A 57,671-nucleotide genomic window follows, 5' to 3' on the forward strand; every position below is an offset into this window, starting at 1 on the left:
GGGGCCGCCCCCGGGGGGGGGGGGGCCCCCCCCGGGGGGGGCCGGGGGGGGGGGGGGGGGGGGCGCGGGGGCGCGGGGGGGGGGGGGGCCCGGCCGGGGGGGGGGGGGGGGGGGCCGGCCCCCCCCCCCCCCCACCCCCCGCTCCGGGTGGGGTCCTCAGAGGATCCTTCAGGGGGCCCTCACGGGCCGGGGTGACGCGGTGCGGTGCGAAGTCAGCAGCTCAGGTTCGGGCCGGTGGTGGTGCCGAGGATCTGGGTGAACTGCGTGAACTTGTTGATCCGGCTCTGGACCTGTGCCGGGTTGCCGCCGTTGCACTCCAGGGCGCCGTTGATGGAGCGGATCGTCTCGCCGAAGCCGGCGTTGTTGACGATGGCGTTGTGCGGCGTCATGGTGCCGGGGCCGTTCTGGGTGTTCCAGTACCAGAGGCCGGTCTTCCACGCCACGGAGGCGTTCTGCTCCACCAGGTACGGGTTGGCCAGGAGGTTGATGCCGAGCGCGTCGCCGGCGGCCTTGTAGTTGAAGTTCCAGCTCAGCTGGATCGGGCCGCGGCCGTAGTAGGCGGCCTGGCCGGCCGGGCAGCCGTAGGGCTGGGTGGCGTCACAGTAGTGCGGGTAGTTCGCCTCGTTGACTTCCTTGATGTACACCAGCCCGCCGGTCTCGTGGCTGACGTTGGCGAGGAAGGCGGCGGCCTCGCGCTTCTTGACCTCGTCGCTGCCCGTGTTGGCGAAGGCCGGGTAGGCGCTCAGCGCGTCGGTCAGGCCCTTGTACGTGTAGAAGGCGTTCCGGTTCGGGAACATCTGGTTGAACTGGGCCTCGCTGACGACGAACCCGTCGTTCTGGCCCGGTCCGTCGCCGCCGCCGCAGGCGCCCTTGTCGGCCCAGACGTCCGACGTGCCCGGACGCTCGTTCTGCGTCCACCACTTGGCGGTGTAGTTGCGGCCGTTGTACGAGACCGTGCCGCCGTTCGTGTAGACGGCGGAGGAATTCCAGGCCGTGGCGCAGGCGGCGGCCTGCGCGGTGGCGGCGGGAAGGACGACGAGCGCTGCGACGAGCGCGCCGAGCGCGACCAGCAGACTCATGACACGTCGGATCACGTGATCACACTCCTTGGACGCGGCGCGACGTCCGGCCGTGCGCCGCCGTGGGGGTGACCGACACTCAAGCGAGATGGTCTGAACCTGTCAAGGTCTAGACCAACACCGGTCCGTCTTCCGGTTCCACCGCCGCCTCCCCCGCCCGGTGGGCGCGGGCGCGCCGACCGCCCCCCTCAACAGCCCTTATTCCGGAGGGAGCCCATCCGCATCCCGGCCGGGACGGGGCGGCGGCCGAAGGTAAAATCTTCCGGCCCCTCCCGGCATGCGGACAGCGCGGACCCCTCGCGGACGGCCTCCCGGAGCGCCGGGAGGACCGCGTCGGACTCCGCCCCGCCCCCCGACGAAGCCGAAGGGGCCCGGGATCACCGTGATCCCGGGCCCCGCGGACAACCGCTCCCTACAGGAACGAGTTGATCTCGATCGTCTCGGTCCGGCCGGGACCGACGCCGATCGCGGAGATCGGCGCGCCCGACATCTCCTCCAGCGCCTTCACGTACGCCTGCGCGTTCTTCGGCAGGTCGGAGAAGGTCTTGGCCTTGGTGATGTCCTCGGACCAGCCCGGCAGGTTCTCGTAGATCGGCTTCGCGTGGTGGAAGTCGGTCTGGTTGTACGGGAGTTCCTCGACACGCTTGCCGTCGATCTCGTACGCCACGCAGACCGGGATCCGCTCCCAGCCGGTGAGGACGTCCAGCTTGGTGAGGAAGAAGTCGGTCAGGCCGTTGACCCGGGTCGCGTACCGCGCGATCGGGGCGTCGAACCAGCCGCAGCGGCGGTCACGGCCGGTGGTGACACCGCGCTCCCCGCCGATGCGCCGCAGCGCCTCGCCGTCCTCGTCGAACAGCTCGGTCGGGAACGGGCCGGCCCCCACTCGCGTCGTATAGGCCTTGAGGATGCCGATGACCCGGCTGATCTTCGTCGGACCGACGCCCGCACCGGTGCAGGCGCCGCCCGCGGTCGGGTTCGACGAGGTGACGAAGGGGTACGTGCCGTGGTCGACGTCGAGCAGGGTGCCCTGGCCGCCCTCGAAGAGCACGACCTTGCCGTCGTCGATGGCGTCGTTCAGGATCAGGGTCGTGTCGGCGACGAACGGCTTGATCTGCTCCGCGTACTGGAGCATGTCCTCGACGACCTTGCCCGCCTCGATGGCCCGGCGGTTGAAGACCTTGGCCAGGAGCTGGTTCTTCTGCTCCAGGGCCGCCTCCACCTTCTGCTCCAGGATCGACTCGTCGTAGAGGTCCTGGACGCGGATGCCCACCCGGTTGATCTTGTCGGCGTACGTCGGGCCGATGCCCCGGCCCGTCGTGCCGATCTTGCGCTTCCCCAGGAAGCGCTCGGTCACCTTGTCGAGCGTGACGTTGTAAGGAGTGATGAGGTGAGCGTTTCCGCTGATCAGAAGCTTGGACGTGTCGACGCCTCGCTCGTTCAGACCGCTCAGCTCGGAGAGCAGGACCGCCGGGTCGACCACGACACCGTTCCCGATGACCGGGGTGCACCCCGGCGACAGGATTCCGGAGGGGAGGAGATGCAGCGCGTACTTCTGGTCGCCGACGACGACCGTGTGGCCGGCGTTGTTGCCGCCCTGGTAGCGCACCACATAGTCCACGGATCCACCGAGCAGGTCGGTGGCCTTCCCCTTGCCCTCGTCACCCCACTGAGCACCGAGCAGCACAAGTGCGGGCACAGGCGTACACCCCTTCCGGGCGGGGCATGTCCAAGGTCAGGGGGCGTACGTCAAGGTCGTACCTGCCGTACGACGATGTACGGCAGAGCCTGAGCCGTCGAACCGGGTGCCCCGGAATAGACGAAGCCCCTGGCGCAATAGCGCAAGGGGCTCTTGCACCAAGATGCTACCCGAGGAAGGACCGAGGTGTCGGCTGCAGAGCCCCCCGGCGACGGCGACGACCAGCTCCTGGTGGTCATCGACCCGGTCGCCCGCCGGAGCGACGGCGAGTCCGTGCGTATCGCCAAGGACGTGCTGAGCGCCGGTTCGCACGCCAAGATCTGCCTTCCGGACACCCCCGAGGAGTTCGCGCGGGCCCTGTCCCGGCGGGGCTCACGCCGGCCCGTGGTGGTCGGCGACGACCACGCGCTGCTGCGCGCGGTGGCCCAGCTGCACCGCGAACGGGAGCTGGCCGCCGGCGTCCTCTCCCTGATCCCCGTCGGCGCCGCGCACGCCCTGGAGGTGGCCCACGCCCTCGGCGTGCCCCGGGGCGCGGTGGCCGCCGCGCGCACCGCGCTGGACGGGGCGGTGCGCCGTCTGGACCTGCTGGTCGACGACAGCGACGGCATCGTCCTCGGCCGCCTCCGCATCCCCGTCCCGGCCCCGCCGTCCGACGCGCGCGGCCCGCACGCGGGCGTCACGGCCGTCTGGGACACCTGCCGCTCGCTGGTCGCCTCCCTGGTCCGCCCGGTCCCGGTCGCCGCCGCGCACCCGGGCACGCACCGGCTGCGCATCGAGGCGGACGGGGTGGTGCTGAGCGACCTGGACACCCCGGTCCGGGGCCTCTCGGTGACCTCCCGGAGCGGCGGGGGCCTGGCCGACGTCGTCGTCCGCACCGCCTCGGGCGAGGACGTGACCGCCGAGGCCGAGGCCGTCACGGTCTCCGGCGCGGACTTCCGCTACCGGGCGGACATACGGACCGCCGGGCCGGTGCGCACCCGGACCTGGACCGTCCGGCCCGGCGCCTGGGCGCTGATGCTGCCCGTCCCGGCGAGCGCGGACGGGGCGGCGGGCGCACCCTGGTAGAGGGGGACGGTCCGGCGACGGAGCCGTCCCGTGTCCGGCCCCGGAGGTGACCGCCATGACCAGGACCGCTGTCGGATGGCACATCGACCTCGAGTTCGAGGAGGACTCCCACCGCACCCGTGCGGCGGCGCTCGTCCGCCTCTCCGACGGAACGGAAGTACGCGCCCACGGCTACGCCAGCCGCCATCCCTCGGACGCCGACCAGCAGCGTGTCGGCGAGGAGATCGCGGGGGCCAGGGCGCTCAACGAACTGGCGATGAAGCTGCTGACCAAGGCGCACGACGAGATCGACGAGGCGTCGGGGCGCTCGTCCTACCCGCTGACGTAAGCCCTCCCGCCGTTCCCTCCCGCACGGGGCGCCCCCCTTGCGGCGTTCGCGGTGCGGGCCGCGGAGGGGAACCGTGGCCCTGCCGTGCCGCGTCCCCCCGGGTATGGAGATTCACAAGGGCACGCGGGACGAGCGGCGTGAGGCCGCCGTAGGCGCCGTCGGCTGTGGGACGGCCTTCGCCGGCGCCCTCGCGGGCATCGTGCTCTGGGCCCCGCACGGCAAGGGCGGCCTCCTCGACGGCTTCGAGGGCGCCTCCAACTGGAACGTGCTCTGGATCGGCCTGCCCCTGATGATCCTCGGCGGCGTCGCGGCGGCCCTGGCCGTCTTCTTCCTGGTCCGGCGGCGCTGGCCGCACGCTCTCGGCATGGTCGCGGCCATCGCCGCGCTCATCGCGGTCGGCGTCGGCGTCGACGCGCTGGCCGGGGCCCCGCGGCCGGAGTGCTACGACCCCTGCTGACCCCCCGGCCCGCCCGCCGCACCCGGTCCGCCCGCCGCGCCCGGTCGGCCCCCGTCGCACCCGGTCCGCCCGCCGCGGCGAGGGCCGCGAACCACCCCGCCCGGCCGCGCCCTCACACCTCCACCAGCAGCTCCTTCAGCCCCCGGATCACGTACCCCGGCTGCCACGCGGGCTCCGCCGCCAACCGCAGCGCGGGCGCCTTGCGCAGCAGCTCCCCGAAGGAAGCGGCCAGCTCCAGCCGGGCCAGCGGGGCGCCCAGGCAGAAGTGGATGCCCGCGCCGAAGGTGATGTGCGGGTTGTCCGTCCGCGACAGGTCCAGGGTGTCCGGACGCGCGAACCGCTCCGGATCCCGGTTGGCCGAGCCGAACAGCAGCGCCACCTCCGCGCCCCGCCGGATCACCTGGCCGCCGATCTCGATGTCGTCCAGCACCCAGCGCTCGAACATCTGCAACGGGGTGTCGTAGCGCAGCAGCTCCTCGACCGCGGTGGGCAGCAGGGCGGGGTCGGCGCGCAGCGCCGCCAACTGCTCCGGGTGGTGGAAGAGGGTGCGCCAGCCGCCGGCGGTGGTGTTGACCGTCGCCTCGTGGCCCGCGTTCAGCAGGAGCACACAGGTGGAGACCATCTCCTGCTCGGTCAGCCGCTCGCCCTCGTCATGGGCGGCGATGAGCGCCGAGATCAGGTCGTCGCCGGGGTCGGCGCGCCGCTCGGCGATGAGCCCGCGCAGATACGCGGAGAAGTCGGCGGAGGCGCGGACGGCGGCCGCCGCCGTCTCCTCCGAGGGGTTCAGCTCGAACATCCCGCAGATCGCCGCCGACCACGGCCGCAGCAGCCCCCGGTCGGCCTCCGGTACGCCCAGCATCTCCGCGATCACCGCGACCGGGAGCGGCTCCGCGACCTCCGCCAGCAGGTCCCCGCCGCCCTTCGCCACGAAGGCGTCCACCAGGCCGGCCGCCAGCCGCCGTACGGTCGGGGCCAGGTTCTCGACCGTACGCGGGGTGAACGCCTTGGAGACCAGCCGCCGGATCCGGGGGTGGTCGGGGGCCTCCAGGTCGAGGATGCCCTGCCCGTTGAGGGTGGTGAACGGCTCGTGGGCGGCGGGCGGCGGGGTGCGGCCGAACTCCTCGTGGCTGAAGCGGTGCAGGTACGTCCGGCCGAGCCGCCGGTCGCGCAGCAGGGCCGACACGTCGGCGTGGTGCGGGATCAGCCACTGGCCCGTCGGCTCGAACCGGTGCGCCCGGCCGGCGGCCCGCAGCGCCGCGTAGGCGGGGTAGGGATCGGCGACGAACGCGGGGGACCAGGGATCGAAGGACACGTGCATGGCCCGACGCTACCCGCGCCCGCCGCCTCCGCAAGGGGCGGCGGCGGAACCGCCCCGGGACGACCGCGGGAAAACCCCCGGGCCGGTTCAGGGGCCCGGGGGGGCGGAGCGGCAGGGGGCCGGGTCCGGCAGGGCGGTGCTACCCCGGGGTGACCAGGCGCGCCTCGTAGGCGAAGACCGCCGCCTGGGTCCGGTCGCGCAGCCCGAGCTTCACCAGGATGCGGCTGACGTGCGTCTTGATCGTGGACTCGGCGACGATCAGGTGCGAAGCGATCTCCCCGTTGGAGAGCCCCTGCGCGATGAGGACCAGCACCTCCGTCTCGCGCTCGGTGAGGTCCCCGATCCGCGCGAGGGCGGGCGGCCGGGGGGCCTCCGCGAGCTTGGAGAACTCGTTGATCAGCCGCCGGGTCACCGCCGGGGCGAGCAGCGCCTCGCCCGAGGCCACCACCCGTACGCCCTCCGCGAGCTGCCGGGCCGAGGCGTCCTTGAGGAGGAAGCCCGAGGCCCCGGCGCGCAGCGCCTGGTACACGTACTCGTCGAGGTCGAAGGTGGTCAGCACCAGGACCTTCGCGTCGGCGTCCCGCGCCACGATCTCGCGGGTCGCCTCGATGCCGTTCATCTCCGGCATGCGGATGTCCATCAGGACGACGTCCGGGCGCAGCGCCGCGACCTGGTCGAGCGCCTGCCGGCCGTCCAGCGCCTCGCCCGCCACCGTGATGCCCGGCATCGCGTTGAGCAGGACCGAGAAGCCCTCGCGGACCATCATCTGGTCGTCGACGATCAGGACCCGGATGTCGGTGTCGCTCATGCCCGGCCGTCCCGTTCGACGACGACCGTGTCGGCGTCGGCGCCGGCCGTCCCCCGGGGCTCCGGCTGCTCCGCCGGCGGCACGGGGAGGAACACCGCGACCTCGTACCCGCCGTCCGCCGTCGCCCCGGCCGTCATCTCGCCGTTCAGCATCGCGACCCGCTCCCGCATCCCGGTGATGCCGTGCCCGGCCCCGGGCACCGGCTTGACCAGGCCCTTCGGCGGCCCGTTGACCACGCGCAGCCCCAGGCCGCCGAGGACGTAGCCCAGCTCGACCCGCGCGGAGGAGCCCGGCGCGTGCCGCAGGCTGTTGCTCAGGGCCTCCTGGACGATCCGGTACGCCGACAGCTCGACGCCCTGCGGCAGCTCGCGGACGGCCCCGGTGACCACCTTCTCCGTCTCCAGCCCCGTCTCGCGGACGTTGTCCAGCAGCACGTCGAGCACGGCCAGGGTGGGCTGCGGGGCGTCCGGCGCCTCGTAGTCCTCGGCCCGGACGACCCCGAGGACGCGGCGCAGCTCGGTGAGGGCGGCCACCGCGTTCTCCCGGATGGTGACGAACGCCTGCTCCAGCTCGGGCGGCGGGTTCTCCACCCGGTACGGGGCGGCCTCGGCCTGGATCGCGACGACCGACATGTGGTGGGCGACCACGTCGTGCAGCTCCCGGGCGATGGTGGTGCGCTCCTCCAGCAGGGTGCGCCGGTCGCGCTCGACGGCGGTGACGGTGCGCTGCACGGTGACCTCGCGCTCGGCGTCGCGCCGGATCTGCACCACGGCGACGACGAGCAGCGCGAAGGCGGAGAGGATGGCCACCGGCGCGGTGATCATCGGGTCGCCGCCCTCCAGGAGCATCCCGAACAGCAGCGTCAGCAGCCACATCCAGGCGGCCGTACGGGGCCGGGTCCGGGCGGCCACGACCACCAGGACCACGACCTGGGCCATGAAGGCGCTCGGTCCCCACAGCCCCTCGCTGCCCAGCACCCCGCAGAAGACGGTCGCCACCATCGAGGCCCAGAACGCGGCGACCGGCCGCACCAGGGTCATCGCGACCGGGATCGCGGGCACCAGCCCCATCAGCAGGCGGTACTCCCACTCGGCGAACCCGGCCATCATCACGAGGAAGGCGGCGAACAGCACCAGCGCGTGCGGGGCCCAGACGACGGTCTTCCGCATCCCCTCGGGCAGCCGGCGTATCAGCCGGCCGTCGGGGTTCATCGGCGGCAGCGGCCGGTAGGCGAGCACATCGCGCAGGAGGTCGTTCCGCAGGCCGTCGATCGCCCCTGCGGCCGCCCGGAGCTCCGGGCTGCTGGTCTTCGTCTGGGTCTCGGTCACGCTTCCACGGTAGGCGGGGGCGGACGGCGGGTCGTCAGCATCGCTACGGATTCCGGGGCATCCGTCTCAAGGACTACACGCCTCCGCCCCGCTCCACCCCGCACCGTGAAACCGCAGGTGGGAGCCGCGCGTCTACCAGGCGAGCTGGGTGATCTCCTCGGCCACGACCGCGCAGGCGTCGGCGGCGGGATCGATCAGCGGGAAGTGGCCGGCCCCGCCGAGCAGCGTCAGCCCGACCGTCTCGCCGGACCGGGCCGCCGCGTCGACGTACGCCTCGGAGACGGCCCGGGGGACGACGATGTCCTCGACGCCGTGCACGATCGCGGTGGCGATCCCCGTCGGCAGCAGCGCACCCGGGTCGGCGTGGGCCGCCCGCTCGGCGAACCGCCCCTCCCCACCCAGGAGTTGGGTGACCGCTCCACCGCAGACCCCCAACTCGACCGCGGTGGCGAAGTCCGCGATCGGGGCCAGGGCGACGACCCCGCGCAGCGGCGGCGGGGCGGGCAGCCGCCACGGCGACCCGGCGGGCAGGACGTGCCGCGCCGCCGCCCACAGGGCGAGGTGCCCGCCCGCCGAGTGCCCGCAGGCCACCATCCGCCGCACATCGGCGCCCGGCAGCTCGCGGGAGGCCAGGGCGGGCAGCGCGTCCAGGGCGGCGGCCACGTCGTCGAAGGTCTCCGGCCAGCGCCCCGCGACGGGATCGGAGCCGCCCGGCCGGGGCTCCTCGCCGCCGCGCTGCCGCGGGATGTCGTCGCCGCCGCGCCGGTACTCCACGCTGGCCACGGCGAAGCCCCGGCGGGCCAGGAAGTCCGCGAACGGGGAGAGGTGGGCCCGGTCGTACGGGGCCCGCCAGGCGCCGCCGTGCAGGAGGACGACCAGCGGGGCCCCGGTGCGGCCGTCGCGCGGTGCGTAGAAGTCGACGACCTGGTCGGGGTGGTCCCCGTAGGCGGCGGTCCGGTCGGGGGCGACGGCGGGGTGGGCGAAAGCCGCCGCGCTCTCGGCCGCGTCCCGCCCGCGCGCGGCAGAGTCCGGGGAACCCGGGGAATCCGTCATGCTGCTCAACCGTCCTCTGCCCATGGCCTGCGCCTGTGCCCTGCCCCAACGGGGTTGACCTGCGGGGACGGTACCAGCACCCGGCGCCGTCCCCGCCCGGCCCGCACGCTGCCTGACACGACGTCAGCCTGCGTGCTTCCAGGGCTACCCCTCGGCCAGCACCTCCGCCAGCACCCGCGCCGCCCGTTCCGCGTCGGCATACCCCACGTACAACGGGGTGAAGCCGAACCGCAGCACGTCCGGCCGCCGCAGATCGCCCACGACGCCCCGCTCGATCAGCCGGCGCATCACGGGCTCGGCGTCGGCGCAGCGCAGGGCGACCTGGCTGCCGCGTTCGGCGTGGGCGGCCGGGGTGACGGAGACGACCCGGCCCGCCGGGACGTACGCCTCGACGCACTCCAGGAAGAAGTCCGTCAACGCGAGGGACTTGGCCCGCACGGCGTCCACCTCCACCCCGTCCCACACGTCGAGCGCCGCCTCCAGCGTCAGCATGGAGACGATGTCGGGGGTGCCGACCCGGCCCCGTACGGAACCGGTCGCCGGGGCGTAGTCGGGCTCCATGCCGAACGGGTCGGCGTGCGAGTTCCACCCCGGCAGCGGCGAGTCGAAGGCGGCCTGGTGGCGCTCGGCGACGTACAGGTACGCGGGCGAACCGGGGCCGCCGTTCAGGTACTTGTACGTGCAGCCGACCGCCAGGTCCACCCCGTGCTCGTCCAGCCCCACGGGGAGCGCGCCCGCGCTGTGGCACAGGTCCCACACCGCGATCGCGCCCGCCGCGTGGACGGCGGCGGTCAGGCCGGGCAGGTCGTGCAGCCGGCCGGAGCGGTAGTCGACGTGGTTGAGCAGCACGGCGGCGGTACGCGGACCGAGCGCGGCCGGGACGTCGGCGGGTGCGACCGGCACGATCCGGTGCCCGGTGAGCCGGGCGGCGGACGCCGCGATGTACCCGTCCGTGGGGAAGGTCGTCGCGTCGACCAGGATCTCGTCGCGCCCCTCGCCCGCGAGCCGGGCGGCGGCGACGACGGCCTTGAAGACGTTGACGCTGGTGGAGTCGCCGACGACGACCTGCCCGGCGGCGGCCCCGACGAGCGGGGCGATCCGGTCCCCGATCCGCTCGGGCGCGGTCCACCAGCCGCTCTCGTCCCAGGACCGGATGCGCAGCTGGCCCCACTGGCGGGCCAGGACGTCCTGCACCCGGGCCGGGACGTGGACGGGCAGCGCGCCGAGCGAGTTGCCGTCGAGGTAGACGCCGTCGTCGAGCGCGAACAGTTCGCGGTGGGCGGCGAGCGGATCGGCGGCGTCGAGCCGCTCCGCCCGCGCGCGGAGGCCGTCCGCGGCGGCCGGTGTCTCAGACATGGCTGCGCGCCGTCCACAGCTCGGGGAACACGTTCTTCGTGGCGCGCTTCTCCAGCCAGGCCACCCCGGCGGAACCGCCGGTGCCGGTCTTGGAGCCCATCGCGCGCCGGGTGGCGACGAGGTGGTCGTTGCGCCAGCGCCACACCAGCTCGCCGACATCGGTCAGCAGCTCGCCGAGGCGCACCAGCTCGTCGTTCTGATCGGCGGACGCGTAGATCTCCGCCCACACGGCCTCGACCTCGGGCGAGGGCTCGTACCGCCGGGTCAGGTCCCGGGTGAGAACCGCCTCGGGGATCGCGTACCCGCGCCGGGCCAGCAACGCCAGGGTCTCGTCGTACAGGCTGGGCTCCGCGAGCGCCTTCTCCAGCTCGGCGTGGACCCGGGGCGCGCCCCGGTGCGGCACCAGCATGGAGGCGGACTTGTCGCCGAGCAGGAACTCCATCCGCCGGTACATCGCGGACTGGAACCCGGACCCCTCGCCGAGGGAGCCCCGGTAGGAGTTGAACTGGGCGGGGGTGAGTCCGGAGAGCGGCCGCCAGGACTCGTTGAGCGCCTCCAGCTCGCGCAGCGAACGCTTCAGGGCGTCGCGGGCGACGGGTATGCGGTCCTCGCGCAGGGCGCGGGTGGCGGTCTCCCACTCATGGACGATGACCGTGAACCACAGCTCCATGACCTGGGTGGTGACCAGGAAGACCATCTCGCCGGGATCGTCCGAGCGCAGGTGCTGGAGGTGGGTCAGAACGTCCGCCTGGACATAGTCCTCGTACGGCGTCGTTCCCGCGAAGTCCAGGTGCGGGGTGTCCGCACCGGTGGCTTCGGGGTCGGGGTGGTTGGTCGACATTTCTGTCTCCTCGACACGAGCTTCCGGGTAGCGGTCCGCCCCTTCCATGAGGTGATGGAGCTCCGGTCCCCTGCTCGCATACTAAGCCGCTCCCCGCCCTCGGCGCTTGGGCGGGGAGACGGCTCAGGACAGAAGGGTTCAGCCCAGGATGTCGGCGGCGGTCGGCGAGGAGTCGCGCAGGAACGTCGTGCAGCGCTCGTGCTCCTCGGTCTCCCCGATCGACCCGGCGGCCCGCGCCAGGGCGTGCAGGGCGCGCAGGAAGCCGCGGTTCGGCTCGTGCTCGAACGGGACGGGGCCGTGGCCCTTCCAGCCGGCCCGGCGCAGGGAGTCGAGGCCGCGGTGGTAGCCGGTACGGGCGTACGCGTAGGACTCGACGACCCGGCCGCCCTCGAACGCCTCGTCGGCGAGCTGCGCCCAGGCGAGCGAGGAGGTGGGGTACTTCGCGGCGACCTCGGCGGGCGGGGTGCCGGCGGCGAGCAGCTCGCGCGGCTCGGGGTCGTCGGGCAGGTGGGTCGGGGCGGGGCCCCCGAGCAGGTTCTCGTGGATGGACATGCCTCAAGTGTGCCTGCCGTCACGCCCCGGCGGCACCGCGCCCCGGACGGCGCGGAGGCCGTCCCGGGCGGGGAGCCCCGGATCTCCTCGGGGACGGGGGCATGAACCCCCGCCACGGGGACCGAAACCCGCGGCACGGGCTCCGCAGGCCGCCGTACAGGGCCCCGAACCCGCGGTCCGGGGCCGGGGGCCGGGCCCCCGGAACCGCCGGCTACCGCCGCACGGTCTCCACGGCTCGCACCAGCGCCTCCACGCCCAGGACCGCCTTCTCCCGGGGGCACCCCACGTTCAGCCGGACGAACCCGGGCGCCCCGTAGACGGCGCCCCCCATGACCGCCACCCGCTCCCGCTCCACCAGCACCCGCTGCAACGCCGCGTCGTCCACGCCCAGCGGCCGCAGGTCGATCCACGCCAGGTAGCCGGCCTCGGGCGGCGTCCACCCCAGCTCGGGCAGGGCGTCGCCCAGCCGCCGCGCGACGTACTCCAGGTTCCCCGCCGTGTACGCCCGGACCGCGTCCAGCCACGCCGCCCCCTCCCGGTAGGCGGCGATGTGCGCGGTCAGCGACAGGACGGCGGGCGACGCCAGCCCCTCCGCCGTCTCCATCCGCCGCAGGAACTCCGTGCGGTCCCCCGCGTCCCCGATGAACCCGTACGACCCGGTGAGCGCCGGGAAGTTGAACGCCTTCGAGCCGGAGGTGACGAGCGCCCAGCGCCCGTCGCCCGCCACCCGGGTCCACGGCACGTGAACCCGCCCGACACCGCCCTCGTGCACGAAGTCCGCGTGGATCTCGTCGCTGATCACAGCGGCCCCGTGCCGCTCGGCCAGCTCCGCCGTACGGGCCAGCTCGGCGGCCGTCCACACCCGGCCGGTGGGGTTGTGGGGCGAGCACAGCACCAGCACCTTCGCGTCCGGCCGGGCCAGCTCGCGCTCCAGCGCCTCCTCGTCCCCCACCGGCACCCCGCGCAGCTCGCGCCCGAGCCCGGTGATCGCCTTGCGGAAGCCGTCGTACGTGGGGGTGTGGACGACGACGCCGTCGCCCTCGACCGTCCACATCTGGAGGAGCTGGGAGAGCTGGCTGAGGACGGACGGACCGTAGACCAGCTGCCCGGTGTCGACTTCGGCGCCGTACCGGGTGGCGTACCAGTGGGCTATCGCCGAGCGGAAGTCGTCCTGCTGCCAGGTGCTGTAGCCGAACACCCCGTGGTCCAGGCGGGCCCGGAGCGCCGCCAGCACCTCGGGGGCGGTGGCGAAGTCCATGTCGGAGATGGTGAACGGCAGCAGGCCGTCGACGCCGAAGCGGTCGGCCACCCCGTCCCACTGGACGCACCAGGTGCCCCGGCGGTCGACGGCGGTGTCGAAATCGTAGAACGCGCCCACAACAGGTCCTCTTCTCTCCCGGCACGGCGACGGGCCCGGCCCCCCCGCAGGAGGACCGGGCCCGGCGCCGTACGTCCGCGCATCCGTGTCTACGGGACGGTCACTTCAGCTTCGTGCCGGTGGAGCGCAGGTTGGCGCACGCCTCGGTGACGCGCGCGGCCATGCCGGCCTCGGCCGACTTGCCCCAGGTGCGGGGGTCGTAGGTCTTCTTGTTGCCGACCTCGCCGTCGACCTTCAGGACACCGTCGTAGTTGCGGAACATGTGGTCCGCGACCGGGCGGGTGAAGGCGTACTGGGTGTCGGTGTCGAGGTTCATCTTCACGACGCCGTTCTCCAGCGCGGTGGCGATCTCCTCGGCGGTGGAGCCGGAGCCGCCGTGGAAGACGAAGTCGAACGGCTGGCTGCCGGCCGGCTTGCCGTACTTCTCGGAGACGCCCGCCTGGAGGTCCTTCAGCAGCTCGGGGCGGAGCACGACGTTGCCCGGCTTGTAGACCCCGTGGACGTTGCCGAAGGAGGCGGCCAGCAGGTAGCGGCCCTTCTCGCCCAGCCCCAGGGCCTCGGCGGTACGCAGCGCGTCCTCGACGGTCGTGTACAGCTCGTCGTTGATCTCGTGCGTGACGCCGTCCTCCTCGCCGCCGGTCGGGGTGATCTCGACCTCAAGGATGATCTTGGCGGCGGCGGCCTTGGCCAGCAGCTCCTGCCCGATGGCGAGGTTGTCGGCCAGGGTCTCGGCCGAGCCGTCCCACATGTGGGACTGGAACAGCGGGTTCAGGCCCTTGGCGACGCGCTCGGCGGAGATGTCGAGCAGCGGACGCACGTACCCGTCCAGCTTGTCCTTGGGGCAGTGGTCGGTGTGCAGCGCGATGGTGACGTCGTACTTCGCGGCGACGATGTGCGCGAACTCGGCCAGGGCGACCGCACCCGTGACCATGTCCTTGTTGTACTGGCCGCCCAGGAACTCCGCACCGCCGGTGGAGATCTGGACGATGCCGTCGCTCTCGGCCTCCGCGAAACCGCGCAGGGCCGCGTGCAGGGTCTGGGACGAGGTCACGTTGATGGCCGGGTAGGCGAACTTGCCCGCCTTGGCCCGGTCGAGCATCTCGGCGTAAGCCTCGGGGGTTGCGATGGGCATCTGACCGCTCCTTGGGATGTGCGGGTGTGCAGGCGTAAGTCCCTGACCTGGGGGCGACGTCATCGTCGCCCCCATCTTCCCAGACTCGCCCCCCGGCTCCACCCGGCGGACCCCGTTGGATACCGGACGGTTACGGGTCAGGGGTGGACGGTTTCACGTGAAACCGTCCACCCCTGATGAAAACCGCAGGTCATCCCCGTACGGGCGGGGCTCAGCCCAGATCGAGGTCGGCCACCGAGTAGACGTGCACGTACGGCAGACCGGCCTCGGCGATGGCCGGGGCGGCCCCGCGCTCGACGATCACGGCGACGGCGACGACCTCGCCGCCCGCCTCGCGCACCGCCTCGACGGCGGTCAGCGGCGAACCGCCCGTCGTCGAGGTGTCCTCGACGACGAGGCAGCGGCGGCCCTTCACGTCGGTGCCCTCGATCCGGCGCTGCATCCCGTGCGCCTTCTGCGCCTTGCGGACGACGAACGCGTCCAGGCTCTTACCGCGGGCGGCGGAGGCGTGCAGCATCGAGGTGGCGACCGGGTCGGCGCCGAGCGTCAGCCCGCCGACGCAGTCGTAGTCCAGCTCGGCGGTGGCGTCGAGCATGACCTGGCCGACCAGCGGCGCGGCCCTGCCGTCCAGCGTGATCCGGCGCAGGTCGATGTACCAGTCGGCTTCCAGACCCGAGGAGAGGGTCACCTTGCCGTGCACCACGGCCTTGTCCTTGATCTGCTGGAGCAGGTCAGCGCGTACGTCAGTCATGACCACGAGGGTAAGCGGTACGGCCCGGCCCCACTGCCGGGCACCGGCTCAGAGCCGCGTCCAGCTCCAGGTCGTCGTGGTCTCCAGCGGGTCGATGGGGGTCACCAGCCGGGGCGCGGTGTTGAGCCCGTTCGGCGGCCCGGTCTGCGGCTCCACGCAGACGGCCTCGTCCTGCTCGTCGTAGACCACCACCCACTCGCTGCGGCTCTTGACCGTCAGCTCCAGCTGCTCCGGCCAGGTGAGCTTCACGTCCACGCCGTCGGGCATGCCGAAGCAGTCGTCCCACGGCCCGGGGGCGGGGTCGACGCGCTTCCCGGTCGGAAGGTGGTCCGCACCCCGCTCCTCCTGCCAGGCCGGGTCGAAGGAGAGCCGGACGTCCTGGCCGCCGAGGTTGCGGTGGAACCAGGGGTGCCAGCCGGCCTGGGCCGGGAAGGAGTCGCCGTACGTCTCGACGGCGAGGCCGAGCGTCAGGGAGTCCCCGGTCAGCTCGAAGGTCTGCGTCACCCGGCCCTCGTACGGCCAGGGTTCGGCGAGGTCGTAGTAGAAGGCGGCCCGGCCCTCGGCCAGTTCGGCGGCCGTGTGGGCGGTGCGCCAGGAGGCGTCGCGTCCGGTGCCGTGGATGGCGTGCGGCGGGGAGGTGAGCGGCAGCTCGTGGAGCACGTCGCCGTTGCGGAACTGCCCGTACCCGGTGCGCCCGCACCAGGGGACCATCGGGAAGGAGCCGTACTTCTCGCCCTGGCGGAGCAGCTCGACGCCCCCGATCCGCAGGCTGCCGATCCGGCAGCCGTGCACCGGGTCGATGGTCAACTCGGCTTCGCCGACGGTCAGCCTGACGTTCTCTTCGCTCCTGCTCACCCGACGACCCTACTGGGCCGCCCCTGCCGCCGCCTCCGCCCCGGGCCGCTTCCGGCCTCCACCGCCCCGACTCCGGTCGGCCCCGGACGTGCGCCCTCTCCGGCTCGGGCTACCGCCGGCGTCGCCACGCCCGGCCGAGCACCACGAGGGAGGCGAGCGCGAGAGCGGCGGCGGGAGCGACCCACCGCAGGGCGGTGTTCGCGCCGCCTGCGTCCTGCGAGGGCACGGGAGCGTACCGGCCGCGCGGGGGCGCGTGGTCGACCTCCTCGGCGCTGCGCCCGATCATGGTGCGCCGGGCGTGCGCGGCCTCGGCGGGCGGTTCCTCCGGAACGGTGAACTCCACCCCGGCGACGGGGTCGAGCGAGGGCGGCGGCACCGGGGAGTCGTACACGGATCGGGGGCCGTCGTCGGCCCTGTCGTCACCGTTTTCACCGGCTTCGGCTTCGGCTTCGGCAGGAGCCTCACCGGGTCGGGCGGAGGCGTCACCGCCGGTTCCGCCACCGCCGTCCGGGTCTTCGCCCTCCTCCCGCGAGGCGAGCGACTCCGTCACCAACTGCTGGGTGAAGCGGTCCAGGAGGCGGTGGGCGGCCGCGAGGGCGGCGCCCTCCTCCCACTCGACCAGCCGCCCGTCCCCCGCGGCCGTACCGCTGTAGACGAGCGTCGTCCCGCCGTCCGTCCCGGTGAGGGCGAGGGTCAGGACCAGCTCGACCGCGCCGTCGCCCCGCGCCTCCACGCCCTCCCCGACCACCGAGAAGCGCCGCCCGTCCGGGCCGTCGCCGTCCTCCGGGCCGGTGAGCCGCAGCTCGCCCCGGTACGTGATGGTGTGGCCGCCGGCCCGCAGTTTCAGCCGGCCCGCCAGGGGCGATGCCGACGCGTCGGCATCCTGCTGGAAGCCGGGGACGCAGCGGGCCACCCGGGCGGGGTCCCCGAGCGTGCGCAGCAGGGTCGGGACGGGAACCGGGACGAACACCTCATGCTCCATGGGAACCGAGCCTAATCCGCCCCGGCCCGGACGTCAGCGGTTCCGTCCTCCGAAAGCCGCGCCGCCCCCGGGCGCTCCGCCCCGGACGCGCCCCGCTCCGCCCGCTCGCACCGCCGGGACCCGCCCCGCCCCCGCCCGGCTCACGTCTCCTCCCAGTACCGCGGGTGGACCAGCGTCGAGGGGGCCAGCCCCGACAGCCGGGCGTCCGCCGCCGCCCGCGCGCCCTCGCGCAGTTCCCGGCCCCCCAGCGACCGCGGCTCGGGCCCGCCGGGGGCCAGGACGACCCGGGGGGCCGCGCCCCTCGCGGCGAGGAGGAAGCCCCAGTCCTCCCGCTCCCGGTCGTCGTCGCCGCCCCGGTCCGGGCCCGCGGCGAAACCCCCGTACCGGCCGGTGACGCGGTAGGGGCGGGTCGCGAGGCCGCCCGCCCGCACCGATGCCTCCACCGTCCAGAAGGTCTGCGGCCGGGCGCCCAGCGGCCCGGCGTGCACCACGAGCCGTCCGCCCGGGGCCAGCGCCTCCGCGACCAGCCCGTAGAACTCGGCGGAGTACAGCTTCGTGCTGGCGGTGATGCCCGGGTCCGGGAGGTCGGAGATCACCACGTCGTAGCGTCCCCGGTCGGTTCGGAGCCAAGGGAACGCGTCCGCCGCGATCACCGTGAGGCGCGGATCGCGGAGGGCGCGGCCGTTCAGCTCGGAGAGGGCGGGGTCGGTGAGGGCCAGCCGGGTGACCTCGGGGTCCAGCTCGACGACGGTGACCGAGCGGACGTCCGCGTAGCGCAGCACCTCGCGGGCGGCGAGCCCGTCGCCGCCGCCCAGGACGAGGACGCGGGCGCGCGGCCCGTTCATGGCGGGGTGCACCAGCGCCTGGTGGTAGCGGTACTCGTCGCGGGCGCTGACCCGCAGCCGGCCGTCCAGATAGAGGTCCAGGGAGTCGCGGTCGGCGCCGGTCAGGACGACCTCCTGCACCCCGGTCTGCACGGCCACCCGCACCTGGTCCCCGTAGACCGCCCGGCGCGCGGCCCGCTCGAAGTCGTCGACCAGCACGGTGGCGGTGGCCAGCACGGCGATCACCGAGGCGTTGACCAGGACGAGGAGCCACCGGGAACGGGCGCTGAGGTCGCGCCGGAACACCCACAGGACCAGTGCGCCGCCCGCCGCCGCGTTGACCGAGCCGGTGAACAGCGTTCCGGTCAGCTGCCCCAGCATCGGCAGCAGCAGGAAGGGGAAGGCGAGCCCCCCGACCAGCGCGCCCACGTAGTCGGCGGCGAAGAGGTCGGCGACGGCCCCGCCCGCGTCCTGCCGGTCGACGCGTTGGATCAGCGTCATCAGCAGCGGGATCTCCGCCCCGATCAGCACCCCGATCGCCAGCGAGAACCCCACCAGGAGGTGCTGCGACTCCCCCAGCCAGGCGAAGGAGGCGTAGAGCACGAGCGCCGAGGAGCCGCCGACCAGCGCGAGAGCGGCCTCCAGCAGGCCGAAGCCGACGGCGGCGTGGCAGCGCAAACGTTTCGCGAGAAGGGAGCCGATCCCCATCGCGAACACCATCACGGAGAGCACGACGGACGCCTGGGTGACCGAATCGCCGATCAAGTACGAGGCGAGGGCGACCAGTTCGAGCTCGTAGACGAGTCCGCAGGCGGCGCAGACGAAGACCGCGGCCAGCACGAGGAGCCGACCGGTCCTCGGCCGTACGGGAAGCCGCGCCACGCCCCCTCGCAGCGACGTGTGCTGGTCGATCATGGTGCGAACGCTACGTCACTGACCCGTCGCACCTTGTCACCCACACGGGTGTAAGTGCCCCTGCCCCTCTCAGGCCGCGGCCGCGGGCACCCGCGCGCCCACCCGCGTCCGGGTCACCACCAATTGCCCCTCCTGGGGGTACGCGTGCCAGGTACGCCACCGCACCTGGCCCTCGGTGCGCTGGGCGAGCATGGCGGTGAAGGCGTACGGGCTGCCGGGGAAGGTGCCCACCAGGCCGTGCGGGTGGTCGCTCACGAGGGCGAGCAGCTCCTGCGCCCTGCCCGCGAACTGACCCTGCGTCAGGATCTCGACCCGGGCGGCGAATTCGTACTCCCGGTCCCCGAGGCGCTTGGAGACGCCGAGGGGCAGGGGGGTGCTGCTGCCGGGCATGCAGGCCACGGTCTCGGAACAGGTCCCGCTCTCCTCCCGGAGAAGGACCTGGTGGGAGGCGCCGAGCAGCCTCAACTGGAGTTCGGCGCCGCCGAGCCGGAGGTCGAGGACCGCCAGGGCGGGCAGCGGCTCCCGCCCCAGCATCCAGGCCAGGTCGGCGGCGCGGGTATCGGAGTAGGCCGTCTGGAGGGTGGTGAGCATGGGTGGGCTCCGCAAACACACATGGACACCTGGACAGCGGGACGCCCCCGGCAGACTGCGCGTGGGAGGTGGGGAGCGCCCGTTCTGGTCCAACTGGGGTCCGAGGGCTGAATGTTCTCTCCGACGAGGGAAGCACGAAGTACACCGCGCTCACAGCGTTTTCGCCCAACTTGCCGTAGTTTCCATCCCCTCGGGGGCCCACGGGTTCACTTGTTCAATCCGAACTGCCCGCGTCGCTCAACGAAAAGGCGCCCGGAGGGAGTTCGTCCTCCGGACGCCCGGCGTCACGTCACTGTCGGTGACGGTGTCACGGTCCGGCCTGCCGTCCGGCGCGACCCGGCCGGCAGCCGCCGCGAAACGACCGGCCCGGCCGGCCTCCCGCTCTCCCGCCCCCGCGTAGCCACCGGCCCCGGCCGACGACCCGGCCCCTGGCCGCCCCGGGGGCGGGCGTCCGGCCCGCCCCCGGTCCGCTCCTCGGTCAGCTGCCGCCGCCGCAACCGCCGCCACCACCGCCGCAGGACGAACCGCCCCCGCAGGAGTGGCCACCCGAGCCCGAGTCGCCCGAGCCGGAGTCGCCGCTCGCCCACACGCCGCCTCCGCTGTCGGAGGACCCTCCGCCCCCGGAACTCCGGCGGCCGGCCCCCGCCCGCCCCTTCGGCTTGGCCTTGGACTTCGACGAACCGCCGGACGCCGACCGCCGCACGGCCAGCAGCCCTCCGACGACGACCACGACCGCCACTGCCGAGATGAGGACACCCATGCGCCCCACCGCCCTTCTTCCCCCGAAGCGAGGTCCCCCGTCGCTTCCCCGTTGATGTGTGAGAGGGGGATTCCCTCGCGCCTCGCGCGCCAAAGCGCACTTGAGCAAGTCCAGAGCTTCGGCCCAGGATGGCGCTCATGACACAGGGACGAGCCACTCAGCCAGCCCCGGCGCGGGAAGGACGGCCGCTGCTCAACCGCCGCCTCGCCGCGTTCGGCACGACGATCTTCGCCGAGATGTCCGCACTGGCCGTGCGGACCGGTTCGATCAACCTCGGCCAGGGCTTCCCCGACACCGACGGCCCCGAGGAGATCCGCGAGGCGGCGGTCCGGGCGCTGCGCGCCGGGCACGGCAACCAGTACCCGCCGGGCCCCGGCGTGCCGGAACTGCGCGCCGCCGTCGCCGCCCACCAGGAGCGCTTCTACGGCCTGAGCTGGTCCCCGGAGACGGAGGTGCTGGTGACCACCGGGGCCACCGAGGCGATCGCCGCCTCCCTGCTGGCCCTGCTGGAGCCCGGGGACGAGGTCATCGCGTTCGAGCCGTACTACGACTCGTACGCCGCCTGCATCGCCATGGCGGGCGCGCGGCGCGTACCGCTCACGCTCCGCGCCCCCGGCTTCCGCCCCGACCTCGGCGAACTGCGCTCACTGATCACCCCGCGCACCCGCCTGCTGCTCCTGAACACCCCGCACAACCCGACCGGCACCGTGCTCACCCCCGACGAACTGTCCGGGATCGCGGCGCTCGCGGTCGAGCACGACCTGCTGGTGGTCACCGACGAGGTGTACGAGCACCTGGTCTTCGCCGGGGCGCACCACCCGATCGCCGCGCTCCCCGGGATGCGCGGGCGCACGGTCTCGATCTCGTCCTCGGGCAAGACGTTCTCGTACACGGGCTGGAAGGTCGGCTGGGTCACCGGGGACGCCCCGCTGGTGGCGGCGGTGCGCTCGGCGAAGCAGTACCTGACCTTCGTGAGCGGCGGCCCCTTCCAGTACGCGATCGCGGAGGCGCTGACCCTGCCGGACACGTTCTTCGCGGGGTTCCGCGCGGACATGCTCCGCAAGCGGGACCTGCTGGCCGAGGGGCTGCGGGCGGCGGGCTTCCGGGTGTACGAGCCGCAGGGGACGTACTTCATCACCACCGACATCGCCCCCCTGGGCGAGAAGGACGCCTACGCCTTCTGCCGCGCCCTGCCGGAGCGCTGCGGGGTGGCGGCGGTGCCGAACTCGGTCTTCTACGACGACCCGGAGGCGGGCCGCAGCCAGGTCCGCTTCACCTTCTGCAAGCGGGACGAGGTGCTGGAGGAGGCGGTGGAACGGCTGGGCGGACTGGGCTGAGCACGGGACGGCGGCCGGACACGGAAACGGCCCGGGAGCCGGTCGTGGTGACCGCCTCCCGGGCCGGGGCCTTCGTCGCCGTGGCTTTCCGGACCGTGGCTTTCCCGGGCCGGGGCCTTCGTCGCCGGGGCTCAGGCGCCCGCGGGCTCCTCGCCCTCCGGCTTGTCCTCGGCGGGCTGGATGCCGAGGTGCTCGACGAGCCACTTGTCGAACTCGATCGAGGCGCGCACCCAGCTCACCGTCGAGGAGACGAAGTGCTCCAGGCTCACGCCGGTGCCGATGAGCATCTGCGCCTCACCGATCAGCCGGACGGAACCCGCCTCGTCGCCCTCGCCCTCGTGGGCGTGGGTGTAGACCTTGGGCCACAGGGTGCGGCGGTTCCAGTCGTCGATGGCGTCCAGCAGGACGGGACGCTGGTCCAGGTCGTGCGGACGGTCGTAGAACGTACGGACCGAGAAGACCTGCTGCTCCGCCTCGCCGCGGAACATGAAGTACGTGCGGAACTCCTCCCACGGCGCCGCGAGGTCGCCCTCGTCGTCGACGACGTACTTCAGCTCCATCTGGTCGAGGAGCTGCTTGACGAGGTCCTGGTCAGGGACGACGGGGCCCTCCGGTCCTGCCGCCTGCGGTTCGGGCTGGCCCCCGAAATTAGGAATCGAGGACGGATCGATGCTCACCGTTATTTCCCTTCGTGCGGTTGCCGCCATCCTCTCCCATGGCAGGCGGGGCATGGCAAGCCCGCACGGCCCCTATCCGCCACAAGCTGACAGACGGCGTACGCGGACAGGGGCCCCCGGTGGCCCCCAAAGCCATCGGGGGCCGCCGGGGCCGTCGGGGTCTCCAGAGCCGCCGGGGCCGCCGGGGCCACCGGAGGCCGCCGGTGACACGCCCGGCGTCCTCCTCCGGGCCCCCGCGCCTCCGGTTACGCGGCGGGGCCGACGACCAGCCCGTCCTCGGCCCGGTCCACCCGTACGGTGTCGCCGTCGCGGACCTCGCCGGACAGGATCTCCTTGGCCAGCCGGTCCCCGATCGCGGTCTGGATGAGCCGGCGCAGCGGCCGCGCCCCGTACGCCGGGTCGTTGCCCTCCTCCGCCAGCCAGGCCAGGGCCTCCGGCGTGACGTCCAGAGTGAGCCGACGGTCGGCGAGCCGCTTGGCCAGCCGTTCGATCTGGAGCCCCGCGATGTGGGCCAGCTCGTCGCCGGAGAGCGCCGAGAAGACCACCAGGTCGTCCAGCCGGTTGATGAACTCCGGCTTGAAGGAGGCCCGGACCACTTCCAGCACCTGTTCCTTCTTCACCTCGGGCTTGACCAGGGGGTCCATCAGGAACTGGGAGCCGAGGTTGGAGGTGAGGACGAGGATGGTGTTGCGGAAGTCGACCGTACGGCCCTGCCCGTCGGTGAGCCGGCCGTCGTCGAGGACCTGGAGCAGGACGTCGAAGACCTCGGGGTGGGCCTTCTCCACCTCGTCCAGGAGCACGACGCTGTACGGGCGGCGGCGGACGGCCTCGGTGAGCTGGCCGCCCTCCTCGTACCCGACGTAACCGGGCGGGGCGCCGACGAGCCGGGCGACGCTGTGCTTCTCGCCGTACTCGCTCATGTCGATGCGGATCATGGCCCGCTCGTCGTCGAACAGGAAGTCCGCGAGCGCCTTGGCCAGCTCGGTCTTGCCGACGCCGGTGGGGCCGAGGAAGAGGAACGAGCCGGTGGGCCGGTCCGGGTCCGCGATCCCCGCCCGCGTACGGCGTACGGCGTCGGAGACGGCCTGCACGGCCTCGGTCTGCCCGATCAGCCGCCTGCCCAGCTCGCTCTCCATCCGCAGCAGCTTCCGGGTCTCGCCCTCCAGCAGCCGCCCGGCCGGGATGCCGGTCCAGGCGCCGACGACGTCCGCGATGTCGTCCGCCCCGACCTCCTCCTTGACCATCGTGTCCTTGTCCTTCGAAGCCTCCTCGGCCTCGGCGGCTTCCTCCAACTCCCGCTCCAGCCCCGGGATCTCCCCGTACAGCAGCTTGGAGGCGGCGTCGAAGTCGCCGTCGCGCTGGGCCCGTTCGGCCTGGCCGCGCAGTTCGTCGAGCCGTTCCTTCAGCTCGCCGACCCGGTTGAGGCCCTGCTTCTCCTTCTCCCAGCGGGCGTTGAGGCCGCGCAGCTCCTCCTCCTTGTCCGCCAGGTCGCGGCGCAGCTTCTCCAGGCGCTGCTTGGAGGCGGGATCGGACTCGTTCTTGAGCGCCAGCTCCTCCATCCGCAACCGGTCGACGGAGCGCTGGAGTTCGTCGATCTCCAGCGGGGAGGAGTCGATCTCCATCCGCAGCCGGGACGCCGCCTCATCGACCAGGTCGATGGCCTTGTCGGGGAGGAAGCGGGAGGTGATGTAGCGGTCGGAGAGGGTCGCTGCGGCCACCAGCGCCGAGTCCGCGATCTGCACCTTGTGGTGGGCCTCGTAACGGCCCTTGAGCCCGCGCAGGATCGCGATGGTGTCCTCGACGCCGGGCTCGGCGACCAGCACCTGCTGGAAGCGGCGCTCCAGGGCGGGGTCCTTCTCGATGCGCTCGCGGTACTCGTCGAGCGTCGTCGCGCCGACCATCCGCAGCTCGCCGCGGGCCAGCATCGGCTTGAGCATGTTGCCCGCGTCCATGGCCGAGTCGCCGCCGGCGCCCGCGCCGACGACCGTGTGCAGCTCGTCGATGAACGTGATGATCCGCCCGTCGCTCTCCTTGATCTCGGAGAGGACGGTCTTCAGCCGTTCCTCGAACTCGCCGCGGTACTTGGCCCCCGCGACCATCGCGCCCAGGTCCAGCGAGACGAGCCGCTTGTCCTTGAGGCTCTCGGGGACGTCGCCCTTGACGATGCGCTGGGCGAGCCCTTCGACCACGGCGGTCTTGCCGACGCCGGGCTCCCCGATGAGCACGGGGTTGTTCTTCGTCCGGCGCGACAGCACCTGCACCACGCGGCGGATCTCCTGGTCGCGGCCGATGACCGGGTCCAGCTTGCCCTCGCGCGCGGCGGCCGTGAAGTCGGTGCCGAACTTCTCCAGGGCCTTGTACTGGCCCTCCGGATCGGGAGTGGTCACCCGACGCCCTCCCCTGCTCGTTTCGAATGCGGCCAGCAGCTTCCCGGCACTGGCGCCCTGCCCGTCGAGGATCCCACCGGCGCGTCCGCCCTTCGCGGCGATCCCGATGAGCAGGTGCTCGGTGGAGATGTAGTCGTCGCCCAGCTCCTTCGCCCGCTGGGAGGCGTCCTGGACGACGGCCAGGAGCTCGCGGTCGGGCTGCGGCGGGGCGACGGTGGAGCCGGTGACGCTGGGCAGCGTGCCGAGCAGCCGCTCGGCCTCACCGCGCACCGCGGCCTGGTCGGCCTCGACGGCGGCGAGGAGGTCGATGACGTTCTCGTTGTCCTGCCCCTCCAGCAGCGCGAGCAGCAGGTGCCCCGGAGTCAGATCGGGGTGCCCGTCCTTCACGGCCCTGCCGGTGGCGGCGTTGATGGCGTCCCGGCTCTTGTTGGTCAGCTCGGCGTCCACGTGTGGTCACTCCTCCTCGCAGCTGGCGGGTCGCGCATGGGTCCATGCGTTGACTTCATCACCGTGCACAAAGTTGAGTCTACTCCACTCAAGGGTGTGCGCGCACATGTCCGGGGCGGCTTCAGGCGGGGGCCCGGGCGGCCCGGACCGCCCGGGCACGGGGGCTGCGGGCCGGGGCGGGGCGGGCGCGGGCCGGGGTGGGGCGGCATGACGACCGGACGCGGTCGGGGGGGCGGCCGGGCACGGACCGGGGGGCGACCGGGCGCGGGCCACCGCGGGGCGGTGCGACGGCCGGACCCGGGCACTGCGGACCGGCGGCCGGGGTGCTCGTACGCTGCCCCCATGGCAGACGTACGCAACCCCTCACCCGAATACGTCGCGTTCTGGCGCGAGAGCCACCTGTCCACGCTGACGACCCCCCGCCCGGACGGCACGCCGCACGTGGTGCCGGTCTGCGTGACGTACGACCCGGAGGCCGGGGTGGCGCGCGTGATCACGGACGGCGGGAGCCGCAAGGTCGCCCACATCCGGGCGGCGGGCCCCGAGGGGGCGCGCGTGGCCGTCTGCCAGATCGACCGGGCCCGCTGGGCGACCCTGGAGGGCCGCGCGGTCGTCCGTACCGAGCCGGAAGCCGTCAAGGACGCCGAGGCCCGCCACGAGGAGCGCTACGGACGCCCCCCGCGGATCAACCCGACCCGCGTCGTCGTCGAGATCACCCTCGACCGGGCGCTCGGCAAGGTCTGAGGCCGCCCGGGCGCTCGGCGAGGCCTGATGCGGCCGCCCGGGCGCGGCCGGACTCCGGCCGGGGAAACGCAGCACAACGGCGCCACCGCGTTCAGGTCACGGTGGCGCCGCTGTGTGGGGGAAGCGCCTGGAGCGACAGGTGACGACGGGGGAATCGCTCAGGCGCTGCGGGGGGTGGCGGAAAGGGGCTCTGCGTCGAACAGCTCGTGGTCCCGCTGATCGAGGTTGACGAAGATCATGCCGTACCTGACGGCACAGCGAACCGGCTGCGGCGCACCACGCGGCCGGCGGAGACAGCGATAGGCGCGGACGTCCTCGTCCTCCTCCATCACCACGACGATCGGCTCTCCGAACAGGGTGACCATCAACGAGTCGCCACGACGGGGGAGGGCCGTGAGCAGATCGATGAAATGCCACCCTGAGCGGTAGGCGGACGCCATCTCGCGCCGGAAGGTGCGGTCGTCCGGCGGGGTGCTCATGCTCGGGCTCCGTCCGACAGCTCGCCGGCCGAGGGCGATCCGGGCACCGGTCCCATCGTCCGCGCGGGCATCAGGTCCCAGGCCAGGTCGGGGGGCGGGGCAGCCAAGGCGTGCGTACCGGCCACGCCGTTGCCCACGCCGCCCTCCACGAGGCCAAGAGCACTCAGCGCTCCGGTCGTCACCCCGACGGAGAGGGCGACAGCAAGCACCGAGCGAAGCGTTTTGTCACTCATGATGGGCTTCGTCCTCACTTCCCAGGTTTCCTCTCCCCCGCACAACAAGACGATGGCCCATCCAGGCACGTCAATGCCACAGAACCGATGCATCATGTTCCTGCTGATTCATGTTCCTGGGGGGTGGAGAATTGACCACAGAAAGCACTAAAGCGACACATCCCCACGCGGTAAGCGCGATGTGCGACGAGGGGGCGCGGCTCTACGCGAGCGCGCTGAGCGTGGGCAAGATAGCTCGTGCCGAGGCGGAGGGCGCTCCCTGCCTGCTCGAATTCGCTCTTCTGCACCCCGATCCCGACGATCCCACCTGGCTCCGGCCAGTGCCGCCGTCAGCAGCGCTGACGCAGCGGCTCCACCCGATCGAGCGGGAGATCCAGGAACGGAGGCGTCGCTCGGTCGAACTCACCGAGGCGTTCGAACCCTTCATGGCGATCAGCGCGCAGGCACCGCCGATGACGCACGCCATCACGGTCCTCGAAGGCATCGACCGCATCAACGCGTCCATAGAACTCGCCCTGGCGGAGTGCCACTCGGAAGTCCTCACGATTCAGCCCGGCGGAGGACGCAGCGAGAACGCGCTGACCATCGCGATGGAACGCGGCAGAATGCTCACCGCCCGAGGTGTGGGCATGCGGACCCTGTATCAGCACACCGTCCGCCACAGCCACGGAACTCTCAGCTATGCGGCACAGATGGCCGACAGCAAGGTGGAGATCCGAACGCTCGAAGAGCTCATCGAGCGGCTCATGATCTTCGACAACACCGTCGCTTTCATACCGGCCACGGACGACCGCACCGTGGCCCTCGAACTGCGGCACCCCGGCATCGTGGAGTACCTGACCAAGGTCTTCGAGCAGTTCTGGCACCGCGCGGTCCCCCTCCAGGAGCAGATTCCGTACGACTCCCCGTCCGACGGCATCTCCGGGGTACGGCATTCCATCGCGAAACTCCTCGTGGAAGGCCATGTCGACGAGGCGATCGCTCGCCGCCTCGGCATGAACGTACGCACCTGCCGCTCCCACATCGCCAAACTCAGCGTCGCGCTGGGCAGCAACAGCAGAGCCCAACTCGGTTACCTCATAGCACGGTCAGGGATTCTGGAATCCGGACCGGACCCCGCACTCCCCCCCACCGCCCGGGCGTGACCGCACAATGGGGGAGAGCACGGCCACACCCAGGTTCGTCCGGGGGGTTCCCCGCTCCCCGTCTCCTCCACCATCGCCCCACAACCAGGCCGGCACCACCGTCCACTTGTTGCACTGCACGAAGCGGGGGGATACCCCATGGTCATCGAGAAGGACAGAACAGGGCGCCCACCGCACGGAAGAGCCGAATTGTGCGAGCCGGCGCTCCGGATGTACGGGGCCGCCCTGCGAACCGGACGGCTGGCGCGTACGGACGTCTCCGCCGCCCCCTGTCTCATCGAGCTGTCCCTCGTGCACCCCGATCCGTGGGACGCCGACTGACTGCGTCCGGTACCGCCCTCCTCCGCACCGGCCCACCTCCTGCAGCCCGTCTCCCGGGAGATCGACGAACGGTTGCGTCTCGCCGCGACGCTGAGCCACTCGCTCCTGCCGCTGACCGCCCTCGCACAGGGCGACCCCAACCTGGCGATCACCGTGCTCGAAGGAAGCGCCACCATCCAGGCGTCCATCGACGAGGCGACCACCACGGCCACCGACGAGATACGGACGGCCCAGCCCGGCAGCAACCGTCCACCCGCGGTGCTGAGGACGGCCCTGGCCAACGCCCACACCGCGATCGAGCACGGTGTCCGGGTCCGGCACATCTACCAGCACCCGGCCCGCTACAGCGGCTCCGTCCGGGACTACCTCGCCCAGGTGCCCGCACAGCACGTCCAGGTCCGCACCACCGAGCTGACCGTCGAACGGCTCATCATCATGGACCGTGCGGTCGCCTACGTCCCCGCCTCGGCGGATGGCACGACCGCGCTGCGCATCAGCCACCCGGCTCTGGTCTCCTACCTCATCCAGGTGTACGAAGTCCTCTGGGCGCAGGCCGTTCCGCTGGCCGAGAACCATTCCGCGGCCCCACCGGACACCCGGACACCGCCGTCCAGCGCGGCATCGCCCGCCTCCTCACCGAAGGCCACATCGACGACGTCGTCGCCCGCAAGATGGGCATCAGCGTCCGTACCTGCCGCTCCCACATCGCCCGGCTCATGCAGACCCTCGGCGCCACCAGTCGCACCCACCTCGGCGCCCTCCTCGTCGGCTCGGGCATCGTAGAGGCACGCCGGCGCGGTTGAGCCGCCGGCGCGGCGCTCCACAGGCGCAGCCGGACCGACTCCGAGGACCACGAAGCCCAGATGACCGACACCACCCCCCTGCCGGCCGCCGTCGAGGACGACCACTTCGGCAGCATCCTGGTCGAACTCACCGGAAAACACGGCGAGATACTCGTCGTGAGCGGCGAGCGCATCCCGCGCACCGTCCTCACCCGCGCCCCCGGCGCGACCGTCGACGACCACATCGCCATCGGCACCCGCGACCCCCGCCACCTCACCCTCACCGTGGACGGCGAGGAGGCGACGATCAAGCCCGGCAAGGGAAAGCTCCGCCGCCGCTCCTACCGGGTCGACGTCCGCTGCGCGGGCACGTCCTACCGGCTGGTGCCCGACTCGATCCCGAGCAGCCGGCTCCTCCGCGACGGCAAGCGCGTCGGGGACTTCTCCTCGGGCGGCGACGGCCGGGTCCTGGCCGAATGGCGGGACGGGGCCACGGTGGAGCCCCTCGACGCGGCGATCGCCTACACGCTGGCGGCCGCCTTCGGCACCGGCGGCCAGCCGATGTGGATGATGCTGGTCGAGACGGTCAGCGAACTCCTGCCGTAGAGGGGGCGCCGGGCGCGTACGTACGCGCGCGGCGCCCGGTACATACGCGGAAGGGGGCCGGGAGAGCGTGCGATCCGCTCTCCCGGCCCCCTTTTCGCCTGTGACGGGCGGTCGGCGCCTACTCCGTCGGCCGCTTCGGCTTCGGCCGCCAGACCACCAGCGCACCGGCCTGCTGCACGTCCTGGTACGGCACCAGGTCGCGGCGGTACGAGGCGTGCACCTGGGCCTCGCGCTGCTGCATGGCGACCGCCGCGCCGTCCACCGCCGCCGACAGCTCGGCGACGCGCTGCTGGAGCGCGGCGACCTGGTTCTCCAACTCGATGATCCGCTTGATGCCCGCCAGGTTGATGCCCTCGTCCTGCGACAACTGCTGCACGGTGCGCAGCAGCTCGATGTCGCGGGCCGAGTAGCGCCGGCCGCGCCCGGCCGTACGGTCCGGGGAGACCAGGCCGAGACGGTCGTACTGGCGCAGCGTCTGAGGGTGGAGGCCCGAGAGCTGGGCCGCGATCGAGATCACGTACACCGGTGTCTCATCGGTCAGCTGGTACGGATTGCGTCGACGGCCGTCCATCTCAAGCTCCCTTCGCCGCCTGGAACAGTTCCGCCCGCGGGTCCTCGTCCGCGGTGGCCTTCCGGTAGGTCTCCAGGGCGTCCCTGGCCTCCTGGTCCAGCTCCCCGGGGACCGCGACCTCCACGGTGACCAGCAGGTCGCCGCGGGTGCCGTCCTTGCGCACGGCGCCCTTGCCCCGGGCGCGCATCGTACGCCCGTTGGGGGTGCCGGCGGGAAGCTTCAGGGTGACCGGGGGGCCGCCGAGCGTGGGGACCTTGACCTCGCCGCCGAGCGTCGCCTCCGGGAAGGTGACGGGCACGGTGACCGTGAGGTTGTCGCCCTTGCGTCCGAAGACCGGGTGGGCGTCGACGTGGACGACGACGTAGAGGTCGCCGGCCGGTCCGCCGCGTTCGCCCGCGCCGCCCTTGCCGCGCAGCCTGATCCGCTGGCCGTCCGAGACGCCCGCCGGAATCCGCACCTGCATGGTGCGCGCCGACTTCGCCCGGCCGCTGCCCTTGCAGACGTCGCACGGGTCCTGGGCGATGAGGCCCCGGCCCTTGCAGTCCACGCAGGGGTCGGTCAGCGAGAATCCGCCGCCGCTGCCGCGCGAGACCTGGCCGGTGCCGACACAGGTCGGGCAGACCCGGGGGGTGCCGTTCTTGTCGCCGGTACCGGAACACGCCTTGCAGGGCGCCTGGCTGGACATCCGCAGCGGGACCGTGGCCCCGTCGACCGCCTCGGTGAAGCTGAGCGTCACCTCGGACTCGATGTCCTGGCCGCGCTTGGGCTGGACGCGGGTGCCCGCGCCGCCCCGGTTGAACAGCCCGCCGAAGACGTCGCCGAGACCGCCCCCGCCGCCGAAGCCGCCGCCCGCGCCGCCCTGACCGCCCGGTGCGCCCCCGCCGAAGAGGTCGCCCAGGTCGAAGTTGAAGTTGCCGCCCGCACCACCGGGGCCGGCCCGGAAGCCGCCGTTGCCGAAGAGGGCGCGCGCCTCGTCGTACTCCTTGCGCTTCTTGGGGTCGCCGAGGACGTCGTTCGCCTCGGAGATCTCCTTGAAGCGCTCCTCCGCCTTGGCGTCGCCCTTGTTGGCGTCCGGGTGGTACTCGCGGGCGAGCTTCCGGTACGCCTTCTTGACCTCGGCGTCGGTGGCGTCCTTCGGGACGCCGAGAACCTTGTAGTAGTCCTTCTCGACGAAGTCCTTCGTGCTCATCGACGTCCCTCCTTCCGGACGATCGGCCGAGCGGCCGGCCCGTGGGCCGGCCGCCGGGCCGCGCGGTGGGCCCCGAGGTGGTCAGACGCGTCGTCAGACCTCCTCGGTGCCACCGCTCTCCTCGTCGTCGGTCTTCTCTTCCTGGGCCGCGGCGGGCGTGGCGCCCGGCTGCGGCTCGGCGACGGCCACCCGCGCGGGGCGGATGGTGCGCTCGCCGATGCGATACCCCGGCTGCAGGATCGCCACGCAGGTCGTCTCGGTGACGTCCGGCGCGTAGCTGTGCATCAGGGCCTCGTGGATCGTCGGGTCGAAGGGCTCGCCCTCCTTGCCGAACTGCTGGAGGCCCAGCTTCGCGACGACGGTCTCCATCGACTCGGCCACCGACTTGAAGCCGCCGACGAGCTCGCCGTGCTCCCGCGCGCGGCCGACGTCGTCGAGCACGGGAAGGAACTCGGACAGGAGGTTCGCGACGGCGACCTCCTTGACCAGGGCCCGGTCCCGCTCCACGCGGCGGCGGTAGTTCTGGTACTCGGCCTGGAGCCGCTGGAGGTCCGCGGTGCGCTCGCCGAGCGCGCTGCGTGCCTGGTCCAGCTGGGCGGTCAGGCCGACGGTCTCGTCCGTGTCCCCGGCCGGGGCCGCCGCCTCCTCCTCGGAGGGGTCGGCGGCCTTCGGCTCGGCGTCGTCAGGGGTGGCGCCGGAGGGGACGTCGGGCTTCTCCTCGAAGCCCGGGGTCTCCTCGGTCACGCCGCACCGCCCTTGGTGTCCTTCTCGTCGTCCACGATCTCGGCGTCGACGACGTCGTCGTCGGCCTTGGCCTGACCGTCGCCCGGCGCCTCGGCGCCCGGGGCCGCACCCTCGGCCTGGGCGTTGGCGTACATCGCCTGGCCCAGCTTCTGGGAGACGGCCGCGACCTTCTCGGTGGCCGTGCGGATCTCGGCGGTGTCCTCGCCCTTGAGCTTCTCCTTCAGCTCACCGACCGCGGTCTCCACCTCCGTCTTGACGTCGGCGGGGACCTTGTCCTCGTTGTCCTTGAGGAACTTCTCCGTCTGGTAGACGAGCTGCTCGCCCTGGTTGCGCGACTCGGCGGCCTCGCGGCGGGCGTGGTCCTCCTCCGCGTACTTCTCGGCCTCTTCGCGCATCCGGTTGACCTCGTCCTTCGGCAGCGAGGAGCCGCCGGTGACGGTCATCTTCTGCTCCTTGCCGGTGCCGAGGTCCTTGGCGGCGACGTGCATGATGCCGTTGGCGTCGATGTCGAAGGCGACCTCGATCTGCGGAACGCCGCGCGGGGCCGGCGGCAGACCGGTCAGCTCGAACATCCCGAGCTTCTTGTTGTACGCCGCGATCTCGCGCTCGCCCTGGTAGACCTGGATCTGCACGGACGGCTGGTTGTCCTCGGCCGTCGTGAAGATCTCGGACCGCTTGGTCGGGATCGTGGTGTTGCGCTCGATGAGCTTGGTCATGATCCCTCCCTTGGTCTCGATGCCGAGGGAGAGCGGGGTGACGTCGAGGAGCAGGACGTCCTTGACCTCGCCCTTGAGGACACCGGCCTGGAGCGAGGCGCCGATGGCGACGACCTCGTCCGGGTTCACGCCCTTGTTGGCCTCCTGGCCGCCGGTCAGCTCCTTGACGAGCTCGGCGACGGCGGGCATACGGGTGGAGCCGCCGACGAGAACGACGTGGTCGATCTCGGAGAGCTGGATGCCCGCGTCCTTGATGACGTTGTGGAACGGGGTCTTGCAGCGGTCCAGGAGGTCCGCGGTCAGCTGCTGGAACTGCGAGCGCGTGAGCTTCTCGTCCAGGTGCAGCGGGCCCTCGGCGGACGCCGTGATGTAGGGCAGGTTGATCGTGGTCTCGGTCGAGGACGAGAGCTCGATCTTCGCCTTCTCCGCGGCCTCGCGGAGACGCTGGAGAGCCATCTTGTCCTTGGACAGGTCCACGCCGTGGCCGTTGGCGAACTGCTTCACCAGGTAGTCGACGACGCGCTGGTCCCAGTCGTCGCCACCGAGGTGGTTGTCGCCGTTGGTGGCCTTCACCTCGACGACGCCGTCGCCGATCTCCAGGAGGGACACGTCGAAGGTGCCGCCACCGAGGTCGAAGACGAGGATCGTCTGGTCGTCCTTGTCGAGGCCGTACGCCAGGGCGGCGGCGGTCGGCTCGTTGACGATGCGCAGGACGTTCAGGCCCGCGATCTCGCCGGCCTCCTTGGTCGCCTGACGCTCGGAGTCGTTGAAGTACGCGGGGACGGTGATGACCGCGTCGGTCACCTTCTCGCCCAGGTACGACTCGGCGTCGCGCTTCAGCTTCTGCAGGATGAAGGCGCTCATCTGCTGCGGGTTGAAGCTCTTGCCGTCGAGGTCGATCTTCCAGTCCGTGCCCATGTGGCGCTTGACGGAGCGGATGGTCCTGTCGACGTTGGTGACCGCCTGGCGCTTGGCCACCTCGCCGACGAGCACCTCGCCGTTCTTGGCGAAGGCGACGACGGACGGCGTGGTCCTGGCGCCTTCGGCGTTGGTGATGACGGTGGGCTCGCCGCCTTCGAGAACGCTGACGACGGAGTTAGTCGTGCCCAGGTCGATGCCGACCGCACGTGCCATTTCAATTCCTCCAACTGACTACTTGAGTGGATCTGACTCAAGGATGCATCACACCGCCGCATGCGTCAACAGACCTGAGTCGAGCACGCTCAACTTAAGTGCTTACGCGGACCACATCCGCGCAGGTGCCGCCACCACACCACCGCCCCGAAGCACGCCACACCCCTCGCACACCACCCGTCCCACGGCCCCACCATGGGATCGTTCTGTCACAAAATGCCGCGAGACGGCCGCAACCGTCACCGACCGGCAGGTTCCACCGTGGACCGTCACCCCATCGAACCTTCGAACCCGGGCGGGCGCGATGCAGAACGCGAGACAGGACGCGAGGCAGCGGCGCGCCCGGCAGAGAAGAAGGACGCGGTACGCACAGGAGGCGGGCGGCGCGGCCCGGCGGCCCCGGGGCTCCGGCCCGTACCCGCACCCGCACCCGTACGGAGCGATCTCCGGATCCGCGAGGAGCTGCTTCCCCTCCCGCGCCGCCGCACGCCTCTCTGGCCTCGCCGACCGGGCCGGGCGGCTCGCGGACCGCCTCCTCCCCCGGGCGACGGGCACGACGGCCGAGCGCGCGCTGGATCTGGTCCTCGGCACCGCGCTGCTGGCCCTGACCGCCCCCGCCGTGGCGGCGGCCGCCCTCGTGCTGACCCTGCGGCGCACTCCGGGCGGCGCCTGGGACCGCCGCCCCCGCACCGGTCTCGACGGCCGGGTCTTCGCCCTGCGCACGCTCCGCACGCGGCGGTTCCGCCTGGACGTGCTCTCCCGGCTCCCCCACGTCGTACGCGGCGACCTCGCCCTCGTCGGCCCCGCCCCGCTCGCCCCCGGCGACCCGCGCGCCACGGGCCCCCGCGCCCGGCGCTGGCGGCGGGAACTGCGCCCGGGGCTGACCGGCCTGGCACAGGTACGGGCCCGCTCGGGCCTGCCGTGGGACGACCCCGCCCTGCTCGACCAGCACTACGCAGAGCACCATGGAGTCGTGCTCGACCTGGCGATCCTGGCCGAAGCCGCACGCGACTGCCTGCGGACGGCTCTCCCCGCGTCGCGTCGGACCAAGGCACACCTGAGCGACACAGATCACCGCCCGCCCGGCTGCAGCGGGGTGGACTAAGTGGATAGTGTCAGCACAGACTAATTAAGTTACTGCTTAGTAGTAGGCAGTACCCCAATGGATCCCGCTCTCGCAGGCCCGAGGAGCCCCACTCATGCAACTCGCCGCGATCATCGTGTCGCTGGTGCTGACGGTCGTCGGCGTTGCGCTCGTCGCCCGAGCCGTCGCGCAGATCTACCGCTTCGTCCGCCTCGGACAGGCGGTACCGGCTGGCAGCCGCACCGACGACCCCAAGCAGCGGACGATCACCTTGATCAAGGAGTTCGTCGGCCATACCCGCATGAACCGCTGGGGAATCGTGGGCGTCGCCCACTGGTTCGTCGCGGTCGGCTTCCTGACCCTGGGCCTGACGATCGTCACGGCGTACGGGCAGCTGTTCAAGGCCGACTGGGTGCTGCCGTACATCGGCACGTTCCTGCCGTACGAGATGTACATCGAGTTCATCGCGCTCGGCACGACCGTCGGCATCCTCGTCCTGATCGCGATCCGCCAGCTGAACCTGCCCTCGCGGGCCGGCCGCAAGTCGCGGTTCACCGGCTCCAAGATGGGCCAGGCGTACTTCGTCGAGACCGTCATCCTCGTCATCGGCGCCGCGATCCTGGTGCTCCGCGGGCTGGAGGGCGCGCTCCACCACGTGGACGGCTACGGTCCCGCGTACTTCGTCTCGTACCCCCTGGTGCTCGCCTTCGAGGGGCTGAGCGTCGGAACGCTCCAGAACCTGGTCTACCTGTTCGCGATGATCAAGCTGGGTACGACGATGATCTGGGCGATCACCGTCGGGCTCAACACCAACATGGGCGTCGCCTGGCACCGCTTCCTGGGCTTCCCGAACATCTGGTTCAAGCGGAACGCCGACGGCGAGGTCGCGCTCGGCGCGCTCCAGCCGATGACGAGCGGCGGCAAGGAGATCGACTGGGAGGACCCGGCCGAGGACGCGGTCTTCGGCGTCTCCCAGGTCGAGCAGTTCTCCTGGAAGGGCATCCTCGACTTCTCCACCTGCACCGAGTGCGGACGCTGCCAGTCGCAGTGCCCCGCCTGGAACACCGGCAAGCCGCTCTCCCCGAAGCTCCTGATCATGTCGCTGCGCGACCACGCGCACGCCAAGGCCCCGTACCTGCTGGCCGGCGGCGGCAAGACCATGGAGGGCGAGGAGAAGGCCACCGAGGAGCAGCTCAAGGACGTCCCCGCCGCCGCCCTCGCCGAGGCCGAGCGCCCGCTGATCGGGACCGTCGAGGAGAACGGCGTCATCGACCCGGACGTCCTGTGGTCCTGCACCACCTGCGGCGCCTGCGTCGAGCAGTGCCCGGTCGACATCGAGCACATCGACCACATCGTCGACATGCGCCGCTACCAGGTGATGATCGAGTCCTCGTTCCCGTCCGAGGCGGGCACGATGCTCAAGAACCTGGAGAAGAAGGGCAACCCCTGGGGGCTCGCCAAGAAGGCGCGCGTCGAGTGGACCAAGGAGGTCGACTTCGAGGTCCCGATCGTCGGCAAGGACGTCGAGGACCTCACCGAGGTCGACTACCTGTACTGGGTCGGCTGCGCGGGCGCCCTGGAGGACCGGGCCAAGAAGACCACCAAGGCCTTCGCCGAGCTGCTGCACATCGCGGGCGTCAAGTTCGCGATCATGGGCGGCGACGAGAAGTGCACCGGCGACTCCGCCCGCCGCCTGGGCAACGAGCCGCTGTTCCAGCAGCTCGGCCAGGAGAACGTGGCCATGCTGAACATGGCGTTCGGCGAGGACTCCGCCGAAGGTGAGGAAGGCGCGACGGCGACGAAGCCCAAGTCGTCGAAGAAGATCGTCGCGACCTGCCCGCACTGCTTCAACACGATCGCCAACGAGTACCCGCAGCTCGGCGGCGAGTACGAGGTCATCCACCACACGCAGCTGCTCCAGCACCTCATCGACGAGGGCAGGCTGATCCCGGTGACCCCGGTCGAGGGCCTGATCACGTACCACGACCCGTGCTACCTGGGCCGCCACAACAAGATCTACACCCCGCCGCGCGAGATCATCGCGAAGGTCCCGGGGCTGCGGAACGAGGAGATGCACCGCCACAAGGAGCGCGGCTTCTGCTGCGGCGCCGGCGGGGCCCGGATGTGGATGGAGGAGCGGATCGGCAAGCGCATCAACACCGAGCGCGTCGACGAGGCCCTCGCCCTCAACCCGGACATCGTCTCCACCGCCTGCCCGTTCTGCCTCGTCATGCTGACCGACTCGGTCAACGGCAAGAAGAACGACGGCCAGGCCAAGGAGTCGATCCAGGTCGTGGACGTCTCCCAGCTCCTGCTGGACTCGGTGAAGACGCCGGTCGACCCGGCCGGTGAGGCCGACGCGGTGGACGCGCCGGAGCCCGAACCGGCACAGTGACGTAAGGCATCGCCGCGACGAGCGGCCGGACCCGCCTCGGGGGCGGGACCGGCCGCTTTTCCGTGCCCGGCACTCCGTTTTTCGTGCCCGGCGCCCCGTTCTCCGTGCCCGGCGCCCCGCCCGGCGGCGGTGGCGGCCCTCGCGTGTGAGCCCGGGCATGTACGGGATGCCGCATCTGAAGCATCATGTGCCCGGAAGAAGCCCGACACCGTCCGGGAACCCGCCCCGCGACCGGTGGGCGCCGGACGACGAACGACGACGAGGCACCCGTGCGCCCACCCACCCGCACCGAGCACCCCAGGGCCGCGGCCCCCGGCAGGACGACGGCCCCCCTCGCCGCGGTCTGCACGGCCCTGCTGCTCGCACTCACGGCCTGCTCGGGCCCGCCCCCCTCCCCCGCGCCCGGCGCCAAGAACAGCGACACCCCGCCACGGGCCCGGGCGGGCGCCGCACGCATACCCGTGCCCCGCGGCGAGGGCAGCCGCGCCCCGTACGACTTCAACGGCGACGGCCACCGCGACCTGGTCCTCGACGACCTGGTGAAGGCCCCCGAGGACAGCCACGGCGACGACGCGGGCATCGGCGTCGTCTACGGCACCGGCGACCCCGGCCGCCCCCTGGACCCCGCCGTACGGCAACTGCTGAGCGCCCGGGCGAACGCGGCGAAGTCCGGCGACACCCTGCCCGCCGCCTTCGACTCCGAGGCCGCCTGCGACCTCGACCGGGACGGCTTCACCGACCTGGTCGTCTCGACCGACCCCCCGTACAACGGCATCGGCGCCCCGCCCGTCCCCCTCCAGATCCTCTTCGGCTCCCCGGCCGGCCTCGCCGGCAGGGCGGTCACCGTCCGCATCCCGCAGCAGGCCCGGTTCGGCAACGAATGGCCCGAGCAGCCGGTCTGCGGCGACTTCGACGGCGACGGCAGGGCCGACCTCGCGGTCACCGCCAGCGCCGGCCGGGTCACCTTCCTGCACGGCCCCTTCACCCGGGCCGGGGCCCCGCGCGGTGCGGAGCTGCTGCCCGACGGGGGCCCGTACCTCTACGCCCCCGAACCCGGCTCCGACACAAACGAGGACGGCTACGACGACCTCGTCGCCGCGGTCCGCCCGCACGCCCCCGGCCAGGCGGGCAGGGGTGCCCTCCTCCTCGGCTCGGCAGAGGGCCCGGCGCGTCCGGGCGGCGCCTACGCGTTCACGGCCGAGAAGCTCCCCACCGCTCCGCTGAAGGCGACGGGCGCCACCCGCACCGCCCTCCTGGGCCACGGGGACCACGACGGCGACGGGAAGCCGGACACGGTGGTGCGGACGTACCGGGGCGAGCAGCAGGACCTGGTCGCGCTCTACCCGGCCGGTAACACGGACAAGCCCCTCGCCACCTTCTCCACGGCGGTCTTCCTCCCCTGAACTCCCCCGCCGACGGGCCGGGGTTCACCCCTTAGGGGATGTCACAGCTCGGCCGCAATGGCGGGCGGTCCTCCCCCGCCCCGCCCCCGGACCCCGGGGACCAGGTACGTTCGACGGGTGGCTGGATTCAGGATCGGACGCGGCCGGGACAACCGCACCCCGCAACAACCGCAGCAGCAGCGGCAGCAGCCGTACGGAGGGCAGGCACCGCAGCCGCCGTACGGCGCTCAGCCGTGGCCGACCGCCGGCGCCCCCGGCAACGGTTCGGCGCCGCCGCCGTACGGACCCCCGCAGGGCGCCCCGTACCACGGGGGCGGCCACCCGGGCCAGGGACCGCAGGGCGGGCCCGGCCGGGCCCCGCACGGCCACGGCGGCCACCACGGCGGAGGCGGCCACGGTGAGCCGGAGTACTTCGGCGACCCCTACGCCGACCCCGCGCCCCACGACCCGTACGCCAACAACCCGGGCCACACGCAGGCGTTCCGCGTCGACGAGGACCCGTACGGCGACGGCAGCACCTACCACGCCGGCTCCGCCCCCGCCGCGCCGGCGGGCCCCCGGCTGGGCTGGAAGGAGCTGCTGAGCGGCATCGTGACCCGCCCGGGGCCGACGTTCTGGCAGATGCGGGACTACCCGGTCTGGGGCCCGGCGCTGGTCGTCACGTTCCTCTACGGGCTGCTCGCGCTGTTCGGCTTCGACCAGGCGCGCGAAGAAGCGATCAACGCGACGATCTCGACGGCCATCCCCTACGTCCTGTTCACGGGCGTCGGCTTCGTCATCGGCGGCCTGGTCCTCGGAGCGGTGACCCACACCCTGGCCCGCCAGCTCGGCGGCACGGGCGCGTGGCAGCCGACGGTGGGCCTGTCGATGCTGATCATGTCGATGACGGACGCCCCGCGCCTGATCTTCGCCGTGTTCCTGGGGGGCGAGAACTCCCTGGTCCAGATCCTGGGCTGGCTGACCTGGCTGGCGGCCGGGGCGCTGTTCACGTCGATGGTCGCCAAGTCGCACGACCTGCCGTGGCCGAAGGCGCTGGGGGCGTCGGCGATCCAGCTGGTCGCCCTGCTGTCGATCATCAAGCTGGGCACGATCTGAGGCAGGTACGAGAAGGTCCCCGGAGCACGCACGACGCTCCGGGGACCTTCTCGTGGGCGGGGCTACCGCCAGGCGGGGCTACGGCCCTACGCGTCCAGCACCTGCCCGCTCCGCCGGACGACGGGCTTCTCGACGCTCCACGGGAAGTTGATCCACTGGTCGGTCTTCTTCCACACGTACTCGCACTTCACGAGGGAGTGGGACTTCTCGTAGATGACGGCGCTGCGGACCTCGGCGACGTGGTCGACGCAGAAGTCGTGGACGAGCTTGAGCGTCTTGCCGGTGTCGGCGACGTCGTCGGCGATCAGGACCTTCTTGTCGGAGAAGTCGATCGCGTTGGGGACGGGCGCCAGCATGACGGGCATCTCCAGGGTGGTCCCGACCCCGGTGTAGAACTCCACGTTGACGAGGTGGATGTTCTTGCAGTCGAGGGCGTAGGCGAGCCCGCCGGCGACGAACACGCCGCCCCGGGCGATGCTCAGCACCACATCGGGCTCGTACCCGTCGTCGGCGACGGCCTGCGCCAGCTCGCGCACCGCCCGCCCGAAGCCCTCGTAGCTGAGGTTTTCCCGCACGTCACTAGCCATGATTGATCACACCTGGGTCCGATGGAAGTTCTGGAACGACCGCGAGGCCGTGGGCCCCCGCTGGCCCTGGTACCGCGACTCGTACCGCTCGGAGCCGTACGGGAACTCGGAGGGCGAGGAGAGCCGGAACATGCACAGCTGCCCGATCTTCATCCCCGGCCACAGCTTTATCGGCAGGGTGGCGAGGTTCGAGAGCTCCAGGGTCACGTGCCCGGAGAAGCCGGGGTCGATGAACCCGGCGGTCGAGTGCGTCACCAGACCGAGCCGCCCGAGCGAACTCTTGCCCTCCAGCCGGGAGGCCAGGTCGTCGGGGAGCGAGATCACCTCGTACGTGGACGCCAGCACGAACTCCCCGGGGTGCAGGATGAACGCCTCGTCACCCTCCGGCTCGACCGTGCGGGTCAGGTCGGCCTGCTCGACGGCCGGATCGATGTGCGGGTACCGGTGGTTCTCGAACACCCGGAAGTAGCGGTCCAGCCGCACGTCGATGCTCGACGGCTGCACCATCGAAGGGTCGTACGGATCGATACGGACTCGGCCGGCGTCGATCTCGGCCCGGATGTCCTTGTCTGAGAGAAGCACGTCCCGAGGATACGCAGAACGTACGACCCCACCCCAACCGGACCACCCGCACGTGCTGCGGGCCACTTCTTGGCTGCGGGCCACCTCCCGTACGCGTACTCCTGTACGCGTACGCCGCCCCGGGGCCGTCACGGCACCGGTTCCAACGAGCACGCCCGCCGGGGACCGCGCTCCACCGGGGGCCACGCTCCACCGGGGACCGCGCTCCGTCGGGGCCGCGCTCCACCGGGGGCCACGCTCCACCGGGGGCCGCACTCCGCCGGGGACCGCGCCCCGCCGGGGGCCGCGCTCCACGCCCCCGCGCCCCGTGCCCCCGAGACCACTGCGGGGCCGCCTATCGCGAAGGCCGTGGCGACGGTTTCCCGCACGCCACGGCCCGCACACGGCCACCGTCCGACTTCTGTCCGGCCGCCGCTACCGCTCTTCGCCCCTTGCCCGGAGGCCGCTACCGCTTCTCGAACACCACCGGCACGGCCTGCCGCAAGCGCGCGCACCGGGGACACCGGATCAACCGCCCGGGCCCGATCCGGCCGGTCCCGAGCTGCTGCATCGGGAACGACGAGGTAGCGAAAACATGTCCTTCGGCACAGCGGACGACGGTGCGCTCCATCGAATCCATCAAGTCCCTTCCCCAACCGCATACGGACGAGAAAGCCACATTAGGGGATGAACGGGACGCCACCACACCCGGCACTCCGACTGCCCACGCTACGCCTTCAACTCCCGCCCCTCACATCCCCGTACACCCCCTCCCCTCCCCACCCGCACAACACGGAGGCCCCACGGCTCATTCGCCGGGGGCCTGACATGGGGTAGAGTGTGGAACGATGCAGCGCCGGTGATCGGCATGCTTCGCGGGTGTAGTTTAATGGTAGAACATGAGCTTCCCAAGCTCAGAGCGCGAGTTCGATTCTCGTCACCCGCTCCAACGCAAAGCCCCAGGTCAGCGGCCTGGGGCTTCCTTGTTGTCTAGACCATTTCGGGCTGGCATGCCATTCGTGTGCCACAACTCCCCTGGCGGGGCATCAGGCCAAAGCCCGACTTCCCTCTGCGAGTCCACCGAGGGCGAAGCCGAACAGCACGCCTCCCTCATGCACTCGCGATCCCCGAGCGCCCCGAATCTCGACACCCCCTCCCGAGAAGCACTTGCAGCGATGCCATACGGGAAATGACTCCCGCGATCCTCGCAAGCAGCTCTCCTCGCGATCGAGTTATGGCGAATCCCAAGATGCATATAACGTCCACATTCATGGGAGATCTCATACGGCCTCGGGCTTGGACGGAACGATCAACAGGTATGCCTGTGCTACCAGGCGCGCGGGCTTCCTGGCTCACCATGCTCAACACCCTGATCGAAGAGCTGTCCCACGCTACGGGAGCGACCTCCTGTGATCAGGAGTCGTTGCCTCAACCTGGCGGCCTGAACCGGCACCAGCTTCAGCGGCTCGTCCGAGCCGGCTTGCTCTCCCGTAAGGAATCGACATTTCTGCCGGGCGCCGCCGCCCTCGCCTGGCAACAGAGTGGCGAACCAGCCGTGCTAGTGGAAGCACTCCACTGCAACGTCAGGTTCGTGGGCGAACTCCTGGGTGCCCTGACCTCTGAACCGCGCACACACGAGCAACTGCTCGACCTGGCCCGTGAAGAGTTCGACCTACAGTGGGACACGCCTGCTCCTGTACGCGATCGCACAGGCTGGCTCGCAGTTACAGGGATGATTGAGCTCTTCGACCGCCACGTCCACCTGACGGAAGCAGGCCGTCGCGTCGTGGCCACCTTTGAGCTGGGTAGGCCCGAGCCCCAGGACACCAACCCGGTCGTACTGTCTTCCCCTGCAGCCGGGGCCATCGTCCACCTCATCGAACAGCTCGACGAAACTGCCCTCAAGGAAAGGGCAGACGGAGCGAACCTTTACATTCCGGGAACTTCTGCCAATGGCGGGTCATTGGACGCACTTCAGGTGCTCACCGAGGCGGCCATACCGTCGGTCAGTGACGCTGACTTCGTGCGATTCGTACAGAGCACATTCCCCAAAGCACAGACGGTTGCTACGGCACGTACCGCGAAGGACACCCTCAAGGCTCTCGGGCTTATTCAACGGACATCATCCGAGACCTGGACCGCCACGCCTGCTGCGCTTGCTTGGGTCGAGTCCGGCGAGCCATTGGACCTTGCACGCATCGTTCATGCCTCAATCGCCTTCTTTGGGGAGGTTCTAGGCGAGCTTGAGCAAACAGCTCGCCCAACAACCGGCACACTTGCGGAACGCAGTTCGCGCTACCTCCCCAACAGGGAGAAGCCTCTGTCTCGCAGCGCGGTCAACACCCGTCTAAACCTGCTGAATGCCTGCGGACTCGTCACCAGGCTCTCGCAAACCACCTACCGCATGACGGCTCTCGGACGAGCGTTCAAGGAGTCGATGCCCCGCTTCCACCCGGATCACGCGTTCTCTGGCACACCGTCCGCCAACGACGCCGAGAGCCACCGCGACGGCAGTCCTCCCGTCATCAGCCTGCAATCCAATCCGCTGCCGCTGGATTCGGGCATCGCGGAGGAGCTAGAGGGTGCCGCGCGGGACAGCGCGAACCCCAAGCGCTTGGAGAAGGCCACCGTCGCTGCATTGGGCTACTTGGGCATGCCGGGCAAGCACGTAGGCGGCACCGGAGCGGTGGACGGCCACGTGCGATTCGGTGTGGGCACGGACTCGCGGATCTTGGCCGTTGAGGCGAAAACGTCGGCCACCGGCCCTGTGAGAGCTCAGTCATTGTTCAGGTTGGCTGAACATCGAGCAGCGGTCGGGGCACACAGCCATCTCCTCATCGGGCCGGGATTCGAATGTCGAATGCTCGAGGAAGCCGACGAGGACCCCGCCATTGCCGTGATCGACACCGAGCTCCTGGCCGAGGTTGTCCGACGCCAGGAGCGGACGCCGCTTACCCTGACCCAGCTCGCGCCCCTTGTGGACCCCGCTCTCAAGGCAGCACACCGCGAAGATGCGCTTCGCGAGCACTGGGAGGCTCAGGAACTCCGCAGCCAGCTTGAGTACGCGCTAGTCGACATCCTGAATGTGGAAGCAGAGGACCCGTTCGAGGAGGGAGGCTGGCTCGATCTCACTTCAATCCGACGCGAGCTGCGGACCCGGGGGTACCGCGTCAAGGAGGGCCCGGTCGTAGAAGCCCTCAGCTTCTTGGCATCTTCTCGGGTCGGAGTACTTCAATGCTCTGAGCAGCGCTACCGCTGTACGGCCAGCGTCCACACAGCAGGGCAACGCATCGGGGCTCTCGGGCCCCAGTGGGCAGCAGCAGAAGCCCATCGGCGGACTCGCTCGAACGACGAGGCTGACCAGGTATAGCTGACCTTTCGAGCGGGTTGGGTCGTTGGATACCGCTTCAAAGCTGGGCCCTGTCGAACGAACTCGAGTACCCGCCAGCGGTGGGCACGACCTGGACTAGTACTGCAACGGTGCTTGTCATGACGGTTTGGCAGGTGGGTCGTTGGTCTGGTCATGGGTGGGGTGCTGGTTGGTGTCGGGCCGTGGGCGGGTGAACTGACGGCTCTCCATGAGCGTTTCGTGCACCGTTTTGCCAGGTCGGAGCCATGTGAGTCGGCGCTGGCGTGTATGCGGGGGCTGATAGCTCCGCTCGAGCGGAAGAACGGCTGGACGCTTGCCGAGGAGGCCGGGCATGCGGGTCCGGACCGGATCCACCGGTTGTTGAACCGGATCGACTGGGACGCGGACGAGATCTTGGACGACGTGCGCGAATACGTGGGCGAGCACCTGGGTGACCCGCAGGCGGTGCTGATCGTGGACGACACCGGCTTTTTGGAGAAGGGCGTCCGCTCGGCCGGGGTCCAGCGGCAGTACTCCGGGACCGCGGGCAGGACGGAGAACTGCCAGGTCGGGGTCTTCCTCGCCTACGCCACCGGCCGGGGCCGCACCCTGATCGACCGGCGGCTCTCCCTGCCCGTCTCCTGGACCGATGACCGGGAACGCTGTCGGCGGGCCGGTGTCGACGACACGGTCGTCTTCGAGACCAAGGCCGCCATCGCCCGGGCCATGGTCCGCCGGGCGATCGAGGAGAAGATCCCGTTCGGCTGGGTGAGCGCGGACGCCGGATACGGCTATTCCAAGAGCTGGCGCAGCGAGCTGGAGCAGGCCGATGTCTTTCACGTCATGGCCACCGCGCGGCACGACACCGTCGTCACCCGCTGGGCACTCGACCACCCCGTCCACGCCCTGCTCCACGACCTGCCCAGGCAGAAGTGGAAGCGCCGTTCCGGCGGCAACGGCGCCCACGGGCCCCGCGTCTTCGACTGGGCGAGGGTCGAGGTCCGGCCCTGGCACCGGGAGGACCGCAGGCACTGGGTGATCGCCCGCGGCAGTGTCAGCCGGCCCGAGGAGATCTCCTACTACATCGCCTACTGCCCCGCCCGCACCACTCTCGATGAGCTGATCCATGTCGCCGGCAATCGGTGGGCGGTCGAGGAGTGCTTCCAGACCGCAAAACAGGAGTGCGGCCTGGACGACTACCAGGTCCGCCGCTATCCCGGCTGGCACCGCCACATCACCCTGGCCATGGCCGCCCACGCCTGCCTCACGATCCTGCGGGCCCGCGAACTCGACACCGGCAAAGCAGAAACGGATCCTCCGGCCTCGTCCCGTTGAGCCTGGCCGAACCCAGACGCCTGATCCACCGCCTCACCCACCACCGGCCCGCCCCGGTCGACCACATCCTGCACTGGTCGACCTGGCGCCGCCGACGACAACACCAAGCCCGCACCAGCCACTACAAACGACGCGGCCACACGCCACCAGAACCCGATAAACCATCACGAAAAAGACCGTTGCAGTACTAGCGTGACGCACCCGGCCGGCCCGGACTCCCCTGGGCGGGCGAGGGACAAGGAAAGGAGCGTCGACCCATGCGCGTATCCGTCATCGGCTGTGGTCACCTGGGCATCCCCCACGCCGCTGCCATGGCCGAGATCGGCCACGAGGTCATCGGCGTGGACCTGGACCAGGCGAAGATCGATCGCCTCAACGCAGGCGAGTGCCCCATCTACGAGGACGGCCTGCCCGAACTCCTCAGCACCCACACCGCAACTGGACGCCTGCGGTTCACCACCAGCCTCGCAGAGGCGGCCGAGTTCGCCGACATCCACTTCCTCGCCGTGGGCACGCCGATCGACGCGGACGGACGAAGCTACGACACCGGACAGGTCTTCGGCGCAGCCCGCGCCCTCGCCCCGCACCTGACCCGGCCCACGGTCGTCATCGGCAAGTCCACGGTCACCGTCGGCACCTCCCGCGACCTCGGCGCTCTTCTCGCCCGGCTCTCCCCGGCCGGTGAGGACGTGGAGGTCGTCTGGAACCCCGAGTTCCTGCGCGAGGGCCACGCCATCGACGACACCCTGCGCCCCGACCGCATCGTCGTGGGCGTGCCCTCGGCCCGCGCGGAGGACGCGGTACGCCAGGTCTACGCACCCCTCCTGGCGAACGGCATCCCGCTGTTCGTGACCGACCCCGCCACCGCCGAACTCATCAAGGGCGCCGCCAACGCCTACCTCGGCATGAAGATCTCCTTCATCAACGGCGTCGCCGACATGTGCACCGCCGCCGGAGCCGACGTCCAGCAGCTCACCGAGGCCATCGGCCTGGACCCCCGCATCGGCCGCGGCGGCCTCAACGCCGGCCCCGGCTACGGCGGCGGCTGCCTCCCGAAAGATGTCCGCGCCTTCACCGCCTCCGCCCGCACCCTGGGCGCCGCCGAGGCAGCAACCATGCTGCGCGCTGCAGAGGAGGTCAACGAATCCCGCCCCACCGCCGCGCTGAAGCTCATCGAGCAGACGCTCGGCCGCCCCGTCGACGGGGTACGGAGCACCGTCTGGGGCGCCTCCTTCAAGGCAGGCACCGACGACGTCCGCGAATCCCCGGCCCTGGCGATCGCCGCGCTCATGCACCAGCGCGGCGCGACCGTCACCGTCCACGACCCGCACGCCGTGCCCACAGCCCTGCGCCGCCACCCCGAACTCGACTACTGCGAAAGCCTCGAAGACTCGCTCGCGGCAGCCGAGCTGATCGTCCTGGCCACTGAATGGCCCCACTTCCGCGAGGCGGACCCCAAGGCCCTCGCCCCACTGGTCGCGGACCAGGTCATCGTCGACCTCCGCAACCTCATCGACGCCGACGCCTGGCGCATGGCCGGATGGACCGTACGCCAGCTCGGACGACCCGCACAGGAATAGCCGAACCCATCGATCGGAGGTCCGCCGTGGCCACCCTGTGGGACAACATCGAGAAGCTCTCCGCCGTCTGCCGAGCGGCCGGCGCCCACCTCCCCGACGAAGAGCTCAAAGCCCTCCAGGTCGGTAAGGTCGCCGAGGAAGCCGGCGAGGTGATGCACGCCCTCCACGGCCTGAACGGCCTCACCACCTGCGGCGACGACCACACCTGGTCCGAGGTTCAGAACGACCTGGTCGGCACCGTCATCGCCGCCCTCCTGGCCATGCACTACATCGATCCCGCAGGCGCCCGCGCCACCTTCGACGAGATTTTCCACCGCCGGATGCGAAGGGGCCGCGAGGCCGCTGCGGCGGCCTGACGGCCTTCGGACGTGGTCGTCGACCGCTCCCCGTGAACGCGGTCGACGGCCACATCAGACACACAAGTTGCGGCAGGCACGCACTCCCAGCGCGGTAGAACTTTCCCTACTCCATCAAGGCACCCGGCTCTGGTTGGGCCCGGGCTCCTGCCTTCGGTCCCCTCGGCGATGCCGCCATCAACACCCGCCAGCAGTCGGTAGACAAGACGGGCATGAGCCGAGAATTGAGCCCGCGGGGTCACCATGGCGCCTCCGAGGTGACGCCGTCAATTGCTAGCCACAGCTGTGCAACTAGCTGGAATCGCGTCGATCCCCAAGTTTAGAACGCCAGTTTGATTTTCGTCAGCCGCTCTCATGTGAGGTCCCAGGTCGTCGGCCTGGGACCTTATCGTCGTGTAGACCTGATTAGGAGTTAGTAACCCTCGACCAACAGGAGAGCAGCACCGGTTCAGGGCTGTGCAGACCGGTCGCGTCCACGTCGAAGACCTGGAGGGCGCGAAGGATCCGGATGGCGTCGGTGGCTTCCGGCTCAGGGGCCAGGCCGGCGGCGCCGAGGGCTGCTTCCAGGTCCTCGAACGGCAGGCCCTGCTCTGTCATGAACTCCAGCACAGCGGTGAACGCCGACCATCGGAACGTCTCCGGTACGAGACCCACCTGGGCCAGGAAGTCGGCCGCGCCCTCGATACTCTCCAGCCGACCGCGGACGGACTTCAGGGCAGCGCCCTCCGAGTCGCCGCGGGATACCTGTTCGGAGAGTTGGTCGACGAGCAGCGGCCAGCCGCCCGTGGTCTCCGCCACCCGCTGCAGCGCCGCCTCCGACGTGAAGGAGTTCTGGTCGAGGGACCAGGTGCGCAGCCCGTGTCGGGTGAAGCGCCGCAGTGGGACGACTCCCACGCCGGACGTCTGGTCGTCCGACAGCAACGAGGCCCACAGGGTGAGCTGCTCCAGACCTGCCACGACCACGGCGGATCGAGTGACCCCCGGGCCGTCCGGCAGTCGGGTGGTCGCCAGCTCCGGGGAGATGAGGCAGGACTGTTCGCCGGGGGACTTGACGGTCAGGTCGGAGACCACGAGCCTGCTCATCCCCGGCTCGCCGCCGACGAGCTCACGCTCGAAGTCGGCCCTTCGGGCCACATGCGGCATTTTCCAGCCGGTGGTCTCAGCGATCTCGCGCAGCGCGGTGGTGACCCGGTTCACGCCGGTGGCGGGAGAGCCGAGTACGACCCGAGCCAGGTTCCGGCGTCCCGGTTCCGAACCGGAGACCTGCCTGCCTGGCAGGATGTCCGCGATCTGTGCGGCGGTCAGCGGACAGTGGGAGTGCGACTTCGCGGACTTGTGCCGTGTCTCCAGGGCTGTCAGCCGCTCGGTGACCTGCCGACTGGAAGTGTTCTCCAACTGCGCGTCCACGTCCTCCAACGTCCCGATCATGCTGAGGGCGTTGGCGCTCCGCAGATGCCAGCCCCGGTGGTCCGGGTCGGGGGCGAGGACGCCGAGGCCCTCCATCTCCGTGAGGTAGGCGCGGAACTGGTCCGGGTCCAGGTCCCTGAAACCCTCCGCCCACCAATAGGTGCACTCGTCGCGCAGTTCGGCGTGGGTCATCCGGGCGTCGATCCCGTGGTGATGAGCGTGGTGCGCCACCACGTTGGCGATCATGTTGTACCGGGAATCGAGCCGCAGGGTGTCATGGAAGGCTGCGGTGATGCTCCGCTGGAGGTCCTTGTCGGACTGTACGCGTTCGACGTCGTCGCGGGCGATGAAGTGCAGCGGCCCCGACTTCGCCTCCCGCCTCTTGGCGTGCATGGTCTGCACCAGCCGGTGCGCGAACATCTGGAGCAGGAACGGCTGGTACGAACAGTGGCCTAGGATGCGGTGCACCAACTGCGGCTCCAGGAACTGGTATCCCAGGGCGGCCAGCGGTTTGAGCAGCAGGTTCGCCGCGTCCTGGGGCTGGAGCGGGCCGATGACCGTCGGGTGCTGCGAGAGGTGGCTGAACGGATTGTTCGCCGCGAGGGTGGCGTATCGCTGCACCGAGTGGAGCCCGGCAAAGACGATCTTGACACCGTCGTTGGTCTCGGAACTGAGATCACGCAGCCGCCTGGTCTCGGTGAACCTCGGCGAGTCCGACTCGAAGAATCCGTCTGCCTCGTCCAGCATGATGAGCATCCGTCGGCTGCTGTCGGCCTTCAGCCAGGTCCTGATGCCGGTCAGCACGTTGTCGTAGGTGAGGGTGGCGTCGGCCCGTACACGCTTGGGCAGTGGAAGGGCGTCCTCCTCCAGCAGCCTGCGCCCGATGAGATTCCACACGGCCGAGGACTGGGCACTGGTGCCGTTGTAGGTGGAGTCCAGGCTGAGAGCCATGCTGATGTGAGCCGTGGGCGCCTGGGCGGTGAACTTCCGGCCCGCTTCCTTCAGCAGCGCCGACTTGCCGAGCCCACGGCCCCCGAACACCACCTGGTTGCCCACCGGGTTCTGTACGGAGCCGAGTTCTTCCAGGCGTCCGAAGAACATTTCCTCGGCCACCCGGCCGCGCTTCTCACTGACGTACGGATTCACGGCCGAGAACGGCAGCAACACCCGCATCGCCGGGTCGAGCAACTGATTCCCCCGGGCGGCGAGATAGGCGAGGGCCGCGTCGTCCAGCACCACCATGGGCCGACGGCCGACACTGAGCGCTGCCAGCAATGTCCGGGCGTGCGCGGAAAGGGTGCCGAAGTACGCGACGAGCAGGCTCTCCTGGCTGGGGTCCTGCTGCACACGGGCCATCAGCGCCTCCGGAGTCGGCTGGCCCCACGCCAGCATGACCCGCAGCCTGCCGCGCAGGGCGGACCCGAAGGACGGCACCAGGGCTTCTCCCGTGTAACGGACCTCCTGGAGGTCCAGAAACCGGTGTTCGGGGGTCGTGCTGCGCTGGCGGTCACGTTGCGGTTTGCGCAGACTTCGGTAACCGATGAGACGGAGCGCCGGCATCAGCAGGTTCTCCTCACTCAGGCCCTCCGTCCTCCTGGCGCCCCGTCGTGAGGCCATCTCTCGCCATCCCGCGAGGCCGTTGGCCGCCTGATCGGTGAACTCCTGGGACATGGCGGAAAAGTCCAGTGCGTCAAGGTTCTGGAAGCGCTGCCGATTCCGCACCGCCCGAATGAGTTCCTCGGTGATGCCCTGGGGCAGGGCATCGGGCACCGAGGGGAAGAAGGCGTTCAGCGGGTGGTCCCCGTAGCGCGTGTCGGGGATGCTCTCGCCGTTGGACAGGTGGGAGATCAGCTCCTCGGCGGTCAGCAGATCGCCGTCGTCGAGAAGAGGAGTCACCCGTGCGAAGTCCTCGGCCTTCAGGCCGGGGATCTCCATGAGCCGCGCCCGCAGCTTGGCCGTGGCCGTCGCATGGGCGCGTTCGAGCTCCTCCGACAATCCGTTGAGCCGCTGCCGTGCGGAGGCGAGGTCGGATTTGGTGGTCAACTCGGGTGCCTGAAGGCGGTGTTCGAAGTCGCGCTCCTCCTCTTCCTTGAAGACGCCGTTGACGCGCGTGCGGCGCAGCGAGTCTTCCAGTACCCGCCGCTTGCCTTCCAGAGCCGCCGCCGTGTGCCGTGCCGCCTCCCCTACCGCGAGGTGCACGCTCTCGTCGGTCAGCTCTTCGTGGCCGTTCGGGCCAGGCGGCAGGAGGCGCATCTCTGAGAGACCCAGGAGATGAGCCGCGAGGTCGAACCGTTCGGCCGCCCGATGGCTGTCGATGACGTCCAGCCACGACCGTCGGGCGCTCTCCATGATTCTCTCAGCGGTCAGTTCAGGTGGAATCACGCGCCCCGTCGCCTCTTCCACCCGCACGCCGGGAAGCTTCAAGAGGTCCCTGCCCAGAACGACTTCCGCCGGATACTCGGCGGGATCGAGCCGAGTGTCGCCCGACAGCAGATCGAAGGTGAGCCGCAGCGAATCCGCTGCCGCTCGCATGGCGGCCTGGGTGTAGGCGTCATCAGCGAGCGACTGCGCCGACAGGTCGTCCAACACGTGGTCGCGCAGAGCCAGCACGGCCGCGCGCATCGCCTGGACCTGGTCGACGCTCCAGTCGTTCGCTCCGACGTCGAGCGCGCGAGCCGCGACGACCCACTTGTCGACCGAGCGCAGTCGGTCGTTCATCAGCCGAAGCAGATTCTGCCTGGCGGGGCCTTCCAGTCGGCTCCTGCTGGATCTCATCAGCCTGCGGTCGACCTCGTTGAGTTCGTCCTGGAGGGCAGACCCGTTGGCCAGCTTCCGCACGCCGTCCGCGACCTCGTCCAGGCCGTCCCTGTCGTCGTCGGCGGCCCGCTGGAGCAGGCTGCCGATGAGTCCAGAGGGCGCGAGCCAGAGCCGGGTGATTTCGGTGGCCCGGTTGAACCGGATGCGGGGCAGTTGATCCAAGCCCTGTTGGCATTCATCACGGGCCTCCTGGAGGGAGCGTTCCAGTTCGGCCGTGCCGCGCGCCAGGGCGAGCGGCGGGGAATGCAGCAGCATGGACTGAAGCGCGCACCGGGAGACCTCGTCGGCCACGGACACGAGGCTCGGCGGCAGTACGGCGGCCACCTGCTGGAGCGGGGCGCTGGTCTCCGCGTCCCCGGTCACGAGTACGACCCGCAGCAGAGCGGCCGTGACGAGAGCCGCGTCGGGGCGGCTTCGGACGAGGGCGTCGACGTCGATCCCGGCCAGTTCGGCTCGTACCCGTGAGGCGCACTCTCCGCTGGAGGAACGCAGCGCGAGGGCGTACGCGGAGATCCGCAGGGCGGCGGAACGACATACGGGTTCGGCGTTCTGCTCGGCCAGCGCTGCGGCAGCCCCGTAGCGGTGTTCGGCCACCAAGGGGGCGAGGACGGCCTCCGGGGACTCACCCGACCCGAGCGCTGGGTCCGTCTTCCCGGCCGGATGCGGGCGCTGCTGCGGCAGGTGGGCGCTCGAAGCGGGGGGCTGCGCGGAAGCGGGGACAGGGGACGGGGGCCGGTGCCGTGCGGCAGTGAGCAGCGAACCGTCCGCCGCTTCGGTGGAGCGGGACGGCGCTTCGGGCTGTGCCGGGAGCTCGGCGGGCTGCCGGCCCTCCCCCGGGGCGGGGTCCCGGCGCGGTCCGGATGCGACGCCACGGTCTGCGGGGGCCCCGGGCCTCGGCGGACCAGGCTCCGTCGTACGGGGGCTCCCGTGCGGGTGCGGGCCGGAGGTGTCGAGGTCGCCGTGAGCCCGTACGGCATCGGCGTGGGCTGCTTCGCCGGGCTCGGAATCCACTCCCGTTCCCCTTCCCGCGGCAGGCTCCGACACCGCTCCTGCCGTCCCGTCCGCGGTCGTGTCCTGGGCTGGCTCCGTGTCTGTTCCGGGGGAGGAGGCGAGATCGGCGTCCGGGGCGGGCCCGAGAGTCAGATCCCCGCACTGCGCTGCCAGTACGAGGAACGCGGGGGCCTTCGCGGACATCTCCTGGAGAAGCCCGAGGATCTCGGCCGAGCGTTCCTCGCCGCTATGGGCAAGTTCCACCATCCTCAGGAGAATCCCGAGGGCCTCGGCATCCGAGCTGTCCTGCTGGGACCAATCGGCTCGGGCCAGCAGCGCACGGGCGGCCTCCCGGGCTTCGGAGACGGTGGCGGACAGGGCAGAGGCGGACCCTGGCGCACGGCGCAGCCCGTCCACGTCGGCAAGCCGGGTGCGCAGTGCTTCGGAAGCGAGGGTCTCGCCCACCGACACCGCGCGTTCGCGCAGGCTGCCGAGGTCGGGCGCAGGCTCTGCGCCGAAGGTCCTGAATCCAGCCAGCGCGTCATCGAACGCCGCCGTGAGCTCGTGGAGCGAGACGAGGTCAGCGTCGGCCGGACGACTCTGCGCGGACACCGAGTCGGCAAGCCGCAGGACCGGCTCGCGGGCCGCCGCCAGCGCCCGTTCCACCCGCTCGACGGCTACGGTGAGCGCGGCGGCGTCGGGCCGGAGCCCCACGCTCCCGTCATGGTCCGCGGGCTCCTGTGGGGCCGCCGTCACAACCGGTTCCGTGCCGGAGCCGGTGGATTCGTTCTCTGCTCCTGGAGGCTGCGGCGCCGGGGCGAGTTCCGCCACGCCTCGGGCGGCCTCACGCACCGCCGCGATCGATTTGGGCGGCAAACCGTCTGTCATCCAGGGCTGTTCAAGGGCCCAGAGCCACAGCGCCCCGTCCTCCTCGCTGACCCGCAGATGCACCCACCCGGCCAACCGGAGCAGGACCGGACTCCAGCTCCGGGTGAGCGGTTCACCCGAATCAGCGGCCATCAGAAGGTCGTTCAGGAGTGGCTGGGTCAAGTGACTGGCCGCATGCCGTGACTTGTCAGAGACCGGGTCCCGTCTCATCCGCGTGAGCACATCACGGCACAGGGCCGGGCTCACGCGGGTGCCCGCCACCGGAATCCGCAGCGCGCCGAGGATGTGGCGTCGCCACTGCATCGGGGTGGAGTTCAACGCGTGTTCCACGTCAGCCTGTTGAAGCTGTTCAATGGCCGCACCGACCGGCGACGGCAGGGCACGGAGCGCCTGGGCCAGCGCTTCCAGGGCGTCGGTGAGAGCCGGCGTGTCCGACGCCTCCCCTGCCACGGAGAACGGCACGTCCGACTCTCTGCACAAGTGCATTCCATGACGGGGTGATGTCACACGAACTCCTGCGAACTGTTGGGGTGAGAGCGGCCGTTCAGCAGCCCCGTTGATGCGGCCGTACGTAGGTGTAGCCGGGGGGCAGCTCAGGGCTGCCGACGAGGCCGAACTTCAGAAAGTCCTGTCGGAACAAGCGTCGCTGTTCCGGGCTCGCTTCGTACCCCAAATGGCCTATGTAGCGTAAAGATCCCGGAACATGATGTACGGCCTTCGCACGGACCTGCGAAGCACCGTCCCCCGTATCCCCGTGACCTCGGGGGCGGTCCTCCACCACCTGTGGTGTGTAGCAGAGCAGTTCGACGAAGCGCTCGCCGATTCGTGTCGGGTGGTGCGGCCGCCCGTCGTCGCCCTGGCTGCCTGGCAGGCAGGTCAGCGCCCCGGCGGCAAGCAGTTCGACTACCGCCGCGTCCACCAGCTCGGCCGTGGGGTCCTCCGGGACATCGGTCATGACCAGAAGCAGGGCCGGGGCCAGCAGTTCACGGGCCAGCATGGCCCGGCCGACGACATCCAGCAGGCCAAACCTCCGTACCGCCGTCATGACCAGCCACCGGGCCCGTCCGAGGGGTGTGTCATCCGGTGGCCGCTGCCGCGCGCCGTCCCTCGTGCGCACCCGCTGGTCGTACCGGTACTCGATCGACTCCCCGTCGACGGTCCTCGGCCGGATCAGCGCGGTCGTCCGCGCCTCCACGGTCCGGCTGCCGCGCTGCCAGGCGAGGTCGAGCAGGATGCCGGGGAAGCAGGTGGACGGCCAGTACAGTCCGACGAGCCATCCCTCCTCGTCCATCCGGACACGCTGTACGGAGGACGGCTGACCGTCGTGCTCCAGGCGGAAGACGACGTCCGGGCTCGGATCCGGACTCGGTAGCAGGCCCGATCCGTCGCGTGGTGCGCGGCCGGGCCGTTGCGCGGCGCCCTGCCCGGTCGTCACAGCCGGAGGCATCGGCAGGTAGCCGCCCTCCAGTTGTCGGGCGCGCAGGGGCTGCTGCCACTCCAGCCGGCCCGGCCCCTCGTGAACCAGAACAGGTCCCCCGAGATCGGGCTCGTCCGGCCACGGCATCCCTGGGTCCGAGTCTCCGGGCTCCGGCTCCACCACGGGCGCCCTCGGAGCCTGGCCTTCCCGGCATTCCGCCCAACCCCGCCCGGTCGGCTCCTCCGAGGCCCCCCGGAGCACGTCCGACGCCGGACCGTCCCCCACGTGCTCGGCCCGCCACACTCCGCCACCCTGCCAGCGGTCGTCGAGGGCGACCCGGACGCCGGTGGGCAGCAGGCCCGTCTTCTCGTCGGCCTCACGCCGTACGTGGTCCATCAGTACGACGTTGGCGTGGAGGACGGCCGAGGGGTACCCCGTGCCCCGCATCAGCCTCGCGGCCTCGGGCAGAGAACACAGTGCGGGCCCGACAGCGGTGTAGACCGGCCGTCTCCGCACCGCTGTCCCTCGGCTGACGATCGGCGCCGCGCCGCGGGCCACGGACCGAGCGAGTGTCTCCAAGGCGTCACGTCCCAGTGGTCCGCCGTCGGCGAGGCGGTCCGCCATCGCGGCGCGGGTGAAGGCGTACTCCCCCCACAGGCGAATCCCGGGCAGCGACGCGAGAGCACGCCGGACCACGTTCACAAGGTTCCGCAGTCCCGCCTCCCTGTCCTGCGAAGTGGCGCCGGGACGCAGCATCAAGGGCAGTGGCATGGGAGCGAGGGAGCTGTCCAACTGCTCCCTGCCTCGCGTCATGAGATAACGCAGGTAATACGACGTATCGTCGAGGTCGCTCTCAGGCGGTCCGTCGCCGGAACGTTCGTACAGACTGTTGACGACCAAGGACCCGTGCGCGTCGATAGTGCCGCGGCGGATCAGCCTGTTCAGGCGTGCACCGGAAGCAGCCAGCCCGGGCCCGAACGCGTCGGCGTCGAAGACCAGTCGCTCGCGAAGCGAGGTGTCCTTCGTCCCGTCGAACTGGTCCGGCCCTTGTGCACCGGCGGGGGCACCCGACAACCAGCCCGGTATATCGCCCTCGACGCCGAGTGCCTCGTGGGCGCCCTCCTTGTAGACGATCTCCGCAGGCAACAGATCGCCGCCGGTCCGTACGTTGATCATCGCGCCGACCGGTAACGCCGCCATCTCGTCGCCGAGGGCGACCGAGGGGAAGTCACCGATGTCCAGTGGCCCGCCCGCGTATCCTGCGGCGTCCGTGTCGAAGCCGAAGTACACGGCGTTAAAGGCGACCGCGACGTGGACGGGAGTGGTTCGCCGCTCGACGAGAGCAAGGAGATATCGACGCAGCCGCGCTTCGTCCGCCGGCTCGCCGGCTCCCGGCCTGATCATCCAGGGAGTAATCAGCGGAGGGTCTATATAGGGCCGCCAAACCCCGTCCGAAGTCCCCTCCGACGAAGCTCCGGTCACCGGTGTTCCTCGCATATGCCCTCATACTCACGCCTCGCCGGAGGAAAGGAAAGAGCCGGGACTCGCGCATGTGCTTCTCTGACCGCCCAAGGAGACTCGGGTCACGGTTGATCAGGTCGTCGCGGCAGGGGGTGATCCAGCCGCGGGCGAACAGAGCGCGCTTGGAAAGCATGGCCAGAAACCCAAGGCACATGCATACCCATCGGCGGCACGTCCCCCGAGGTCTCTCGCCAGCCGAATCGGGACGCCCCCTGACGCCCGACAGCGACGACATGACCAACCTCTGTCGCAACCAGATCCGCATCATCCCACTTTGACGCGTCGGCCCACCCCCAAGCGCCCCGCCTGACAGGGCCCGCTGCATCGCCGCCCCCGTGTCCCATCCGTGCCCAGCAGAGCGGACAACAGCGGTCAGGTACAGCCTCCAGAGACCATAGCAACCCCAGCTTCCTCGCAGGAAAGCGCAGGTCAGAGCCTTTCCGGAGACTCAAGCACCGCTGATTCCCAAGCTCAGAGCGCGAGTTCGATTCTCGTCACCCGCTCTTTGAAGAAGGCCCAGGTCAGCGACCGGGGCCTTTCTTGTTGTCTAGACCTGGCGTACATCGGGTTCGATGTTGGCGGCGAGCCGGCGCTGATGCTCCCTGGCGGCCTGCTGATAGGTCAGTTGCGCCCGCTCGGAGGATCGCCCGGCCCGGACCATCCGGAGATCTTCCAAAACCTCCGGCCCGCCGTTAGGTAAGCGTTTGAAAAAGAGCCTTTTCCAACCTCGGGTTGAGGTATGGCGATGGTGAGAACGGTCTTCACGATGTCGGTGATCCGGTTGGTGCTGCAGCGGAGCTTTCGCAGGAGGCGCCAGCCCTTCAGGGCGGCCATGGTCTGCTCGCCCATACAGCGGATCTTGGCGTGGCTGCTGTGGCGGAGGCGTACTGGCCGACGGCCGCGCCCGCGTGGAGACGACGGAGCCGTTCCTGGTGACACACACCGGGGACGGGCCCCTCGCCCGTTCGTTCAGGAAGCCCGGATCGCCCGGTCGATCTCCGCGCCGGTACGGGCGACGACGACGGGCCCGTCCCTGAGGGAGGTGGGCAGAAGCTCGCGGTCTTCGTCTCGCTGGATCATGGTCGGCCCGTCCGGGACGACGAGCACGGCATCCAGCCGTTGCAGCAGGGCGGCCAGGAGGTCCATGATCCCGTCCCCTCCGAAGCGGTTGAAGGTGATGCCGGTCGGGTTGTTGAAGTACACACCCGCCTCGTCCCCCTCCGTCGTAACGACCAGCAGGAAGTCCGTCTCGGGATCCCGCACCACCGCATGGGGGTCGAGGACCTCGTGCGCGGCACTCATGTC

At 71.1% G+C, this 57,671-nt stretch carries 47 protein-coding genes, 1 tRNA gene and 1 pseudogene (1 of these 49 running past the window's edge); 18 read left to right on the forward strand and 31 right to left on the reverse strand.

Translation table 11 applies throughout. The annotated features are described in order from the left end of the window. Positions 1–212: 212 nt before the first annotated feature. Entirely contained in the window at positions 213–1,094 is an 882-nt protein-coding gene (locus tag ACH4K1_RS12285; RefSeq protein WP_398088887.1) for a glycoside hydrolase family 19 protein, read from the reverse strand. A gap of 397 nt (positions 1,095–1,491) precedes the next feature. Then, positions 1,492–2,775 carry an adenylosuccinate synthase gene (locus ACH4K1_RS12290; RefSeq protein WP_228994473.1) on the reverse strand — a complete coding sequence of 428 codons (1,284 nt, stop codon included), beginning with the start codon at positions 2,773–2,775 and terminating at the stop codon, positions 1,492–1,494. Positions 2,776–2,961: 186 nt separating this feature from the next. Between ACH4K1_RS12290 and ACH4K1_RS12295 the strand changes: the two genes are divergently transcribed. The 3 genes from ACH4K1_RS12295 (at position 2,962) to ACH4K1_RS12305 (ending at position 4,625) form a co-directional block, all read left to right on the forward strand. Further along, positions 2,962–3,840, forward strand: a complete 879-nt coding sequence (locus tag ACH4K1_RS12295) for a diacylglycerol kinase (protein WP_398088889.1) — start codon at positions 2,962–2,964, stop codon at positions 3,838–3,840. 55 nt (positions 3,841–3,895) lie between these two features. Beyond that, positions 3,896–4,168, forward strand: coding sequence for a DUF1876 domain-containing protein (locus ACH4K1_RS12300; RefSeq protein ID WP_228994471.1), 273 nt, complete (start codon positions 3,896–3,898; stop codon positions 4,166–4,168). 103 nt (positions 4,169–4,271) lie between these two features. Continuing rightward, positions 4,272–4,625 (forward strand): hypothetical protein, encoded by a 354-nt coding sequence (locus ACH4K1_RS12305; protein ID WP_398088891.1) that lies wholly within the window; start codon positions 4,272–4,274, stop codon positions 4,623–4,625. Between the two features lie 112 nt (positions 4,626–4,737). On the opposite strand, the gene ACH4K1_RS12310 is transcribed toward ACH4K1_RS12305, so the two are convergent. The 15 genes from ACH4K1_RS12310 to ACH4K1_RS12380 all read right to left on the reverse strand — a co-directional run bounded on the left by ACH4K1_RS12310 (position 4,738) and on the right by ACH4K1_RS12380 (position 20,069). Continuing rightward, complete coding sequence (locus ACH4K1_RS12310; protein ID WP_398088893.1) at positions 4,738–5,943, reverse strand: cytochrome P450; 1,206 nt, start codon at positions 5,941–5,943, stop codon at positions 4,738–4,740. 139 nt (positions 5,944–6,082) lie between these two features. Next, positions 6,083–6,751 (reverse strand): response regulator, encoded by a 669-nt coding sequence (locus ACH4K1_RS12315; protein WP_191045491.1) that lies wholly within the window; start codon positions 6,749–6,751, stop codon positions 6,083–6,085. Beyond that, positions 6,748–8,079 (reverse strand): sensor histidine kinase, encoded by a 1,332-nt coding sequence (locus tag ACH4K1_RS12320; RefSeq protein ID WP_398088895.1) that lies wholly within the window; start codon positions 8,077–8,079, stop codon positions 6,748–6,750. The genes ACH4K1_RS12315 and ACH4K1_RS12320 overlap by 4 nt, the downstream gene beginning before the upstream one ends. 132 nt (positions 8,080–8,211) lie before the next feature. Continuing rightward, on the reverse strand, positions 8,212–9,132 hold the full coding sequence (locus tag ACH4K1_RS12325) for an alpha/beta hydrolase family protein (RefSeq protein ID WP_398088897.1): 921 nt from the start codon (positions 9,130–9,132) through the stop codon (positions 8,212–8,214). Between the two features lie 144 nt (positions 9,133–9,276). Continuing rightward, positions 9,277–10,488 (reverse strand): kynureninase, encoded by a 1,212-nt coding sequence (kynU, locus tag ACH4K1_RS12330; protein ID WP_398088898.1) that lies wholly within the window; start codon positions 10,486–10,488, stop codon positions 9,277–9,279. Continuing rightward, a complete protein-coding gene (locus ACH4K1_RS12335; RefSeq protein WP_398088899.1) occupies positions 10,481–11,329 on the reverse strand; it encodes a tryptophan 2,3-dioxygenase family protein in 849 nt (282 codons plus the stop codon). Before ACH4K1_RS12335 ends, kynU begins: the two co-directional genes overlap by 8 nt. A 138-nt stretch (positions 11,330–11,467) precedes the next feature. After that, positions 11,468–11,881: a DUF3151 domain-containing protein gene (locus ACH4K1_RS12340; RefSeq protein ID WP_073768540.1), complete on the reverse strand. Its 414-nt coding sequence runs from the start codon at positions 11,879–11,881 to the stop codon at positions 11,468–11,470. A 211-nt stretch (positions 11,882–12,092) separates the two neighbouring features. After that, complete coding sequence (locus ACH4K1_RS12345; RefSeq protein ID WP_398088901.1) at positions 12,093–13,259, reverse strand: MalY/PatB family protein; 1,167 nt, start codon at positions 13,257–13,259, stop codon at positions 12,093–12,095. 100 nt (positions 13,260–13,359) lie between these two features. Next, positions 13,360–14,391, reverse strand: coding sequence for a class II fructose-bisphosphate aldolase (gene fbaA / locus ACH4K1_RS12350; protein ID WP_228994952.1), 1,032 nt, complete (start codon positions 14,389–14,391; stop codon positions 13,360–13,362). Positions 14,392–14,602: 211 nt separating this feature from the next. Beyond that, positions 14,603–15,142, reverse strand: coding sequence for an orotate phosphoribosyltransferase (gene pyrE, locus ACH4K1_RS12355; protein ID WP_073768532.1), 540 nt, complete (start codon positions 15,140–15,142; stop codon positions 14,603–14,605). Between the two features lie 48 nt (positions 15,143–15,190). Beyond that, the gene (locus ACH4K1_RS12360; protein ID WP_398088904.1) at positions 15,191–15,997 is read right to left on the reverse strand and encodes an aldose 1-epimerase; all 807 of its coding nucleotides are present in this window, start codon (positions 15,995–15,997) and stop codon (positions 15,191–15,193) included. A gap of 109 nt (positions 15,998–16,106) precedes the next feature. After that, the gene (locus ACH4K1_RS12365) at positions 16,107–16,979 is read right to left on the reverse strand and encodes a carbon monoxide dehydrogenase (RefSeq protein WP_398088906.1); all 873 of its coding nucleotides are present in this window, start codon (positions 16,977–16,979) and stop codon (positions 16,107–16,109) included. Positions 16,980–17,119: 140 nt separating this feature from the next. Next, positions 17,120–18,718 (reverse strand): polyamine aminopropyltransferase, encoded by a 1,599-nt coding sequence (locus ACH4K1_RS12370; protein WP_398088907.1) that lies wholly within the window; start codon positions 18,716–18,718, stop codon positions 17,120–17,122. 69 nt (positions 18,719–18,787) lie between these two features. Next, on the reverse strand, positions 18,788–19,309 hold the full coding sequence (locus tag ACH4K1_RS12375) for a DUF2617 family protein (RefSeq protein ID WP_398088909.1): 522 nt from the start codon (positions 19,307–19,309) through the stop codon (positions 18,788–18,790). Positions 19,310–19,787: 478 nt separating this feature from the next. After that, positions 19,788–20,069, reverse strand: a complete 282-nt coding sequence (locus ACH4K1_RS12380; RefSeq protein WP_398088911.1) for a hypothetical protein — start codon at positions 20,067–20,069, stop codon at positions 19,788–19,790. 137 nt (positions 20,070–20,206) lie between these two features. On the opposite strand from ACH4K1_RS12380, the gene ACH4K1_RS12385 reads away from it, so the two are divergent. Further along, a complete protein-coding gene (locus tag ACH4K1_RS12385) occupies positions 20,207–21,406 on the forward strand; it encodes a pyridoxal phosphate-dependent aminotransferase (RefSeq protein WP_398088913.1) in 1,200 nt (399 codons plus the stop codon). Positions 21,407–21,537: 131 nt separating this feature from the next. Here ACH4K1_RS12385 and ACH4K1_RS12390 read toward each other — a convergent pair whose 3' ends face one another. Next, the gene (locus tag ACH4K1_RS12390; RefSeq protein WP_228994959.1) at positions 21,538–22,083 is read right to left on the reverse strand and encodes a YbjN domain-containing protein; all 546 of its coding nucleotides are present in this window, start codon (positions 22,081–22,083) and stop codon (positions 21,538–21,540) included. Positions 22,084–22,328: 245 nt separating this feature from the next. Beyond that, positions 22,329–24,917 carry an ATP-dependent chaperone ClpB gene (gene clpB / locus ACH4K1_RS12395; protein ID WP_398088914.1) on the reverse strand — a complete coding sequence of 863 codons (2,589 nt, stop codon included), beginning with the start codon at positions 24,915–24,917 and terminating at the stop codon, positions 22,329–22,331. A gap of 342 nt (positions 24,918–25,259) precedes the next feature. Between clpB and ACH4K1_RS12400 the strand changes: the two genes are divergently transcribed. Continuing rightward, on the forward strand, positions 25,260–25,661 hold the full coding sequence (locus ACH4K1_RS12400) for a pyridoxamine 5'-phosphate oxidase family protein (protein ID WP_228994961.1): 402 nt from the start codon (positions 25,260–25,262) through the stop codon (positions 25,659–25,661). A 158-nt stretch (positions 25,662–25,819) separates the two neighbouring features. Here ACH4K1_RS12400 and ACH4K1_RS12405 read toward each other — a convergent pair whose 3' ends face one another. Together ACH4K1_RS12405 and ACH4K1_RS12410 are read right to left on the reverse strand one after the other, a co-directional pair. Beyond that, on the reverse strand, positions 25,820–26,140 hold the full coding sequence (locus tag ACH4K1_RS12405) for a (2Fe-2S)-binding protein (protein ID WP_228994962.1): 321 nt from the start codon (positions 26,138–26,140) through the stop codon (positions 25,820–25,822). Beyond that, positions 26,137–26,349 (reverse strand): hypothetical protein, encoded by a 213-nt coding sequence (locus ACH4K1_RS12410; protein WP_398088916.1) that lies wholly within the window; start codon positions 26,347–26,349, stop codon positions 26,137–26,139. The genes ACH4K1_RS12405 and ACH4K1_RS12410 overlap by 4 nt, the downstream gene beginning before the upstream one ends. 134 nt (positions 26,350–26,483) lie before the next feature. Between ACH4K1_RS12410 and ACH4K1_RS12415 the strand changes: the two genes are divergently transcribed. From ACH4K1_RS12415 to ACH4K1_RS12430, 4 genes are all read left to right on the forward strand, one after another. Beyond that, positions 26,484–27,518, forward strand: coding sequence for a helix-turn-helix transcriptional regulator (locus ACH4K1_RS12415; protein ID WP_398088917.1), 1,035 nt, complete (start codon positions 26,484–26,486; stop codon positions 27,516–27,518). A gap of 189 nt (positions 27,519–27,707) precedes the next feature. Beyond that, a complete protein-coding gene (locus tag ACH4K1_RS12420) occupies positions 27,708–27,839 on the forward strand; it encodes a hypothetical protein (protein ID WP_398088918.1) in 132 nt (43 codons plus the stop codon). Between the two features lie 671 nt (positions 27,840–28,510). Continuing rightward, a complete protein-coding gene (locus ACH4K1_RS12425; RefSeq protein ID WP_398088919.1) occupies positions 28,511–28,642 on the forward strand; it encodes a hypothetical protein in 132 nt (43 codons plus the stop codon). A 60-nt stretch (positions 28,643–28,702) separates the two neighbouring features. Further along, the gene (locus tag ACH4K1_RS12430) at positions 28,703–29,227 is read left to right on the forward strand and encodes a hypothetical protein (RefSeq protein ID WP_398088921.1); all 525 of its coding nucleotides are present in this window, start codon (positions 28,703–28,705) and stop codon (positions 29,225–29,227) included. 118 nt (positions 29,228–29,345) lie between these two features. Here the strand turns inward: ACH4K1_RS12430 and ACH4K1_RS12435 are convergent, their stop codons facing one another. The 4 genes from ACH4K1_RS12435 to dnaK all read right to left on the reverse strand — a co-directional run bounded on the left by ACH4K1_RS12435 (position 29,346) and on the right by dnaK (position 33,581). Beyond that, the gene (locus tag ACH4K1_RS12435; RefSeq protein WP_359745249.1) at positions 29,346–29,798 is read right to left on the reverse strand and encodes a heat shock protein transcriptional repressor HspR; all 453 of its coding nucleotides are present in this window, start codon (positions 29,796–29,798) and stop codon (positions 29,346–29,348) included. A 1-nt stretch (position 29,799) separates the two neighbouring features. After that, positions 29,800–30,987 carry a molecular chaperone DnaJ gene (gene dnaJ / locus ACH4K1_RS12440; protein WP_398088922.1) on the reverse strand — a complete coding sequence of 396 codons (1,188 nt, stop codon included), beginning with the start codon at positions 30,985–30,987 and terminating at the stop codon, positions 29,800–29,802. A 93-nt stretch (positions 30,988–31,080) separates the two neighbouring features. Continuing rightward, on the reverse strand, positions 31,081–31,731 hold the full coding sequence (gene grpE, locus ACH4K1_RS12445; RefSeq protein ID WP_228994968.1) for a nucleotide exchange factor GrpE: 651 nt from the start codon (positions 31,729–31,731) through the stop codon (positions 31,081–31,083). Further along, the gene (gene dnaK / locus ACH4K1_RS12450; RefSeq protein WP_398088923.1) at positions 31,728–33,581 is read right to left on the reverse strand and encodes a molecular chaperone DnaK; all 1,854 of its coding nucleotides are present in this window, start codon (positions 33,579–33,581) and stop codon (positions 31,728–31,730) included. Before dnaK ends, grpE begins: the two co-directional genes overlap by 4 nt. A 442-nt stretch (positions 33,582–34,023) precedes the next feature. On the opposite strand from dnaK, the gene ACH4K1_RS12455 reads away from it, so the two are divergent. The 4 genes from ACH4K1_RS12455 (at position 34,024) to ACH4K1_RS12470 (ending at position 39,558) form a co-directional block, all read left to right on the forward strand. Beyond that, entirely contained in the window at positions 34,024–34,686 is a 663-nt protein-coding gene (locus ACH4K1_RS12455; RefSeq protein WP_398089261.1) for a sugar transferase, read from the forward strand. 94 nt (positions 34,687–34,780) lie between these two features. Continuing rightward, complete coding sequence (locus ACH4K1_RS12460) at positions 34,781–37,060, forward strand: (Fe-S)-binding protein (RefSeq protein WP_398088924.1); 2,280 nt, start codon at positions 34,781–34,783, stop codon at positions 37,058–37,060. Between the two features lie 269 nt (positions 37,061–37,329). Further along, a complete protein-coding gene (locus ACH4K1_RS12465; RefSeq protein WP_398088926.1) occupies positions 37,330–38,463 on the forward strand; it encodes an FG-GAP repeat domain-containing protein in 1,134 nt (377 codons plus the stop codon). Between the two features lie 117 nt (positions 38,464–38,580). Beyond that, positions 38,581–39,558, forward strand: a complete 978-nt coding sequence (locus tag ACH4K1_RS12470) for a Yip1 family protein (RefSeq protein WP_398088928.1) — start codon at positions 38,581–38,583, stop codon at positions 39,556–39,558. Positions 39,559–39,644: 86 nt separating this feature from the next. On the opposite strand, the gene ACH4K1_RS12475 is transcribed toward ACH4K1_RS12470, so the two are convergent. Together ACH4K1_RS12475 and dcd are read right to left on the reverse strand one after the other, a co-directional pair. Beyond that, positions 39,645–40,145, reverse strand: a complete 501-nt coding sequence (locus tag ACH4K1_RS12475) for a phosphoribosyltransferase (protein ID WP_228994973.1) — start codon at positions 40,143–40,145, stop codon at positions 39,645–39,647. Between the two features lie 6 nt (positions 40,146–40,151). Continuing rightward, the gene (dcd, locus tag ACH4K1_RS12480; RefSeq protein ID WP_398088929.1) at positions 40,152–40,727 is read right to left on the reverse strand and encodes a dCTP deaminase; all 576 of its coding nucleotides are present in this window, start codon (positions 40,725–40,727) and stop codon (positions 40,152–40,154) included. An 854-nt stretch (positions 40,728–41,581) separates the two neighbouring features. Between dcd and ACH4K1_RS12485 the strand changes: the two genes are divergently transcribed. From ACH4K1_RS12485 to ACH4K1_RS12505, 5 genes are all read left to right on the forward strand, one after another. Beyond that, positions 41,582–41,655 (forward strand) — tRNA-Gly (locus tag ACH4K1_RS12485). A gap of 408 nt (positions 41,656–42,063) precedes the next feature. Next, positions 42,064–44,076, forward strand: coding sequence for a hypothetical protein (locus ACH4K1_RS12490; protein ID WP_398088931.1), 2,013 nt, complete (start codon positions 42,064–42,066; stop codon positions 44,074–44,076). Positions 44,077–44,229: 153 nt separating this feature from the next. Continuing rightward, a complete protein-coding gene (locus ACH4K1_RS12495) occupies positions 44,230–45,390 on the forward strand; it encodes an IS701 family transposase (RefSeq protein ID WP_398088933.1) in 1,161 nt (386 codons plus the stop codon). A gap of 257 nt (positions 45,391–45,647) precedes the next feature. After that, a complete protein-coding gene (locus ACH4K1_RS12500; RefSeq protein WP_398088935.1) occupies positions 45,648–46,970 on the forward strand; it encodes a UDP-glucose dehydrogenase family protein in 1,323 nt (440 codons plus the stop codon). A 26-nt stretch (positions 46,971–46,996) separates the two neighbouring features. Next, positions 46,997–47,326 (forward strand): MazG-like family protein, encoded by a 330-nt coding sequence (locus tag ACH4K1_RS12505; RefSeq protein ID WP_398088936.1) that lies wholly within the window; start codon positions 46,997–46,999, stop codon positions 47,324–47,326. A 405-nt stretch (positions 47,327–47,731) separates the two neighbouring features. Here the strand turns inward: ACH4K1_RS12505 and ACH4K1_RS12510 are convergent, their stop codons facing one another. From ACH4K1_RS12510 to ACH4K1_RS12525, 4 genes and pseudogenes are all read right to left on the reverse strand, one after another. Then, entirely contained in the window at positions 47,732–53,560 is a 5,829-nt protein-coding gene (locus ACH4K1_RS12510) for a hypothetical protein (RefSeq protein ID WP_398088937.1), read from the reverse strand. 412 nt (positions 53,561–53,972) lie between these two features. After that, complete coding sequence (locus ACH4K1_RS12515) at positions 53,973–56,327, reverse strand: hypothetical protein (RefSeq protein WP_398088938.1); 2,355 nt, start codon at positions 56,325–56,327, stop codon at positions 53,973–53,975. Between the two features lie 783 nt (positions 56,328–57,110). Further along, positions 57,111–57,236, reverse strand: a pseudogene (locus tag ACH4K1_RS12520) (IS5/IS1182 family transposase); the annotation flags it as partial. A 99-nt stretch (positions 57,237–57,335) separates the two neighbouring features. Continuing rightward, positions 57,336–57,671 carry the 3' portion of a hypothetical protein gene (locus ACH4K1_RS12525; RefSeq protein WP_398088940.1) on the reverse strand. Its footprint extends 54 nt past the window's final position, so 336 of the gene's 390 nt are visible here — the last part of the coding sequence; its start codon lies beyond the right edge, outside the window; the stop codon is at positions 57,336–57,338.

Origin of the sequence: Streptomyces sp. NPDC017448, from assembly GCF_044330565.1 — a bacterium.
Taxonomy (GTDB): Bacteria; Actinomycetota; Actinomycetes; order Streptomycetales; family Streptomycetaceae; genus Streptomyces.

Bases quoted from the DNA above. Each gene is read 5' to 3' on its own strand.
- ACH4K1_RS12300 (WP_228994471.1), top strand. From the start codon at position 3,896: ATGACCAGGACCGCTGTCGGATGGCACATCGACCTCGAGTTCGAGGAG.
- ACH4K1_RS12305 (WP_398088891.1), top strand. From the start codon at position 4,272: ATGGAGATTCACAAGGGCACGCGGGACGAGCGGCGTGAGGCCGCCGTA.
- ACH4K1_RS12310 (WP_398088893.1), bottom strand. From the start codon at position 5,943: ATGCACGTGTCCTTCGATCCCTGGTCCCCCGCGTTCGTCGCCGATCCC.
- ACH4K1_RS12315 (WP_191045491.1), bottom strand. From the start codon at position 6,751: ATGAGCGACACCGACATCCGGGTCCTGATCGTCGACGACCAGATGATG.
- ACH4K1_RS12325 (WP_398088897.1), bottom strand. From the start codon at position 9,132: ATGACGGATTCCCCGGGTTCCCCGGACTCTGCCGCGCGCGGGCGGGAC.
- kynU (WP_398088898.1), bottom strand. From the start codon at position 10,488: ATGTCTGAGACACCGGCCGCCGCGGACGGCCTCCGCGCGCGGGCGGAG.
- ACH4K1_RS12335 (WP_398088899.1), bottom strand. From the start codon at position 11,329: ATGTCGACCAACCACCCCGACCCCGAAGCCACCGGTGCGGACACCCCG.
- ACH4K1_RS12340 (WP_073768540.1), bottom strand. From the start codon at position 11,881: ATGTCCATCCACGAGAACCTGCTCGGGGGCCCCGCCCCGACCCACCTG.
- fbaA (WP_228994952.1), bottom strand. From the start codon at position 14,391: ATGCCCATCGCAACCCCCGAGGCTTACGCCGAGATGCTCGACCGGGCC.
- pyrE (WP_073768532.1), bottom strand. From the start codon at position 15,142: ATGACTGACGTACGCGCTGACCTGCTCCAGCAGATCAAGGACAAGGCC.
- ACH4K1_RS12365 (WP_398088906.1), bottom strand. From the start codon at position 16,979: ATGGAGCATGAGGTGTTCGTCCCGGTTCCCGTCCCGACCCTGCTGCGC.
- ACH4K1_RS12370 (WP_398088907.1), bottom strand. From the start codon at position 18,718: ATGATCGACCAGCACACGTCGCTGCGAGGGGGCGTGGCGCGGCTTCCC.
- ACH4K1_RS12375 (WP_398088909.1), bottom strand. From the start codon at position 19,309: ATGCTCACCACCCTCCAGACGGCCTACTCCGATACCCGCGCCGCCGAC.
- ACH4K1_RS12380 (WP_398088911.1), bottom strand. From the start codon at position 20,069: ATGGGTGTCCTCATCTCGGCAGTGGCGGTCGTGGTCGTCGTCGGAGGG.
- ACH4K1_RS12385 (WP_398088913.1), top strand. From the start codon at position 20,207: ATGACACAGGGACGAGCCACTCAGCCAGCCCCGGCGCGGGAAGGACGG.
- ACH4K1_RS12400 (WP_228994961.1), top strand. From the start codon at position 25,260: ATGGCAGACGTACGCAACCCCTCACCCGAATACGTCGCGTTCTGGCGC.
- ACH4K1_RS12405 (WP_228994962.1), bottom strand. From the start codon at position 26,140: ATGAGCACCCCGCCGGACGACCGCACCTTCCGGCGCGAGATGGCGTCC.
- ACH4K1_RS12415 (WP_398088917.1), top strand. From the start codon at position 26,484: ATGTTCCTGGGGGGTGGAGAATTGACCACAGAAAGCACTAAAGCGACA.
- ACH4K1_RS12425 (WP_398088919.1), top strand. From the start codon at position 28,511: ATGGGCATCAGCGTCCGTACCTGCCGCTCCCACATCGCCCGGCTCATG.
- ACH4K1_RS12430 (WP_398088921.1), top strand. From the start codon at position 28,703: ATGACCGACACCACCCCCCTGCCGGCCGCCGTCGAGGACGACCACTTC.
- ACH4K1_RS12435 (WP_359745249.1), bottom strand. From the start codon at position 29,798: ATGGACGGCCGTCGACGCAATCCGTACCAGCTGACCGATGAGACACCG.
- dnaJ (WP_398088922.1), bottom strand. From the start codon at position 30,987: ATGAGCACGAAGGACTTCGTCGAGAAGGACTACTACAAGGTTCTCGGC.
- dnaK (WP_398088923.1), bottom strand. From the start codon at position 33,581: ATGGCACGTGCGGTCGGCATCGACCTGGGCACGACTAACTCCGTCGTC.
- ACH4K1_RS12460 (WP_398088924.1), top strand. From the start codon at position 34,781: ATGCAACTCGCCGCGATCATCGTGTCGCTGGTGCTGACGGTCGTCGGC.
- ACH4K1_RS12475 (WP_228994973.1), bottom strand. From the start codon at position 40,145: ATGGCTAGTGACGTGCGGGAAAACCTCAGCTACGAGGGCTTCGGGCGG.
- ACH4K1_RS12490 (WP_398088931.1), top strand. From the start codon at position 42,064: ATGCTCAACACCCTGATCGAAGAGCTGTCCCACGCTACGGGAGCGACC.
- ACH4K1_RS12495 (WP_398088933.1), top strand. From the start codon at position 44,230: ATGGGTGGGGTGCTGGTTGGTGTCGGGCCGTGGGCGGGTGAACTGACG.
- ACH4K1_RS12500 (WP_398088935.1), top strand. From the start codon at position 45,648: ATGCGCGTATCCGTCATCGGCTGTGGTCACCTGGGCATCCCCCACGCC.
- ACH4K1_RS12510 (WP_398088937.1), bottom strand. From the start codon at position 53,560: ATGGCCGCTGATTCGGGTGAACCGCTCACCCGGAGCTGGAGTCCGGTC.